The sequence below is a fragment of the Mycobacterium sp. IS-1742 genome (assembly GCF_001500125.1).
Classification (GTDB): Bacteria; Actinomycetota; Actinomycetes; order Mycobacteriales; family Mycobacteriaceae; genus Mycobacterium.
This window is the reverse complement of the sequence record NZ_LQIV01000004.1, coordinates 56252-113922: the sequence shown is the minus strand read 5'-3', so window position 1 is coordinate 113922 and position 57671 is coordinate 56252. Positions and strand designations below refer to the sequence as shown.

General features: G+C 69.0%; 49 protein-coding genes, 2 pseudogenes and 1 riboswitch (2 of these 52 running past the window's edge). Of the genes and pseudogenes, 17 read left to right on the top strand and 34 right to left on the bottom strand.

The features are described 5' to 3' along the window. The 4 genes in view from AU196_RS04150 to AU196_RS04135 are tightly spaced (at most 5 nt apart) and all read right to left on the bottom strand, a layout consistent with a single transcriptional unit that may run on beyond the window. Positions 1-817 carry the 5' portion of a type I polyketide synthase gene (locus tag AU196_RS04150; RefSeq protein ID WP_059093820.1) on the bottom strand. The gene continues 3737 nt to the left of window position 1, outside the view, so the window shows 817 of its 4554 coding nt (coding positions 1-817); the start codon lies at positions 815-817; the stop codon falls past the left edge of the window. A gap of 5 nt (positions 818-822) precedes the next feature. Then, the gene (locus AU196_RS04145) at positions 823-4401 is read right to left on the bottom strand and encodes a type I polyketide synthase (protein ID WP_059093819.1); all 3579 of its coding nucleotides are present in this window, start codon (positions 4399-4401) and stop codon (positions 823-825) included. A 5-nt stretch (positions 4402-4406) separates the two neighbouring features. Then, positions 4407-9149, bottom strand: a complete 4743-nt coding sequence (locus tag AU196_RS04140) for a type I polyketide synthase (RefSeq protein WP_059093818.1) — start codon at positions 9147-9149, stop codon at positions 4407-4409. Then, positions 9146-10888: an AMP-binding protein gene (locus AU196_RS04135; protein WP_059093817.1), complete on the bottom strand. Its 1743-nt coding sequence runs from the start codon at positions 10886-10888 to the stop codon at positions 9146-9148. Before AU196_RS04135 ends, AU196_RS04140 begins: the two co-directional genes overlap by 4 nt. A gap of 1628 nt (positions 10889-12516) precedes the next feature. On the opposite strand from AU196_RS04135, the gene AU196_RS04130 reads away from it, so the two are divergent. Together AU196_RS04130 and AU196_RS04125 are read left to right on the top strand one after the other, a co-directional pair. Continuing rightward, positions 12517-13263, top strand: coding sequence for a thioesterase II family protein (locus AU196_RS04130; protein WP_059093816.1), 747 nt, complete (start codon positions 12517-12519; stop codon positions 13261-13263). A 4-nt stretch (positions 13264-13267) separates the two neighbouring features. Beyond that, positions 13268-13651, top strand: coding sequence for a hypothetical protein (locus AU196_RS04125; RefSeq protein ID WP_059093815.1), 384 nt, complete (start codon positions 13268-13270; stop codon positions 13649-13651). Between the two features lie 5 nt (positions 13652-13656). On the opposite strand, the gene gcvP is transcribed toward AU196_RS04125, so the two are convergent. From gcvP to AU196_RS04065, 12 genes are all read right to left on the bottom strand, one after another. Beyond that, positions 13657-16503 (bottom strand): aminomethyl-transferring glycine dehydrogenase, encoded by a 2847-nt coding sequence (gene gcvP, locus AU196_RS04120; protein ID WP_059093814.1) that lies wholly within the window; start codon positions 16501-16503, stop codon positions 13657-13659. A gap of 165 nt (positions 16504-16668) precedes the next feature. Then, positions 16669-16767: riboswitch (glycine riboswitch) on the bottom strand. A 122-nt stretch (positions 16768-16889) separates the two neighbouring features. After that, positions 16890-17510 (bottom strand): MerR family transcriptional regulator, encoded by a 621-nt coding sequence (locus tag AU196_RS04115; RefSeq protein WP_059093813.1) that lies wholly within the window; start codon positions 17508-17510, stop codon positions 16890-16892. Between the two features lie 228 nt (positions 17511-17738). After that, positions 17739-18233 (bottom strand): bifunctional nuclease family protein, encoded by a 495-nt coding sequence (locus AU196_RS04110; RefSeq protein WP_011560235.1) that lies wholly within the window; start codon positions 18231-18233, stop codon positions 17739-17741. Between the two features lie 115 nt (positions 18234-18348). After that, positions 18349-19110 carry a transcriptional regulator FtsR gene (ftsR, locus tag AU196_RS04105; protein WP_059093812.1) on the bottom strand — a complete coding sequence of 254 codons (762 nt, stop codon included), beginning with the start codon at positions 19108-19110 and terminating at the stop codon, positions 18349-18351. 29 nt (positions 19111-19139) lie between these two features. Further along, a complete protein-coding gene (garA, locus tag AU196_RS04100) occupies positions 19140-19619 on the bottom strand; it encodes a glycogen accumulation regulator GarA (protein ID WP_059093811.1) in 480 nt (159 codons plus the stop codon). Positions 19620-19790: 171 nt separating this feature from the next. Next, complete coding sequence (gcvH, locus tag AU196_RS04095; RefSeq protein ID WP_059093810.1) at positions 19791-20186, bottom strand: glycine cleavage system protein GcvH; 396 nt, start codon at positions 20184-20186, stop codon at positions 19791-19793. A 47-nt stretch (positions 20187-20233) separates the two neighbouring features. After that, positions 20234-21040 (bottom strand): DUF881 domain-containing protein, encoded by an 807-nt coding sequence (locus AU196_RS04090; RefSeq protein ID WP_059093809.1) that lies wholly within the window; start codon positions 21038-21040, stop codon positions 20234-20236. Between the two features lie 2 nt (positions 21041-21042). Then, complete coding sequence (locus AU196_RS04085) at positions 21043-21375, bottom strand: small basic family protein (protein ID WP_059093808.1); 333 nt, start codon at positions 21373-21375, stop codon at positions 21043-21045. After that, entirely contained in the window at positions 21372-22313 is a 942-nt protein-coding gene (locus AU196_RS04080; RefSeq protein ID WP_059093807.1) for a DUF881 domain-containing protein, read from the bottom strand. The genes AU196_RS04085 and AU196_RS04080 overlap by 4 nt, the downstream gene beginning before the upstream one ends. Then, positions 22306-22908: a CDP-alcohol phosphatidyltransferase family protein gene (locus AU196_RS04075; RefSeq protein ID WP_059093806.1), complete on the bottom strand. Its 603-nt coding sequence runs from the start codon at positions 22906-22908 to the stop codon at positions 22306-22308. Before AU196_RS04075 ends, AU196_RS04080 begins: the two co-directional genes overlap by 8 nt. A 10-nt stretch (positions 22909-22918) precedes the next feature. After that, positions 22919-25243: an accessory Sec system translocase SecA2 gene (gene secA2 / locus AU196_RS04070; protein ID WP_059093805.1), complete on the bottom strand. Its 2325-nt coding sequence runs from the start codon at positions 25241-25243 to the stop codon at positions 22919-22921. A gap of 4 nt (positions 25244-25247) precedes the next feature. Further along, complete coding sequence (locus AU196_RS04065) at positions 25248-26099, bottom strand: GNAT family N-acetyltransferase (protein ID WP_059093804.1); 852 nt, start codon at positions 26097-26099, stop codon at positions 25248-25250. Positions 26100-26172: 73 nt separating this feature from the next. On the opposite strand from AU196_RS04065, the gene AU196_RS04060 reads away from it, so the two are divergent. The 4 genes from AU196_RS04060 to AU196_RS04045 all read left to right on the top strand — a co-directional run bounded on the left by AU196_RS04060 (position 26173) and on the right by AU196_RS04045 (position 33427). Further along, the gene (locus AU196_RS04060) at positions 26173-27786 is read left to right on the top strand and encodes an FAD-dependent monooxygenase (RefSeq protein ID WP_059093803.1); all 1614 of its coding nucleotides are present in this window, start codon (positions 26173-26175) and stop codon (positions 27784-27786) included. Between the two features lie 12 nt (positions 27787-27798). After that, positions 27799-29685, top strand: a complete 1887-nt coding sequence (locus AU196_RS04055) for an ABC transporter ATP-binding protein/permease (protein WP_059093802.1) — start codon at positions 27799-27801, stop codon at positions 29683-29685. A gap of 45 nt (positions 29686-29730) precedes the next feature. Next, entirely contained in the window at positions 29731-31638 is a 1908-nt protein-coding gene (locus tag AU196_RS04050) for an ABC transporter ATP-binding protein/permease (RefSeq protein WP_059093801.1), read from the top strand. Positions 31639-31723: 85 nt separating this feature from the next. Further along, positions 31724-33427, top strand: coding sequence for an HNH endonuclease signature motif containing protein (locus AU196_RS04045; protein WP_231737332.1), 1704 nt, complete (start codon positions 31724-31726; stop codon positions 33425-33427). Here the strand turns inward: AU196_RS04045 and AU196_RS04040 are convergent. Genes AU196_RS04040 through AU196_RS04030 form a run of 3 tightly spaced genes read right to left on the bottom strand, consistent with a single transcriptional unit; the run spans position 33424 to position 36152 of the window. Further along, on the bottom strand, positions 33424-34914 hold the full coding sequence (locus AU196_RS04040) for an FAD-binding protein (RefSeq protein WP_059093799.1): 1491 nt from the start codon (positions 34912-34914) through the stop codon (positions 33424-33426). The two genes, AU196_RS04045 and AU196_RS04040, sit on opposite strands and share 4 nt — an antisense overlap. Then, positions 34911-35408 carry a VOC family protein gene (locus AU196_RS04035; protein ID WP_059093798.1) on the bottom strand — a complete coding sequence of 166 codons (498 nt, stop codon included), beginning with the start codon at positions 35406-35408 and terminating at the stop codon, positions 34911-34913. The genes AU196_RS04040 and AU196_RS04035 overlap by 4 nt, the downstream gene beginning before the upstream one ends. Before the next feature lie 45 nt (positions 35409-35453). Then, positions 35454-36152: a TetR/AcrR family transcriptional regulator gene (locus AU196_RS04030; RefSeq protein ID WP_059093797.1), complete on the bottom strand. Its 699-nt coding sequence runs from the start codon at positions 36150-36152 to the stop codon at positions 35454-35456. Between the two features lie 105 nt (positions 36153-36257). Here AU196_RS04030 and AU196_RS04025 point away from each other — a divergent pair, with 105 nt between their 5' ends. After that, positions 36258-36698, top strand: a complete 441-nt coding sequence (locus AU196_RS04025) for a nitroreductase/quinone reductase family protein (protein WP_059093796.1) — start codon at positions 36258-36260, stop codon at positions 36696-36698. 3 nt (positions 36699-36701) lie between these two features. Here the strand turns inward: AU196_RS04025 and AU196_RS04020 are convergent, their stop codons facing one another. The 6 genes from AU196_RS04020 to AU196_RS03995 form a co-directional block, all read right to left on the bottom strand. Continuing rightward, positions 36702-37376, bottom strand: a complete 675-nt coding sequence (locus AU196_RS04020; RefSeq protein WP_059093795.1) for an Rv1815 family serine proteinase — start codon at positions 37374-37376, stop codon at positions 36702-36704. Positions 37377-37495: 119 nt separating this feature from the next. Continuing rightward, positions 37496-38902, bottom strand: a complete 1407-nt coding sequence (locus AU196_RS04015; protein WP_059093870.1) for an NAD(P)/FAD-dependent oxidoreductase — start codon at positions 38900-38902, stop codon at positions 37496-37498. Positions 38903-38912: 10 nt separating this feature from the next. Then, on the bottom strand, positions 38913-40067 hold the full coding sequence (locus AU196_RS04010) for a cation:proton antiporter (protein WP_059093794.1): 1155 nt from the start codon (positions 40065-40067) through the stop codon (positions 38913-38915). 3 nt (positions 40068-40070) lie between these two features. Further along, the gene (locus AU196_RS04005) at positions 40071-40595 is read right to left on the bottom strand and encodes a cation:proton antiporter regulatory subunit (RefSeq protein WP_059093793.1); all 525 of its coding nucleotides are present in this window, start codon (positions 40593-40595) and stop codon (positions 40071-40073) included. A 29-nt stretch (positions 40596-40624) separates the two neighbouring features. Further along, positions 40625-41563, bottom strand: coding sequence for a sterol desaturase family protein (locus tag AU196_RS04000; RefSeq protein WP_059093792.1), 939 nt, complete (start codon positions 41561-41563; stop codon positions 40625-40627). 37 nt (positions 41564-41600) lie between these two features. Next, entirely contained in the window at positions 41601-43172 is a 1572-nt protein-coding gene (locus AU196_RS03995) for a carboxylesterase/lipase family protein (protein WP_059093791.1), read from the bottom strand. Positions 43173-43241: 69 nt separating this feature from the next. On the opposite strand from AU196_RS03995, the gene AU196_RS03990 reads away from it, so the two are divergent. Continuing rightward, positions 43242-43586 carry a DMT family transporter gene (locus tag AU196_RS03990; protein WP_059093790.1) on the top strand — a complete coding sequence of 115 codons (345 nt, stop codon included), beginning with the start codon at positions 43242-43244 and terminating at the stop codon, positions 43584-43586. Next, entirely contained in the window at positions 43586-43909 is a 324-nt protein-coding gene (locus AU196_RS03985; protein ID WP_059093869.1) for a DMT family transporter, read from the top strand. Before AU196_RS03990 ends, AU196_RS03985 begins: the two co-directional genes overlap by 1 nt. Here AU196_RS03985 and AU196_RS03980 read toward each other — a convergent pair. Beyond that, positions 43878-45077, bottom strand: coding sequence for an MFS transporter (locus tag AU196_RS03980; RefSeq protein WP_059093868.1), 1200 nt, complete (start codon positions 45075-45077; stop codon positions 43878-43880). The two genes, AU196_RS03985 and AU196_RS03980, sit on opposite strands and share 32 nt — an antisense overlap. 89 nt (positions 45078-45166) lie before the next feature. Here AU196_RS03980 and malQ point away from each other — a divergent pair, with 89 nt between their 5' ends. Further along, complete coding sequence (gene malQ, locus AU196_RS03975; RefSeq protein ID WP_059093789.1) at positions 45167-47329, top strand: 4-alpha-glucanotransferase; 2163 nt, start codon at positions 45167-45169, stop codon at positions 47327-47329. Between the two features lie 91 nt (positions 47330-47420). Next, complete coding sequence (locus tag AU196_RS03970; protein ID WP_059093867.1) at positions 47421-47831, top strand: hypothetical protein; 411 nt, start codon at positions 47421-47423, stop codon at positions 47829-47831. Between the two features lie 2 nt (positions 47832-47833). Here AU196_RS03970 and AU196_RS03965 read toward each other — a convergent pair whose 3' ends face one another. Genes AU196_RS03965 through AU196_RS03955 form a run of 3 tightly spaced genes read right to left on the bottom strand, consistent with a single transcriptional unit; the run spans position 47834 to position 49951 of the window. Beyond that, entirely contained in the window at positions 47834-48625 is a 792-nt protein-coding gene (locus AU196_RS03965; protein WP_082695616.1) for an SDR family NAD(P)-dependent oxidoreductase, read from the bottom strand. Between the two features lie 36 nt (positions 48626-48661). Continuing rightward, a complete protein-coding gene (locus AU196_RS03960; protein WP_059093788.1) occupies positions 48662-49096 on the bottom strand; it encodes an SRPBCC family protein in 435 nt (144 codons plus the stop codon). A gap of 9 nt (positions 49097-49105) precedes the next feature. Further along, positions 49106-49951, bottom strand: a complete 846-nt coding sequence (locus tag AU196_RS03955) for a lysophospholipid acyltransferase family protein (RefSeq protein ID WP_059093787.1) — start codon at positions 49949-49951, stop codon at positions 49106-49108. A gap of 94 nt (positions 49952-50045) precedes the next feature. Between AU196_RS03955 and AU196_RS03950 the strand changes: the two genes are divergently transcribed. Next, entirely contained in the window at positions 50046-50945 is a 900-nt protein-coding gene (locus tag AU196_RS03950; RefSeq protein ID WP_059093786.1) for a metal-dependent hydrolase, read from the top strand. After that, positions 50946-52049, top strand: coding sequence for a PDR/VanB family oxidoreductase (locus AU196_RS03945; protein ID WP_059093785.1), 1104 nt, complete (start codon positions 50946-50948; stop codon positions 52047-52049). Between the two features lie 3 nt (positions 52050-52052). On the opposite strand, the gene AU196_RS03940 is transcribed toward AU196_RS03945, so the two are convergent. Next, entirely contained in the window at positions 52053-52397 is a 345-nt protein-coding gene (locus tag AU196_RS03940) for a DUF7882 family protein (RefSeq protein ID WP_059093784.1), read from the bottom strand. A gap of 165 nt (positions 52398-52562) precedes the next feature. Between AU196_RS03940 and AU196_RS03935 the strand changes: the two genes are divergently transcribed. Beyond that, positions 52563-53438 (top strand): LLM class F420-dependent oxidoreductase, encoded by an 876-nt coding sequence (locus AU196_RS03935; protein WP_059093865.1) that lies wholly within the window; start codon positions 52563-52565, stop codon positions 53436-53438. Then, positions 53408-53827, top strand: a pseudogene (locus tag AU196_RS25005) (nuclear transport factor 2 family protein); the annotation flags it as partial. The gene AU196_RS03935 and the pseudogene AU196_RS25005, both read left to right, overlap by 31 nt. Positions 53828-53870: 43 nt before the next feature. On the opposite strand, the gene AU196_RS03925 reads toward AU196_RS25005, so the two are convergent. From AU196_RS03925 to AU196_RS03910, 4 genes are read right to left on the bottom strand one after another with little or no spacing between them, the layout of a single operon-like run. Next, positions 53871-54344 (bottom strand): NUDIX hydrolase, encoded by a 474-nt coding sequence (locus AU196_RS03925; RefSeq protein WP_059093782.1) that lies wholly within the window; start codon positions 54342-54344, stop codon positions 53871-53873. A gap of 21 nt (positions 54345-54365) precedes the next feature. Further along, entirely contained in the window at positions 54366-54557 is a 192-nt protein-coding gene (locus AU196_RS03920) for a hypothetical protein (protein WP_059093781.1), read from the bottom strand. A 32-nt stretch (positions 54558-54589) separates the two neighbouring features. Next, positions 54590-55912: an NAD(P)/FAD-dependent oxidoreductase gene (locus tag AU196_RS03915; RefSeq protein ID WP_059093780.1), complete on the bottom strand. Its 1323-nt coding sequence runs from the start codon at positions 55910-55912 to the stop codon at positions 54590-54592. Between the two features lie 3 nt (positions 55913-55915). Beyond that, the gene (locus AU196_RS03910; RefSeq protein ID WP_059093779.1) at positions 55916-56473 is read right to left on the bottom strand and encodes a type 1 glutamine amidotransferase domain-containing protein; all 558 of its coding nucleotides are present in this window, start codon (positions 56471-56473) and stop codon (positions 55916-55918) included. 74 nt (positions 56474-56547) lie between these two features. Between AU196_RS03910 and AU196_RS03905 the strand changes: the two genes are divergently transcribed. Continuing rightward, positions 56548-57600, top strand: a complete 1053-nt coding sequence (locus AU196_RS03905) for an alpha/beta hydrolase (RefSeq protein WP_059093778.1) — start codon at positions 56548-56550, stop codon at positions 57598-57600. A 10-nt stretch (positions 57601-57610) separates the two neighbouring features. Further along, a pseudogene (locus AU196_RS25000) lies at positions 57611-57671 on the top strand (SGNH/GDSL hydrolase family protein); its annotated part runs 707 nt beyond the window's last position; the annotation flags it as partial.

The window sequence follows — 57671 nt, the reverse complement described above, 5'->3', positions numbered from 1 at the left end:
GCACATAGCCGTCGGCGCCGGCGTCGAACGTCTTGCATTGACCGTCCGGCGCCAACATCCCCCAGCGGGACAGGGCGACATTGGCTTCCGCCTTGAGCATCAGGTTGACGCCCGCGGCCAGCGCGGTGTCGCTCTCCCGGCGACGCAGGCTCTGGCACGCCAGATGCACCGACACCAACGACGACGAACACGCCGTGTCCACCACCACCGCCGGACCGCGCAGCCCGAGGAAGTACGACAACCTACCCGCCGCGAAATTCGCCGCATTCCCGAACGGCACGTAGGCGTCATACTCCTCACGGCGCAGGCCGTCAGAGAGTTTCAGCATGTAGTCGTAGCCCGTCATGCCGACGAACACCGACGTCTGCGAACCGCGGATACCGTCCGGTGTGATGCCGGCGTGCTCGAGTGCCTCCCAGGCCACCTCCATCAGCAACCGCTGCTGGGGATCCATGGCCGCGGCCTCCCGCGGCGAGATCCCGAAGAACTCCGCGTCGAACTCGTCGGGCTCCCACCCGGTCAGGAACCCGCCCTCACGGGTACAGATCGTCCCCGGAACCGACGTGTCCGCGCTGTAGAACTCGTCGGCATCCCACCGCTTGGACGGAACCTCGACGATCCCACTGCGGCCATCGCAGAGCAACCGCCAGAACTCCTCGGGATCGCCCACCCCGCCGGGCAGCCGGCACCCTATCCCGACCACCGCGATCGGTTCGTACTGACCTCGCTCGGCGATTTCCAACCGTGCTGTCAGATCATCGATCTTGCGCAGCGCCTCGGTGATGATCGCGCGGCGATCCGGCGAACCAGCAGCCATCGAAGTCAGCTCACCTTCTCGGGCAGGGGTACCTCTGCGAGGTTCCGGAGGGAATCGACACCTTCCCCGTCGATCTCGCCGAGTACGACCAGATGGTCTGCGAGTGATTCGACGGTCGGATTGTCGAAGAGGACCGTTGACGAGATCTCCTCGCCGAGTGTGGCGAGCACCGCGCGTTGCAAGACGACGCTCATCATCGAATCCATCCCGAGATCGAAGAAATCCGCCTCGGGATCGAGGGCTTCGGGCGACGGCAAGCCCATGACCGCTGCGATGAGAACGCTGACATGCCGGCGTAGTAGCGCCCTTCGCCGATCGGTGGGAAGGGTCCGCCAGACTTCGAGGATGTCGCCGGCAGGCAGGGAGTCCTCGCCGCCGTCGTCCTTGGCGTCGGTCTCGTGAGGTTCGACCAGCACGAGCCCTCCCCAGATCCCGGCGTGATCACGGGCCAGGGTGCCGGCGAGTCCGCTGACGGTCATCCTGGCCACGGAACGCTCGACTCCGCCGTCCGGACTGCCCACGGGCGATACGGCGATGTGGAGTCGGGGCGGGGCGGCCATCGCCGTCAGAACCGATGTCAGCCGGCGCATACCGCTGAACAGACGGTATCCCGATTCGGCGTCGAACCCGTCCTCGGGCAGTTCGGGAACGAAGACGACGTTGCGCGCCGCGGCGAGTGCGTCGAGAAGCCCTGCACTGGAGGCGCTCTCGGCCAGGATCGAGGTGGACATCACAGTCGTCTTGTCGGCATCCAGCCAGGCCGGGGCGTCGTCCGCAAGCACCAGCCAGGACCCGTCTGCGATGTCGGCGGCCGACCGCACCGACACGTCGTGATCGACCGGCAGCTGCCGGTCGACCGGCGCCGTCGGGCTCACCCTGATCCAGTGGTGCGTGTGGTGCCACGGCGTGGTGGGCAGCAGAGGGTGGGGTTCGGCCGGATGCGGGGTGACCGGCGGCCGGGTGGTGTGCGTGGCGTTGAGGTTGGTGTGGAAGGTGTGGGTGTCGTCGGTGTCGCGGGCCAGCGTGCCGACCACGTGGTGATGCCCCTCGGCAAGGGTGTCGCCGATGGCACGGGTCAACACCGGGTGCGGGCTGATCTCCACGAACGTGGTGTGTCCGTCGGCCGCGGCGGCCGACACCGCCTGGCGCAACCGGACCGGCCGACGCACGTTGGCCACCCAGTAGTCGGCGTTCAAAAGCGGCGCCGTGGTCGTGTCGTCGACGGTGGAAAAGAACGGGACCGTCGGCGCCTGCGGCGTGAGATCGGCGAGCGTCTGGCGTAGTTCGCCGAGGATGGGATCCATCAGCGCGGTGTGCGAGGCGACCTCCATGTTCACCCGCCGCGCGATCGCGCCCGCCGCCGTCGCCGCCTCGATGGCCGCGTCCACCGCCGCAGGCGGACCCGCGATCACGGTCTGCTCCGGCGCGAGGTGACCGGCGATGCTGACGTCGTCGAGACCGGCGATCAACGCCCCGGTCGAATCGGCATCCAGGGTCACCAGGGCGACCCCGCCCTGACCGGCCAGCCGTGACATCAGTTGCGAGCGGACCGCGATCACCCGGAGTCCCTCGGCCGGGGTCAACGCACCGGCCACCACCGCCGCGGTCACCTCACCCATCGAATGACCGATCACCGCATCCGGGATCACCCCACAGGACCGCCACAACTCCGTCAACGCCAACTGCAACCCCATGATCACCGGCTGCACCCGCGAATCCCCCGACACAGCCTCACCATCGGCAAGCACCTGCTGCAACGAAAAACCCACCTGCTCAACGAAATGCGGCTCCAACTCCGCCACCGCCGCCGCGAACACCGGCTCATCGGCCAACAACCGCCGACCCATCCCCGCCCACTGCGAACCCTGACCCGAGAACACGAACACCGTCCCCGAACCACACGGACCCTCGTGCGCGTTCACCAGCCCGGCGGCGTGATGGCCGACCGACAGGGCCCGGAGCGCCGTCACCGCCTGGGCGCGATCGCGCGCGCACACCGTCGCGAACCTGGCATGCCGGGCCCGGTGATGGTTGAGCGTGTGAGCCACCTCGGCCAACGGCACCCCGGCGCCGGCACCGGCCATCCACTCCGCCAACGCCCCTGCCGTCGAGGCGATCCGGTCGTCGGACTTGCCCGACACCACCAGCGTGCACACCGCCGGATCCGGCTCCCACCGGGCGGGTTCCGGTGCGGGGGCCTGCTCGATGATGATGTGCGCGTTGGTCCCGCTGACTCCGAACGACGACACGCCCGCCCGGCGGGCCCGGGTCACCGCCGGCCACTCCATCCCGTCGGCGGCGATGGTGAACTGCGCGGCGCACGGGCCCGCGTGCGGCGTCAACCGCTCAAAGTTCAGGTGTCTCGGGATGTAGCCGTACCGCACGCTGAGCACGGTCTTGATGAATCCGGCAATGCCGGCGCCGGATTCGAGGTGTCCGAGGTTCGTCTTCACCGAACCCAGCACCAGTGGCGCCGCGTCCCCCCGGTCGCCGAACACGGCGCTGAGGGCGTCCAGCTCGATCGGATCGCCCAGTGCGGTACCCGTGCCGTGCGCCTCGATGTAGTCGATGTCTGCCGCGGTCAGTCGCGACGTCGCGAGCGCCTGACGCAGCAACGCCTGCTGCGCAGGCCCGTTGGGAACCGTCTGCCCGCTGCTGGCCCCGTCCTGATTGACCGCCGACCCGCGCACCACCGCGAGCACCCGGTCACCGTCGCGCAACGCGTCGCCGAGGCGCTTGAGCACGACCACACCGCACCCCTCGCTGCGCACATAGCCGTCGGCGCCGGCGTCGAACGTCTTGCACTGACCGTCCGGCGCCAACATCCCCCACCGTGAACAGGCGATGCTGTTCTCGGGGCTCAGCATGAGGTTGACACCGGCGGCGAGCGCGGTGTCGCTCTCCCGGCGACGCAGGCTCTGGCACGCCAGATGCACCGACACCAACGACGACGAACACGCCGTGTCCACCACCACCGCCGGACCACGCACCCCCAGGAAGTACGACAACCGCCCCGCCGCGAAATTCGCCGCATTCCCGAACGGCACGTACGGATCGATGTCCTCGCGCCGCAGCTTCCCGGCGAACAGCAGCGAGTAGTCGTTCGTGGTGAGCCCGACGAAGACACCGGTCTGCGTGCCTCGGAGGTTCTGGGCGGGAATCCCTGCGTGTTCGAGCGCTTCCCAGGCCACCTCCATCAACAACCGCTGCTGGGGATCCATCGCCGCCGCCTCCCGCGGCGAGATCCCGAAGAACTCGGCGTCGAACTCGCCCGGCTGCCACGACGTCAGGAACCCGCCCTCACGAGTACAGATCGTCCCGGGCACCGCGTTGTCGGCGCTGTAGAGCTCATCGGCATCCCACCGCTCCGGCGGCACCCGCACGATTCCCGAGCGGCCGTCCTGCAGCAGCTGCCAGTACCCGTCTGGGTCCGAGACCCCACCGGGCAACCGGCACCCCATACCGACCACCGCGATCGGTTCGGTGTCCCCCTGCTCGGCCACCGCAAGTCGCGCGGACAGGTCATCGATCTTGCGCAGTGCCTCCGTGATGATCGCACGGCGATCCGACGAACCAGCAGCCATCAGACTCAGCTCAGCCTTTCCGAGAGTTGTTGGAGCAGTTCGTCGTCGCTGAACTCGTCGTAGTCGTCGACGGCTTCGGCATCGGCGATCTCGATCATTTCGGGCAGTACCGTGGCGAGATACTCGGTGAGCCCGTCCACAGTGGGATAATCGAAGATCACCGAGGCCGGCAGTGTCTCGCCGAGGCTTGCGCCGAGTTCACGCTTGAGGGTCACGCTCATCAGCGAGTCCATCCCGCATTGGAAGAATCCCGCGGACGGGTCCACCAGCTGAGCGCTCGACAGTCCCATCGACGAGGCGACGAGCGAACGGACATGGCTGCTGAGCACGTACCCCCGCTCTTCAGCGGGGCACGTCCGCAGTTCGCGCCGGAAGTCGGTCTCAGGGACCGTCGCCGTCGTCTGCGCGCTTTCCTCATCGCTGTTCTCGACCGGCAACAGCTCGTCGACGATGCGCAGCGCGGCGCGCGTACGGTAAGCCGCGGCCAGTCGCGGCCAGTCCGCGGCGACCACGGTCGAGCGTGCGGGCGCTCCGGCGGCGGTGACCGACCACAGCGCCTGGATCGCCACCTCGTCGGGCATCGGTTCGAGGCCGGACTCCATCGTGATCTGGCGTTCGTGCTCGCTGTGGTTGTCCGCCAGGGACTTCCACAAGCCCCAGTTCACGGCGGTGGCCGGCAGGCCGGCCGCACGACGCGCGTAGGCGAACGTGTCCAGGAACGTGGTCGTGGCGGTGTAGTGGGCCAGCCACCGCGAGCCCAGCACACCGGAGATCGACGAGAACAACACGAATTGCTGGACGTCGGTCGTCAGCGACAAGTTGTGCAGAACTGCCACCGCGTCGAGCTTCGGGGCGAACATCGCGGTGACGTCGTCGTCGGTCATCTCCGTCAGCGTGACCGGCCCGCCACCGAACGCCGCCAGATAGATCCCCGCCAGCGGGGGCAGGTCGGCGCCGAAACGGTCGAACACCGTGCGCATCGACTCCTCGTCGGCGGCGTCGGCGGCCACCGTGACCAAGGTGGTGCCCCGGGCGGCGAGGGTCTCACCGAGCGCGCGCAACCGGTCGCCCGGATTGCGCGACACCGCGACGACAGTCGTCGCTCCCATATCGGCCAACTGTTGGATGAGGTGCGGTCCGATATTGCCCGTCGCTCCCACGACCAGATGGCTGCCGGACGGATCGAGCCCTCGGCCCGAGACCTGCGGCACCGCGGTCCGGCGCAACCGCGCTACCCGACGCACCCCGTCGCGGTAAACCACCTGATCCTCGCCGTCGTCGGCCGCCGACTCGGTGAGCAGACAGCGGGCGGCCAGCCGATCGGGGACCGACTCGTCGAGGTCGATCACCGCTCCCCAGATCTCCGGGTGCTCGAGCGCCAGCGTGCGGCCCAGACCCCACAACACCGCGTGTGCGGGGTTGGCTCGGTCGCCCTCGGTGAGGGGTTGAGCGTTGCGGGTCAGGAAGACGAGACGACCCGGGTCGGCCATCCGCGCGATCGCCACTGCGATCCGGCGGGCGGCGTCGAACAGTCGACGGCCCGGTGCGGCCTCGAAGACCTTCGGGACCGCAGGCGCGTAGACCACATGGTCGGCAGCCGCCAGGGCGGCCTCCAGTCGGTCCTCCGGCGTGTACTCGTCGAGGACGGTCACGTCCGCGCCGTCTCCCAGTTCCCGCCGCATCTGGGCCGCCAGCGCGGAGTCCCCCACGACCAGCCACGAGCCGACGGCGCGCTGGGCGCCGGTGAGTGGCCGGTCCGGCCAGGTCAATTCGCAGTTCCACTCCGCAGGAAGCACTCCCACCGACGAATCACCCTGCACGACAACGGTGGTGGAGGTCCGCCGCGCCGGTGTGAGGTCCATCCAGTGCCGGGTGTGCTGCCACGGCGTGGCGGGCAGGACCGGGTGGGGTCCGGGCGGGTGTGGCGTGACCGGCGGGTGCGTGGTATGCGTCGTGTTCAGGTTGGTGTGGAACGCGACGGTGTCGTCGGCGTCGCGCGACAACGTGCCCAGCGCGTGGTGGTGCAGGTCCCCGAGCGTTTCGGTGACCGCGTTGGTCAGCATCGGGTGCGCGCTGATCTCCACGAAAGTCGTGTGGTTGTCGGCGGCGGTGACGAATGCCTGGCTCAGCCGCACAGGTCGCCGCACATTCGCGACCCAGTAGTCGGCGTCCAGCAGCGGCGTCGTGCTGTCCTCGACCGTCGAGATGAACGGGATCGCCGTGGTGTTCGGCGTGAGGTCGGCCAGTTCGGACCGCAGTTCCTCCAGGATGGGGTCCATCAACGCGGTGTGGGAGGCGACCTCCATGTTCACCCTGCGGGCGAACCGATTCTGACTTTGCACCGCCGCGATCACCGCGTCCACCTGTGCGGGCGGGCCGGCGACGACCGTCTGCCCCGGCGAGACGTAACCCGCCACCGCGACGTCCTCGTAGTCCGCGATCAGGGTCTCGGCCGCATCGGCGCCCAGGGTCAGGAGTGCGACCGCGCCCTGGCCGGCCAGCCGCGACATCAGCCGCGACCGCACCGCGATCACCCGCAACCCCTCGGCCGGCGTCAGAGCACCGGCCACCACCGCCGCGGTCACCTCACCCATCGAATGACCGATCACCGCATCCGGACTCACCCCATAGGACCGCCACAACTCCGTCAACGCCAACTGCAACCCCATGATCACCGGCTGCACCCGCGCATCCCCCGCAACAGCCTCACCATCAGCAAGCACCTGCTGCAACGAAAAACCCACCTGCTCAACGAAATGCGGCTCCAACTCCGCCACCGCAGCCGCAAACACCGGCTCATCGGCCAACAACCGCCGACCCATCCCCGCCCACTGCGAACCCTGACCCGAGAACACGAACACCGTCCCCGAACCACACGGACCCTCATGCGGAACCACCACACCGTCAGCAGGCCGCCCCGCCGCCAACGCCTGCAGACCCGCCACGGCGTCGAGGCCGTCTCGGGCGCACACCGTCGCGAAGGTCTGGTGGCGGGTGCGGTGGTGGTTGAGCGTATGGGCCACATCGCTTAACGCGACGCCCGCACCGGGTCCCGCCATCCAATCGGCCAGTGCGGCGGCGGCGGCTCCGATCCGCTCGGGGGACTTGCCCGAGACGACCAGCGTGCTCACTGCTGCAGCGGGGTGTTGTTCGCCGGCGATCGCGTCCGGCGCCTGCTCGAGGATGACGTGGGCGTTGGTTCCGCCGAATCCGAACGAGGACACCCCGGCGCGGCGAGCGCGCGCCACGGTCGGCCATTCCTGTTCGTGGTCAACGACTTTCAACCGCAGCTGGTCGAACGGAATGTGCGGGTTCGGCGACTGATAGCCGGCGTTCCCGGGGATCCGTCCGTGCTGCAACGCCAACACCGTCTTGATGAATCCGGCCACCCCCGCCGCGGCCTCGAGATGACCGAGATTGGACTTGACGGCGCCGACGAGCAGCGGTGAGGTCGCGGGCCGCCCGCGGCCCATCACCGAACCGAGGGCCCTGGCCTCGATCGGATCGCCCAGGAAGGTGCCGGTGCCGTGCGCCTCCACGAAATCCATGTCCTGCGGTTCGACAGCGGCGTTCGCGCACGCCGACCGCAGCACCGCCATCTGCGCGGCCGGGTTCGGCGCCATCAGACCGTTCGAACGCCCGTCCTGGTTGACGGCGGACCCGCGCACCACCGCCAGCACCCGGTCACCGTCGCGCAGAGCGTCCGGCAGTCGCTTGAGCACCACCACACCACAGCCCTCGCCGCGCACGAAGCCGTCAGCGGCGGCGTCGAACGAATGGCACATCCCCGTCGGCGACAGGGCGCCGGCCTGGTCGAAGCCGTGGAAGACGGCGGGCGAGAGCAGAAGGTTCACCCCGGCGGCGAGTGCGAGGTTCGAGTCGCCCGACCGCAGGCTCTGGCAGGCCAGGTGGATGGCGACCAGTGAGGACGAACAGGCGGTGTCCACCGTGATCGACGGGCCACGAAGGTCCAGGAAGTACGACAACCGGTTGGCGATGATGCTCAACGCCCCACCGGTGTTGCTCCACGCGTCGACTCTGGGCAGGTCCGTCGATGCGAGGTAGCCGTACTCGCTGAAGCATGCACCGGCGAAAACGCCTGTCTGCGAACGGCGCAGCGAGGCGGTGGGAATGCCGGCGTGCTCCAGCGCCTCCCAGGCCACCTCCAGCAGCAGCCGCTGCTGCGGATCCATCTTGACGGCCTCGCGCGGCGAGATGTCGAAGAAGTCGGCGTCGAAGCCTTCGATGTCGTTGAGGAACGAGCCCCACCGCGTGGTGCGCGCCAGCGCCGACGCCATCTCCTGCGATCCGTCGTCGAACGGCGCCCAACGTTCGGCGGGCACCTCCCCCACCGTGCAACGTCCCTCGGTGAGGAGATCCCAAAGGGCTTCCGGATCGGAGATGCCACCAGGCATGCGGCAGCCCATCCCGATGACGGCGATCGGCTCGGTGCCCGAGACGTTCGGGGCATCGACGATCGCCTGCGTCTCCACCTCCGAGACCGGAGCGCTCAGGAACTCGATGAGACCGTTGACCGTCGGGTGCTGCCAGAAATCGACCGGCGAGACCGGCCTTCCAAGCCGCTCCGCCAGCTCACCGGACAGCACGACGGCATCACGGGAACCGAGCCCGAGGTCTGCCATCGACGCATCGAAGTCAATGCTTTCGGGTGCGCATCCGACGTGCGTGATCAGGTAGTTGACCAACCAGTCGCGCAGACCCACATCGTCGAGCGCCGCCGACGTCATGCCGGTAGATCCAGACGCTCGAACTCTCCTCGCCCGTACCGCTCGACACACGTGGAACGACGGATCTTGCCGCTGGTGGTGATCGGGATCGAACCGGGCGCGACAAATACGATGTCGGCAGCCCTGACCCGGTGCGTGGTCGAAACAGCCGCCGTGACCTGACGCTTGAGCGTGTGCAGGCGTTCCTGGTGCTCGTCGTCGGAGCCGCGCTTCTTCACCTCGACGATCGCGACGAGGTGTTCGGTCTCCCCGCTGGGCACCGAGATCGCGGCGACTCGGCCACCGGACAGTTCCTGGATAGTGGCCTCGATGTCGTCCGGGTAGTGGTTCGACCCGTCGACGATCAGGAGATCCTTGATCCGGCCGATGATGAAAAGCTCACCATCGGAGATGACGCCCACGTCGCCGGTGCGCAGCCACGGACCTGACGGCGTTCCGGCCGACGTGTTGACCAGCCGTCCGGAGAACGCCCGCTCCGTCTCCTTCGGACGCTGCCAATACCCCCTGGCGACGTTCGCGCCGTGAACCCAGATCTCGCCGACCTTGCCCGCGGGGTTCTCTGTGCCGGTTTCCGGGTCGACGATGCGCAGCATCGTCGACCGCACCGTGCCGTGACCGAGTAGATCGGTGCCGCCGACGGCTTCGCTCTCGCACCGCATCGCGTGTCCGCTCGAGAGCTTCTCGTAGTCGAACCGGACGATGTTCGGAGCGTGACCCCGGTCGGACGTCGCCACATACACGGTGGCCTCGGCGAGACCGTAGGAGGGTTTGACCGACGCGGCTTTCAATCCGAACCGGGTGAAGCGGTCGAGGAAGCGGTTGACCGTTGCGGCGTGCACCCGTTCGCTGCCGCTGCAGATTCCGAGCACGTCGCCCAGATCCAGCCCGGCCATGTCCTCGTCCGTGGTCCGGCGGACTGCCAGCTCGAACGCGAAATTCGGTGCTGCAGTGAACGATCCGGGATTCATGGCGAGCTGCTGTATCCAGCGCGCGGGACGCTGCAGAAACGCCATCGGGCTCATCAAGACGGCGGAACGGCCGCTTACCAGCGGTGCGCACACTCCCTTGATCAGACCCATGTCGTGATAGAACGGCAGCCACGATACGAAGGTCATGCCCGGCGGCGTCTTGCCGGAGCAGTCGAAGTAGTCGGTGAACGCCTGATCGACGTTGACCACCACGTTGTCGTGGGTCACAACGACGCCGGCGGGAACGCGAGTCGAACCCGATGTGTACTGCAGGTACGCGATCTTGGACTGTCGGGCCGGCGGCGCACCCACCTGAGCTGGGGCGTCGAGGTCCAACGAATCGACCTCGACCACCGCCGCGGCGCGGCCGGAGCCACCCTGTGCGTAGCGGGTGACCTCACCCGCCACCGCGGACGTGGTCAGGATGACCGACGGCGCACAGTCCCGCAGCACGCTCGAGATCCGCTCGTCGTGAACGCCGTACTGCGGCACCGACAGTGGAGCGGCGATGAGGCCGGCCTGCAGCGACCCGAAGAAGGCGACGATGTAGTCCAGGCCCTGCGGAGCGAGAATTGCGGCACGGTCGCCGGCGGCACCGAACAACGTCAGTTCCTCTGCCAGCACCTGCGCTCGGTTGTGCAACTGGGCCCAGGTGAGCGTCTCGGCGTACCCGTTCGGATCGACGTCGAAGTCGATGAACGTGTACGCGGCGTCGTCAGGCTGCTGTAGCGCCCGCTTCTGCAGCAGTGCGGTCAGAGACGATTCAGTCATGGTCCTACCCGTTTCTTCAGTGGCCGTCGGTTGAGAAGTGCGTGTGCGCTCGCCATCGACGGCGCTTCCCTGCGGCCCGGCGCCGCCGCGCGTCCTCCCCAGGTGCGCGCCCAGCGTGCCGGAGCCCTCGGTCGAATTGACCGTCAATGTCGTCCCCCAGTGCTCCCCACCAACGAATTCCGGTCATCGTGAACCACCCCTGCGGTTTCGTTGATCGCCATACCGTACAACGGCAATCCGAAACTTAAACCTGAAATTCTGGCCGCATCATTGCACTCGTTTCGTACGCAAATTACCCCTCGCTGGGGCCGACTGCGGGTGCGGCCCCTACCAGCGAGTTTGACGCCCGTCAAGCAAATTCGAACCGTTCACGGCGGTCTCAAATCAGCAACGGCCGCATCCGGCCGCAACACCCCCCGATCCGGTCCCCACCGCACCCGGGGCGGTAGTTCCAGCAATGATCGCCACCCCACCGCAGACCGACCGGACGGCCGAGCACGGCCCGCGCCGACCTCCGGAACGGCCGGGAACGCGGCGCCACCGCACCCAGGCGGGCTCCGGCGTCGACGACCACGGACACACCTACGGTGACACCCGGTGCCATTATCGGCGCAGGTGATCGCGTTCGCCACGATTTCAGGAGGTGTCGACATTGTGAACAACGGAATCCGTTGTTCAGGCATGGCGCAGCGCCTTGATTCCCCGACCCGGACCGCATCAGTCACCAGGCACTTGACACTGGCGTCACTTCGGGCAAGGACCCTGGCCGACGGTGATCCGCGCGAATCTGCGCGGCGTCGGCGAAGTTACCGCAACGTCGCGGACCGGTCCCGGCAACGCACGATGTCACCTGACAGGCAAACCGCAATGCGGGAAGCCCGCACGCTCCCCGACGCCAACTCCGCGGCGAAGGAAACATCGCCCGTTGTGTCGAAAGACCATTTTTCGGGCATACGCGAGTTTATGGCCGGATGCGAAATTAGTGAAAAGAAATTCCGTGACGATTGTTTGTCAGGCTATCCAGCTGGCCGACTAAGACTATTGTGCACAATGGAGCGATATGACACTGCCACTGATGTATGCCACGTCGTGTCACCGGTCGCGACGGCGGGCGGTGACCACAGCAGCCCGCCGACCAGCGCGAACCGCCGCACGGCCGGTGGTCGTCCCCCTGCCGAATACTGACGCTTGCAACGGTTTCGGAGGCCGGGCCCGTTGCCCCCGCTGAACTGCGCGCGCGCCTCGGCCGATTGACTGCAAATCCCTCCACGGCCCACTGGGCGGTCACGAATTTCTTATCTGATTCTCAGTTGGCGCCACGCTCAGCAGCCTTCCGAACGATCGAATGAAAGTCCGAGATCTCGGAAATTGACGATTGGGACGAAAGCTTCCGAGGCATGGCCGAGTGGCTCCAGCAGCAACCGCCGCTGCCTACTGAGCGCATTGCTGTGCCCCGTCGGGCTGCACATCCAGGCAGGTCACAGGAAGTCTGCGTTCGGAAAGACCATTGCGATGACTTCGCTGATCTGTCGCGAAGCGCGTCACTTTTCGGCGATCATCGACAGCGTCGACATTCCACGATGTGCCATACCGGGTGACCGAACCCGGCATCGGCAGGGGGAAACCACATGAACAGTGCCACGTCGTTGGGCGCGACGGCTCACACCGCAGTCGAGACGCTCTTCATCTTTCCGCACGCCGGCGGGTCCGCAGCCGGCTACAAACCGTTCGCCCGCGCGTTCACGATCGAGGCGAAGCGGATCGCGGTTCAGTATCCGGGCCGTGCGGGGCGCCATGACGTGCCCGACCTGGCGAGCATCTCCGCGCTCGCCGACGACATCTATCCGCTGCTGCGCCCGAAGATCAGTGGATCCCGCGTCGCCTTCTTCGGACACAGTATGGGCGGGCTGATCGCCTTCGACATCGCCCGGCGGCTCGAACAGGATGGTGAATCGCTTGCGGCACTGTTCGTCTCGGCATCACCGGCCCCGGGCCACGGCGGCTACGAGCACTTGCACCAGGGCTCGGACGACGAACTGCTCGATATGGTGGCGACCATGACCGGGACCGACTCCCGTTTCGTCGGAGGGGATTTCGGCGCCACGGTACTCAAGACGCTGCGAAACTACGGAGCGATAACGAGCTACAGCTGCCCACCGGGGACCACGGTGTCCTGTCCGGTGTACGCCTACGCCGCCGCCGACGACGCGGCTGTGACGTACGACAGCATGCGAGCCTGGTCCGAGTTCACCACCGGTGACTTCTCGTTGCGCACCGTCGCGGGTGACCACTTCTTCATCACCGAGCACGTCGACGAGATCGTCGGTGACATCGAGGCCCGGCTCGTCGGGTCCAACATCCAGGAACAGGGGTGAGGCGATGGTCGTGAGTCGCGATGCCGAGAAGGATCTCGGCCTGGTGCTGTCCTATTTGACCGGCCGAAAGCTCACGCTCGACGAGGTGCTCGCCGCGGTGGGGATGTCCCGGTCGACCTACTACGACCGGCAGGGCAAGGGCACGCTGACGACCACCGACACCCTCCTTCGCGCCGCCCGGAACCTCGATCTCAACCCGGTCGATCTGCTCATCCGCTACGGGCGGATCGCACCCACCGACGTCGCGGACTACCTGGAGGGCGAAGAAGACCACCCTTTTGGGCTGACGACGGCGAATTCCGCCACACCGGCGAACCCGCCTGAGCACACTCGCCGTCGTCGCTCGCTCAATTTCCTGACCCCACGCGGCGACGCGCCGCCGCTGTAGATCCGCTAGGCGAACGCCTCGACCGGCGGGCACGAACACATCAGGTTGCGATCGCCGTAGGCGCCGTCGATCCGCCGCACCGGCGGCCACACCTTGGGCCGGAAGCCCTTCCCCAGCGGGTACGCCGCCTGCTCGCGGGTGTAGGGGTGATCCCAGTCGGCCACCAACAGTGACTCGGCGGTGTGCGGGGCCCCGCGCAGCGGATTGTCGTCCACCGGCCACGCACCCGAACCGACCTGGTCGATCTCGGCCCGGATGGCGATCATCGCCTCGCAGAACGCGTCCACCTCGGCCAGCGATTCGCTCTCCGTCGGCTCGACCATCAGCGTCCCCGCCACCGGGAAACTCATCGTCGGCGCGTGAAAACCGAAGTCCGCCAGACGTTTTGCCACATCATCCACCGTGACGCCGGTCTGCTTGGTGATGGGCCGCAGGTCCAGGATGCACTCGTGCGCCACCATGCCGTTCTCCCCCGTGTAGAGCACCGGGTAGTACTCGTCGAGACGGCGGGCGACGTAGTTGGCGGATGCGATCGCCGTCAGCGACGCCGCACGCAGACCGGGTGCGCCCATCATCCGGATGTACATCCACGTGATCGGCAGGATCGACGCCGACCCGTACGGGGCGGCCGACACGGTGTAGTCGTCACCGAGTTCGTCGGCGAGCGGATGGCCCGGCAGATACGGGGCCAGGTGGGCGCGCACCGCGACCGGCCCGACACCCGGACCGCCGCCGCCGTGCGGGATGCAAAACGTCTTGTGCAGGTTGAGGTGGCTGACGTCGCCGCCGAACCGGCCCGGTCGGGCGAGGCCGACCAGCGCGTTGAGGTTCGCCCCGTCGACGTACACCTGACCGCCGGCATCGTGGACGGCCGCACAGATCTCCGCGACGTCGTGCTCGTACACACCGTGGGTGGACGGATAGGTGATCATCAGCGCGGCGAGACGCTCGGCGTTCTCGGTCACCTTAGCGCGCAGGTCGTCCAGGTCGACGTCGCCGTTGGGGCGGCAGCCCACCACCACGACCCGCATCCCCGCGAGCGCCGCCGACGCGGCATTGGTGCCGTGGGCGCTCGACGGGATCAGGCACACGTCCCGCTCGGGTGCGCCGTTGGCGTCGTGATAGGCCTTGATCGCCAGCAGGCCGGCGTACTCACCCTGAGATCCGGCGTTGGGCTGCAACGAGATCTCGTCATAACCGGTGATGCCGGTCAGCCAGGTCTGCAGATCGGCGATGAGTCTGCGCAGGCCCGGGGCGTCGGCCTCCGGGGCGAACGGGTGCTGCCTGGCGAACTCGGGCCAGGTGATCGGCTCCATCTCCGCGGCCGCGTTGAGCTTCATGGTGCAGGAACCGAGCGGGATCATGCTGCGGTCCAGCGCGATGTCCTTATCGGCCAACGACCGCAGGTAGCGCATCATCTCGGTTTCGGTGCGGTACCGGGTGAATGCCGGATGGGTGAGGAATCCCGAAGTGCGCGTGGCGATCTCGGGTCCGGTGAAGGGCTGCCCACCACGGGTGGCGCCGAACGCCGAGAGCACCGCGGCGACGTGGTCGGCGGTGGTCGCCTCGTCGCAGGCCACCGAGACGTGATCGGCGTTTACCAGCCAGATGTTGATCCCGTGGGACTTCGCGGCCTCCCGGATTTCGGCCGCGCGCCCCGGCACGCGGACCAGCACGGTGTCGAAGAACGCGTCGTGCACCACCTCGACCCCGGCCTCCGCGAGTCCGGTCGCGATCGCGCGGGCATGCCCGTGGACCCGTCGGGCGATCGCGGTCAGTCCCTCGGCGCCGTGGTAGCTCGCGTACATCGCGGCGATGACCGCCAGCAGCACCTGGGCGGTGCAGATGTTGCTGGTCGCCTTGTCGCGGCGGATGTGCTGTTCCCGGGTCTGCAGCGCCAATCGGAACGCGGCGGCTCCATCCGCATCCTTCGACACCCCGACCAGTCGGCCGGGCAGCTGGCGGGCGTGCTTGGTGTGGACGGCGAGGTATCCGGCGTGCGGGCCGCCAAAGCCCATCGGCACCCCGAAGCGCTGCGTGCTGCCGAACGCGACGTCGGCGCCGAGATCACCCGGCGGGGTGACCAGCGTCAGTGCGAGCAGATCGGCGCCGACCGCGACCAGCGCGCCACGTTCGTGCGCGTCGGCGACCAGCGGCGCCCAGTCGACGAGCACACCGCTCGCCCCCGGCAACTGCACGACGACGCCGAAGAAGTCGCCGTCGGGCAGACCCTGGCGCAGGTCCGCGGTGACGATCTCGATGCCCAGCGGCCGGGCCCGCGTGGCCAGCACGGCGCCGGTCTGGCGGTACACGTCGGCATCCACGGCGAGCCGGTTCGACTTGCTCCGCCCGGCCCGCTGCATCAGCGTCATGGCCTCGGCCGCGGCGGTGGCCTCGTCGAGCATCGACGCGTTGGCCACCTCGAGACCGGTCAGATCGGACACCATCGTCTGGAAGTTGAGCAGCGCCTCGAGCCGGCCCTGACTGATCTCCGGCTGATAAGGCGTGTATGCGGTGTACCAGGCCGGGTTCTCCAGGATGTTGCGGCGCAACACCGGCGGGGTCAGCGTGTCGAAGTAACCCTGGCCGATCATCGACACCGCGACGGTGTTCGACTCGGCGAGGGCACGGAGTTCGGCGAGGGCCTCGGTCTCCGAGGCGGGCGCCGGCAGGGACTCCAGGCCCGGTGCGACCCCCTCGGCGGACAGCGCGTCGAGGATGTTCGCGGGCAACGCCTTGGCGGCGAGGTCGTCGAGCGTCGCCACACCGATGGTGTCGAGCATGACCGCGACGGCGTCGGAGTCCGGACCGATGTGCCGGTCGGCGAATCGGGGCTGATGAGCATCGAGCACGGGTGAGATCTCCTACCGGGCGCAGAACCGCTGGACGATCCCTCTCCCTCTGTCGTCGACCCGAGCGGGCGCCTGAGAGATTCGGCGGCGGAACCGGTACCGGAGTCCGCGCCTTTCCCCATGGGCGGGCGGACCACTGGTGTCCACCGCTTTCCAGAGGCATCGAGGCCGTGCGCGGTCCTGGGTGCCTGAGAGGTTGACGGAGAGGTGTTGCTCCTTCGGCGCCCGTGACTGGCGATCACGGAGCTCTCCCGCACACGGGCGATGCACGACCAGTTTAGCGGGCTGCGCTCGCGGCCGCGAAGTCGATGGCCGCCCACGCGGCGCAGCCGTCACGACGGGGTCGACCGAGCGCCAATCCTGTTCTGCGGCAAGCGGTCCGGGACTCAGCCGATCTTTCGGTCGCGATGCTTGCGCCGGGACGCCAGCTCGTCCTCGGGTGCGGCGATGGATTCGCCGCCGTCGGCCCGCTCGCCGGGGAAGTCGGCGATGGCGCCGGTCAGCTCGCGCATCGCACCCGAGACCGCGATACCGAAGACACCCTGTCCGCCCTGGAGCAGGTCGACGACCTCCTCGGCGGAGGTGCACTCGTACACCGTGGTGCCGTCGGAGAACAGCGTGATGTTCGCCAGGTCGCTGACGCCGCGCTGGCGCAGATGGTCGACCGCGACGCGGATGTTGTGCAGCGAGATCCCGGTGTCGAGCAGTCGCTTGACGATCTTGAGGACCAGGATGTCCTTGAACGAATAGAGCCGCTGGCTGCCCGAACCGGCCGCGCCGCGGATCGAGGGCACCACCAGCGAGGTGCGGGCCCAGTAGTCGAGCTGCCGGTAGGTGATGCCGGCGATCTGGCAGGCGCTCGGCCCGCGGTAGCCCACGAGTTCGTCGGGGACGGAGTCGTCGGGGAACAGACCGCCCTGCACGGGCTCGCTCGTCACCCGGGCCGCCGGCTCAGGGGTGTTCTCGGTCGACAGATCCAGCTCTCCCTGACGTGGCGTGTCGCCCACTATCGAATCCTCTCGCCGATCGAACTCGCCCGCTAGCACCCTGTCGCGACGTGCAGATCAGGGTCGTCGTACGCCAGCCCGATTGTGTCCGAGCATACGCGTTCACTCGAGCCCTGACTGCTCGTCGCTCCCAAAGTATGGCCGTCTGACGAGGCGTTGGTGGGCACTCACACCGCGTGTCGGCACGCATGCGCCCAGTTGAGACGCATCCGTGACAAAGCCCGGGTTTCAAGTCGCTTTGAAGTCGTCCGGGGACACGCTGTCGAGGAATTCCTTGAATTTCTCCACCTCGTCCTCGCGGACTGCGCCTGCGGCCTCTTCGTCGTTCTCGTCGGGGATCAGCAGCCCGGCCTCCGCCAGCACCGCCTCCTCGACGTAGATGGGCACCCCGACCCGCAGCGCGATGGCCACCGAATCCGACGGCCGCGCGGACACCTTGATGTCCCGGTCGAAGATCAGGTCGGCGTAGAAGGTGCCCTCCTGCAGGTCGACGATCCGCACCTCCTTGAGCGAATGCCCGAGTGCGGCGATGACGTCGCGGATCAGATCGTGGGTCAGCGGTCGGGCCGGTTCGACACCCTGCTGTTCCAGGGCGATCGCGGCGGCCTCCGACTGGCCGATCCAGATCGGCAGATAACGGTCGCCGTTGGACTCGCGCAGCAGGAGCACCGGCTGGTTCTGGGGCTGCTCCACGCGAATGCCGACCACACGAACCTCAGCCATCTGTGTCTGCCCTTTCGCACCAGTGTGCTTGTCGTTCTTCGGTGCTGCGTGTCAGATGCCGTGACCGGAGCCTGCCCTGACGTGACGAACGAATCCGTCGTTGCGAGTCTAATCCTCAGCGATCCAGTACGTCGCGTACGGCCGATTTGATCAACGACGTGTGCAGCGTGATGGCCAGAGCCGCCACTTCCCTGGCCAGGTCGTCGGCCCGGTCGCGTGCCCCGGTGGTGCCGGCCTTGCCGACGGGACCGGCGATCTGCGCGATCAAATCGGACTGCCGGTCGGCCGCCGAGCGGAACGCGCGCAGGTGGCGGGGTTCCACGCCGTAGTCGGCCAGCGCACGGGCGCACTGGGCGATCACCACGGAGTGTTCGTCGAAGAAGATCCCGCCGCCGACCTTGGAGGAGGGGGTGATGACCCCGGCCTTGATCAGCGCGGCCAGCAGGTCGTCGTCGACACCGGACCGTTCCAGCAGATCCTCTCGGCTGAGCCGGACCTGGGTCGGGGCCACGCCCGCGACGCCGGCCGCATCCCCGTCCCGGGAACCGACCTGGACCAGCCGCGGGGCCGGGTAGGGCGTGGGGAAAGATCGGGCGGACGGCGGCAGCTCACCGTCGGGCTGGGCGTCGAGTTGGGCCTTGATGACCTTGAGCGGCAGGTAGTGATCGCGCTGCGCGGTGAGGATGAAGCGCAGACGCGCACAGTCGTACGCGGTGAACCGCCGGTAGCCCGACGCGGTGCGCTCCGGCGTGACCAGCCCCTCGGCCTCCAGGAACCGGATCTTGGAGATCGTCACGTCCGGGAAGTCCGGCCGCAGCAGGTCCAGGACCGCCCCGATGGACATCCCGGCGAGTGGCGCGCTGTCGGGCTGGCTCATGTACTCCTCGCGCGAGCGCTCATCGGCACCTAGCTGCTCGGGCCGTTCTCGTCGGTGCTGGGGCCCGTCAGGAACACCAGGCGGAACTTGCCGATCTGCACCTCGTCACCGTTGGACAGCACGGCGGAGTCCACCGGCTCGCGGTTGACGTACGTGCCGTTGAGGCTGCCGACGTCGACCACCTGGAACTCGCCGCTCTCGAGCCGGAACTCGGCATGCCTGCGGCTGACGGTGACGTCGTCGAGGAAGATGTCGCTGTCGGGGTGACGACCGGCCGATGTCGTCGGCTGGTCGAGCAGGAACCGCGAACCCGCGTTCGGACCCCGCTTGACGACCAGAAGCGCCGAGCCGACCGGCAGGCCCTCTACACCGGAGACCGCGCTGTCGGACCCTGCCGCAGGCGGTGCGTCCAGTTCGTTGAGGAAGTCGGCCCGGAATACCGAGGTCGTCTCGACGGTGACTTCTTCAGACGTCTGGTCGCCCCCAGAGTTGATGTCCTTCTCCGTCACCCGCTGCTCCTCACTGGCTGCTGTGGCGATACCCGGCCGGTCACAGCCGTCGTCTCACGTCGACCGTACCGCGCAGTGGACGTCACTGTGTCCACCACCGCCGGATCCGCCCCTCGTTGATTTCACTCGGTCGAAGATGGTCGAACCGTCGCCCAGCACCCTAACAACAACTCACTCGGTCACCACGGCACGGTAGGCGTCCGCGTCGAGCAGGCCACCCAGCGCCGCCTCCATGTCGTCGGCGTCGAGTTGCAGGTCGACCAGCCACCCCTCGCCGTATGGGTCGGAGTTCACCAGATCGGGGGTGCCCTCCAGATTCGCGTTGACGGCAACCACTTTCGCGCTGACGGGCGCGTACAGATCCGACACCGACTTGGTGGACTCGACCTCGCCGAATGTCTCCCCGGAAGTCAGTTCGGCGCCGACGTCGGGCAGCTGCACGAACACGACGTCACCGAGCGCGGACTGCGCGTAGTCGGTGATGCCGACACGCAGAGTGTCGTCACCCGTGCGCAGCACCCACTCGTGTTCCTCGGTGTAGTACAGCTCGGCTGGGATCTCGGTCACGGGTCTCCTCTGCGTACGACGGCGTGGATCGGCCGGCGGCCGGCACGCTATTTGACTGGCTGAGCGTATTGGCGGTCTTTCGGTTGCCGCAAGGCGGTCACGTCCACCCGCTCGGCCTGCTGTATCGCCATGGTCCCGCCCACCCTTTCGATGCTGTCCATCGCACCGCCCGGGATGTTCATCGCGGCCGCCAGGGTCGGCGGATCGCCAATGGCGGCAACGGTGTACGTCGGGTTGAGCGTCGCCCCGTCGACGTTGAGCGCCCCGGGCCGCCCGACGATCCAGGTGTCGACGCCGACCCGCACCACCACCGGCTGCCCGCCTGCGGTGCCCTGGATCTGGATCGCCTCCGCGCCGGCGGCGCGCAGTTCGTTGACCACGTCGAGCATCGTCTCGGGTGGAACCCCGGGGGTGCTGTCGGTGATGGTCAGGGTGACCCCGGGGCCCGTGGCGCCCACGGCGCCGATGAGGATGGACAGCGCCGCGAGCCGCGCCTGGGCGTTCTCGATGGCCGCCTGGTCGTTGCTCCCGGATGCCGCCAGCTGCTCGAGGGTCCGGCGCAGATCGCCGACTTCGGTGTTGAGCGCGGCCTCGCGCTGCTGCAACGAGTCGAGCAGGATCAACAGATCGGCGGGCCGGGCGGTCTCGAGCGAGTCACCCGATTCGTTCTCGCGGACCTGGGTGACGATCGCCACGCCCAGCAGGATGCACAGCAGTGCTCCGAGCGCGCCGAACAGCAGTTGCGACCGCCCGCGGCGCAACAGGCCGCCGAACGGAAGCCGCGGGCTGTCCGACGGCAGTTCGTGCCGGCCATGGTGTTCGGCATGGTGTTCGGCGTGGTCGTCGTTCGTCATGATCAGGCACCGAACAGTCTGCGCCGCAGCGCCGCGGCGTTGCCGAAGATGCGGATGCCGAGCACGACGATGATCGCGGTGGACAACTGCGTGCCCACACCCAACTGGTCGCCGACGTACACGATGAGCGCCGCGACGAGCACGTTGAACACGAACGACACCACGAACACCTTGGAGTCGAAGATCTGCTCGAGATAGGCGCGCAGTCCACCGAACACGGCGTCGAGCGCCGCGACGACCGCGATGGGTAGGTAGGGCTCGACGAAGTCCGGCACGCTCGGGCGGAACACCAGGCCCAGCACGATACCGACGAGCAGCGCGGCGATTCCGATCATCTGGCTCCGATCTGCGTGGCGAAGTTGACCTCCCGCACCGAACCGGCGGGCAGCGTGAGCGCTTCTGCGGCGCTGACCGAAACCCCGACGCCGTAAGAGGTTTCGAGGAGCCGCAGCCGCTGCAGACCGGCGCTGCGGTCGAACGTGTCGGCCATCGACTTGGGCGGGCCGACCGCCTGCAGGAGATATGGGCTGCTGATGGGCTGATTGTCGACCAGGATGCCGCCACCCGCCTGCCGGATCGTGACGTTGGGCCCGATGCGCACCCCGCCGACGGCCACCGCTTCCGCGCCACTGACCCACAGCGAGTTGACGACCAACTGCAGATCGCGGTCGAGGATCACCTGCCGACTGCCCGCGACACGTTGCTTCGACACGTCGGACAGGTCGTTCGACAACCCGGGGTCGGTGACGGTGACCGTCAATCCCGGACCGATCACCGGGGTTGCGGCGGCGGCGACGTCGGCGATGTCGAGGTCGGCCAACAGTCGCCTGCCGCGCTCGTCGCCCTCGAGCCGGCTGCGGCGTTCGGCCGCGACCTGAGTGGTCAGCTCGTCGCGTTGCGCGGTGAGTTGGTCGTCGGTCGCCTCAGCCGCCCGCACGCTCCCGGCGAGGACGTGCTGGGCCTCGCGGGTGGCCGGCGCAGCGGTCTGCGCCTGCGCGGCCGCGACGCCGAACACGGTCGCGACGGTGAGCGCCGCCGCCACCTGCCAGCCCCACTCGACGGCGCGCGGCCGCGTGGCGCCGTCGCGTCGGGCGGCGGCCGCGGCGGCATAGCCGGGGTCGAGATGTTCGGAGAGCAGGGATCTCAGCAGCGACGGCACCGGGATCTTCTTGGGCGCCGCGTCATGGTGCTTGAGCCCTGCCTCGGGATCGAACCCACCCAGGGCCCGGCGCTCATCGGGCGTCGGCGGTCGCGCGCTCTGCCCCTCAGCCACCGGCCCGGACCTTCGGCAATCGCTGTGCGACCATCACCACCTGGACCAGGTAGAGCACCCCCGACCACAGGTACAGCGCCATCCCCCAGATCAGGAACCCCCAGCCGCAGGCGAGCACCACCCGGCTCCAGAGCGCATCCCACTGCCCCAGCAGCACCAACGGGAAGCCGGACATCAGCGCGAACGTCGCGGCCTTACCCAGGTAGGTGACCGGGAGGGCGGCCAACCCCCGGCCGCGCAGCAGCGGCAGCGTCGCCGCGAGCACCAGGTCGCGGCCGAGCAGGGTGACGACGAACCACCACGGGACACTGCCCTCGACCGCGAGCGCCAACGGCACGGTCACCATGTAGATCCGGTCCACCAGCGGATCCAGCAGCTCCCCCAGCCGCGACGACTGATTGTCGACCAGCCGCGCGATCTTGCCGTCGGCCCAGTCGGAGAAGCCGCTGAACATCAGGACGCCGACCGCCCAGGCGTTGGCGTGCGCGCCGAACAGCAGCCACAGGAACACCGGGACCAGCACCAGGCGCAGCACCGACAGTGCGTTGGGCACCGTCAACACGCGGTCCCGCTCCCCTGACGCAGAGGCGTCCATGCGGCTAAACCTAGCGGAACACCCCCGGCAGGCTCAGCGCCGCCATCGTGTCGTCGGCCAGCGGGTTGTCGTGGACCATGTATGTCCACGTCGAGGTCGGCCGCGCGAGTTTGGACAGATCGACGCCCACTTCGCCCTCCAGCGACGGCGCGGTCTCGAACGTCTGCTGGGCCGCCTCGATCGCGTCGGCGGCCAGCGAGGCGAACGCGTCGACGGCCATCCGGTGGAACTCGTCGAGCGGATTCTGCCTGCCGAGCGCGCGCAGGTGGATGCTCTCGCGAATGTCGGCCAGGTACGCGAGGTGCTCACACCAGCCGCGGTCCAGGTGGTAGAGCATGATCAGCCGGCAGACCCGCTCGAGACGTTCCTCGGACATCTCCTCGGCCAGTTCGGCGTACCGCTTCGGCGACAGTTCGGCGAGTTCTTCACGCGCGGTCGCCGTGCGCAACAACGCATCCCGACGTTCGACGATGATGGCGCGCTGCTGGGCGGTGAGCTGGTTGTAGCGCCAGGTGTTGGCGTGCACGTCGAGCAGCCGCCCCTCCGCCACGCGCTGGGCGTGATCGAGCAGCCCCGCCGCCTTGTCGTGCAGGACCCGGCCGTTCTCGTCGGCCTGCATCGGGCGCTTGTTCGGTTCCAGGTGGGCCTGGACCAGTTCGTCCTCCCAGCTGGAGAAGAACACCGACGAACCCGGATCGCCCTGACGCCCGGCGCGGCCCCGCAGCTGGTTGTCGAGCCGCTGGGTGGTGTGACGCCCCGTCCCGACGACGTGCAGCCCGCCGAGTTCGGCGACTTCGTCGTGGTCGCGCTCGTCCGAGCCACCCAGCCGGATGTCGGTGCCGCGCCCGGCCATCTGGGTGGACACGGTGACGGCTCCCAGCTTGCCCGCCTCGGCGATGACGCGGGCCTCCTCGGCGTCGTTCTTGGCGTTGAGGACCACCGCGGGCACCCCGCGTTTGACCAGCTTCTCGTGCAGCTCTTCGGATTCCGCGACGTCGTGGGTGCCGACCAGCACCGGCTGGCCGGTCTTGTGCACCTCTTCGATGTGCTCGATGATCGCGTCGATCTTGGCCGCCGCGGTGACGTACACCCGGTCGGATTCGTCTTCGCGGATGTTCGGCTTGTTCGGGTCGATCGGCGACACGCCCAGTTTGTAGAACTGCCGCAGCTGCTCACCGGCGGCCAACGCGGTGCCCGTCATCCCGCACACGGTCGGATACCGGTTGATCAACGCCTGCACGGTGATGGTGTCGAGCACCTCGCCGGTCTCGGTGGTCTCGATGCCCTCTTTCGCCTCGACCGCGGCCTGCAGACCGTCGGGCCAGCGCTGCAGCTGGGCGATGCGGCCGCGCGAGGAGTTGATCAGGTGCACGGCGTCGTCGCGCACGATGTAGTGCACGTCGCGCTGGAGCAGCACGTGCGCGTGCAGGGCGACGTTCACCTCCGTCAGCGTCGTGCCGACGTGTTCCTCGGAATAGAGGTCGATGCCGCCGAGTCTGGCCTCGAGTTTGCGGGCGCCCTCCTCGGTGAGGTGCACGTTGCGGCTGTCGGCGTCGGTGTCGTAGTCACGGCCCGGCGTCAGCTCGCCGACCATGCGGATGAGCTCGACGCGCGGGGTCTCGCGATGGGTGGTGCCCGCCAGCACGAGCGGGACGAGCGCCTCGTCGACGAGGACCGAGTCGGCTTCGTCGATGAGCGCGACGTCGGGGTTCGGCGACACGAGATCGGCCACATCGGTGACGAGCTGGTCGCGCAGGACATCGAAACCGATCTCGTTGACCGAGGCATAGGTGACGTCGCAGGTGTAGGCCTCGCGGCGCTCCTCGGCCGTCGACTCGGCGGTGATCCACCCGACCGTCAGGCCCAGCGCCTCGATCAGCGGGCCCATCCATTCGGCGTCGCGGCGGGCGAGGTAGTCGTTGATGGTGATGACGTGCACGCTGCGGCCGCCGAGCGCGTAGCCGGCAGCCGCGATCGCCCCGGAGAGCGTCTTGCCCTCACCCGTGGCCATCTCGACGACGTCGCCGGCCAGCATGCGCAGCGCGCCGAGCAGCTGGACGTCGAAAGGCCGCAGGGAGGTGCTGCGCTCGGCGGCTTCACGGGCGATGGCCAGGAACTGCGGAATGTCGGCCGACTCGGCGAGATCCTCGAGCCGCAGCAGTTCGGCGGCCTTGCGCAGCTGGTCGTCGTCGAGGTCGGCGGCTTTGGTCTCGTAGTCCGCGGACGCCTTGACCTGTGCCAGCGACCGGCCCTGGTTCTTCTCGGTGGCGGCGCCGAGCAGCTTCCAGAACTTGCCGCTCAGGCGGCCGGGGGTGCGCGTAGTCGTCTTGGACACACGTTTACGGTACGCGGAACCCGACCGTGACCGAATCACCCACCGGCACGAAACCCAGCCGCTGATAGACGCGGTTACTCGTGGGGTTGTCGAGGTCGGCGAACAGCACCACCTGCTCGGCGCCCGCGTCCAGCGCCCACCGGCAGGCGGCGGCGGTGACGGCCGCCCCGAACCCGCGGCCGCGCGCCTCCGGTGCGGTGTACACCGGGCCGATGCGCGACACGCCGACCGTCGGCGGGCGCACCGCGGCCATGCTGACCGGCGCGCCGCTCGCGGTCCACAACAGGTAGACGTTGCCGACCTCGCGCGCGGCGGTCAGCGTGGCGCGCGCCCGGTTGGGGTCGGGTTGGTGACCGAACACCTCGGCGGCGAATTCGCACTGGTACTTGATCAGGACCGGCTCGTCGGCCCGGCGGGCGACGCGGTGTACGCCGGGCACTCCGGCGGGAGCCGCCAGAATGCCCAGCCGGTACAACCGTTCGGCGGTGACCGCGGCGCGCGCGGTGCCGGTGACCGTGCACCACTGCTGCGCGAACTCCTCGGCCACCTCCCGCGGACCCCGCACTCCGGGCAGAGTCAGCCCGGCGCCGACCATGTCACCGACGACCTCCGCGATCGGCGCCACGGACAGACCGCCGCACAGCAGCGGCAACGGAGGGGTGCGTATCGCGGCGCCGAGCAGTTCTGCGCCGGCGCCCCCGCCGTCCCACACCGTCATCAACACCGGCGTCTCCTCGCTGGGCACCCGCTCGCGCAGCAACGTGAGCTCGACGGTGTGCGCCATCGGCCGGCGCGCATACCAGGCAGCCGCCGACGACACGAAGTCGTCGACGTCTGCGTGCAATCGCAGGGCCATCCGTCCAGCATGGCGGCGTGCGGAAGATCTTGAAACCCCGCCGGGCCGCCGCCTGCAGGACATACTCATCGCTGTGCCCGACACCGCGAACACCCCCGTCCTGATCGCCGGCGCAGGCCCGGTCGGGCTCACCGCGGCGATCGAGTTGAGACGGCGCGGCGTCGACTGCATCGTCGTCGACCCGCTCCCCCAACCCCCGCAGTATGCGAAAGCCGTTGGCGTGCAACCTCGCACACTCGAGGTATTCGAGAACATGGGGGTGTTGCGCGCCGTTCTGGACGCCGGCATCGAGATGAAGGGGCAGTGCGTCTACGTCAACGGCGAACCGGTGACCCGACTGGACCTCTCGCTGCCGGCCACCGTCCCGTTCCGCTTCCTCTGCATCCCCCAGTACGAGACCGAGCGCATCCTGCGCGAGGCGCTCACCGCACGCGGCGGGTCGGTACAGCGCGGCTGGCGGCTGACCGGGTTCGTCCAGGACGACGACGGCGTGACGGCGACGGTGTCGACCGGCACCGGCGAGCGCACCGTGCGCGCCGGGTACCTCGTCGGCGCCGACGGCGCGCACAGCGTCGTGCGCAAATCGCTCGGGCTGACCTTCGACGGGGCGGCGTTCGAGGAGCAGTACATGCTCGGCGACGTCGAGGTGGACTGGACGCTGCCGCGGGGTTACGCCATCCGCTCGATGCACCAGACCGACGGCGTGACCGACGACCTGCTGGTGTGCATCCCGCTGCCCGGTCGCAACCGGTACCGGATGTCGATGCTGGTGCCCGAGGAACTGTCGACCGAGGCGCACGGCGGGGTGGAGCACGGCTTCCAAGGCGGCCGCGCCCCCGAACTGCACCACATCCAGGCCGTGCTGGACCGGCTGTCACCGCAACCCACGACCGCCCGGGATCTGCGCTGGTCCTCGGTCTTCCGGATCAGCCACCGCATCGTCGACGCCTACGGCCGCGGGCGGGTGTTCGTCGCGGGCGACGCCGCGCACATCCATCCGCCGACCGGGGCGCAGGGGATGAACACCGGGATTCAGGACGCCCACAACCTGGCGTGGAAGCTCGCGCTCGCCGTGTCCGGGAACGCCGCGCCCACACTGCTCGACAGCTACGACCTCGAACGGCGCCCGGTCGGTGAGGAGGTGGTGGGGCGCACGGTGCGCAGCGCCCGCCACGGCATCGGCGCCGACTCCGCCGACCTCGACCACGTCATGCTCCGCGAGGCGCAACTGCTCATCGACTACGCGGACAGCCCGATCGTCTCGTCGGCGGGCCCGGTGGCCGAACCCCTGCCGGGTGGCCGCGCCCCGGACGCGACCGGACTCGTCCGGGCCGCCGTGTCGGGACCGCTGCGCCTGTACTCGCTGCTGGGCCGCGACCACACCGCGCTGTTCTACGCCGACGGCGACGCCACGGCCGCGGACGTGGGCCGGTTCGAAGCGGCCGCCGAAGCCGCCGTCGCCGCGGCGCGCGGCGCTCTCGACGTGTATCTGGTGGCCGCACCGTCCGCGGAGGTGGATGCCACGGTGCTGCCGTTGCTGCGGGACGACGACGGCGACTTCGCCCGCAGCTACTCCACGGCGGGCACGTCGGTGTTCGTCGTCCGCCCCGACGGATATCTGGGATTCGCCGCCCACCGGCTCGACATCGAGGCGCTCGAGGGCTTCCTGCACAACACGTTTGGCTGACGGCCACCGCTGATGTTCAGACCGTCGCTCGATTGGGGCTCCGAATTCGCGAACTCGGCGGTGTGGGTGCTCGAGTGCTTCCTGATCACCGCGCCGTGCCTGCTGCTGGTGTTGGCCGCCGTCGGGCGGTTCACCGAGTGGGGCCGCCAGTTCCGGCGGATCACCGGCCGGTATTTCACCGGACGGCAGAGCGTTCCGGTGTGGGCGGGGCTGGCGGCGCTGCTGCTCTCGTCGATCGTGTTGGTGCGGATCAGCGTGCTGCTCAGCTACTACGCCAACGACCTTTTCACGTCGCTGCAGGTCGCCTTCCAAGGCGGGTCCGGCGACGGCGGGGCCGACGATCGCAGCGGTGAACAGGGCTTCTGGGCCACGATGGGAGTGTTCGTCGTGCTGGCCGGATGCTTCGTGGTGCGGCTGCTGGCCGACCTCTACCTCACCCAGCGCTTCATCATGCGCTGGCGGATCTGGTTGAGCCGCAGGCTGATCGACGACTGGCTGGACCACCACGCGTACTACCGCGGCAGGTTCTCCCGCCGGCCGGTCGACAATCCCGACCAGCGCATCCAGCAGGACATCGACGTGTTCACCACCGGTGTCGGGCGCCAGACCAACAACCCGGCCTACACCTCCGACCGGGTCCTGCTCTTCGGTGCGGTGCAGGCGGCGTTGTCCACGGGCGCGTTCAGCGTGATCCTCTGGCAGCTCTCGGGTCCGTTGACGCTGTGGGGTGTCACGCTGCCTCGGGCACTGTTCTGGATCGTCATCGGCTACGTGGCGGTGGTGACGTACGTCGCCGTCGTCGTCGGCCGCCCGCTGATCCGGTTGAGTTACCTCGACGAGGTCCGCAACGCCGGATTCCGGTACGCGCTGGTGCGACTGCGCGACGCCGGCGCCGCCGTCGGGATGTACAAGGGCGAGCGGGCCGAGAACGAGCTGCTGGACGAGAGGCTCTCGGCGGTGATGGCCAACTACCGCCGCTGGCTCAACCGCACGATGCTGTTCATCGGGTGGAACGTGTCGATGAGCCAGGCGATCAACCCGCTGCCGTTCCTGATCCAGGCACAGCGGCTGTTCGCCGGGCAGATCTCGTTGGGCGGGGTCATGCAGTCCGCCACCGCGTTCGGCGTCATCCACGACTCACTGTCGTTCTTCCGCAACGCCTATGACGAATTCGCCGGCTACCGCGCGGCCACCATCCGGCTCGACGGCCTGGTGACCGAGAACGCGCGCGCCCGCGCATCACATCGCATCGCCTGCGAGGCCTCACCCGCCGGGGCGCTGCGCATCGACGGCCTCGACGTGCGCGCACCCGACGGCCGGGTGTTGGTGGACGGACTCGACCTCGCCCTGCCCGTCGGGGAAGCGCTGGTGATCCGCGGCGAGTCCGGGGTGGGTAAGACGGTGCTCCTGCAGACCGTGGCCGGCCTGTGGCCGTTCGCCTCCGGCCGGGTCGAGCTGCCGGAGCCGATGTTCGTCCCCCAGCTGCCCTACCTGCCGCTCGGGGACCTTCGCTCCGCCGTGTCCTATCCGCAGCACGACGGCGCCGTCATCGACCGTCGGATCCAGGAGGCGCTCGTGGCGGTCGCGTTGCCGCATCTGGTGATCCGGCTCGACGAGGTCCGCGACTGGACGCAGGTGCTGTCCGTCGGCGAGCAGCAGCGGATCGCGTTCGCGCGGATCCTGCTGGCCCGGCCCGCGGCGGTGTTCCTCGACGAGTCGACGTCGGCGATGGACGAGGGCCTGGAGGCGATGCTCTACGCGCTGCTGCGGGCGGAACTGCCCTCGACAGTCGTGGTGAGCGTCAGCCACCGCGACACCGTCGAGCAGTTCCACGGCCACGAACTGAGGCTGCTCGGCGACGGGGACTGGCGGCTGGTCCGACTCGCCCGACCAGGTTGAGCGTCCCGACCCGCCACGGGCAGTGGCTCGCGGTACCTTGCCCGAATGGAAATGTTCGCCCCGTCGCTCGACTGGAGCAGCGAGCTGTGGACCTCTCTGTTCTGGATCGGCAGAGCCTGGGTGGTAGCGGCCGTCGTCACGCTGGTGATCCTTGCGCTCATCGTCCGGTTCACGACGTGGGGAAGCCAGTTCTGGCGGGTCACCCGCGGCTACTTCACCGGCCCGGAGAGCGTGCTGGTGTGGGCCTGGCTCGCGGGCATACTGCTGCTGGTCATCGTCAGCGTCCGCCTGTCGGTGTTGTTCAGCTTCCAGGGCAACGACATGATGACCAGCTTCCAGGTGATCGCATCGGGGGTGGGCGCGGGAAACGATGCCGTCAAGGAATCCGGCAAGGACGGCTTCTGGATGTCGATGGCCGTCTTCACCCTCCTGGCCGTCCTCAATGTGGCCGTCATCATGTTCGACCTGTTCGTCACCCAACGGTTCATGCTCAGGTGGCGGACCTGGCTGACCGACCGGCTCACCGGCGACTGGCTCGACGGTAAGGCGTACTACCGGGCGCGCTTCATCGACGCCACGATCGACAACCCCGACCAACGCATCCAGACCGACATCGACATCTTCACCGCAGGCGTCGGCTCGCTGCCGAACACCCCGAACAACACATCGACCAGCACCCTGCTTTTCGGCGCCATCTCCTCGATCGCGTCGATGTATGCGTTCACCGCGATCCTGTGGAACCTGTCGGGGCCGGTGACGTTGCCGTTCGTCGGGGTCGAACTGCCCAAGGCGATGTTCTGGATCGGCATCGTCTACATCCTGTTCGCGACCGTCGTGGCGTTCTGGATCGGCCGGCCGATCATCACGTTGTCCTTCAACAACGAGAAGTTCAACGCCGTGTTCCGGTACGCGCTGGTGCGTCTGCGCGACGCGTCAGAGGCGGTGGCCTTCTACCGGGGAGAGATCGCGGAACGGACCGGACTTCGGCGTCGCTTCACACCGATCGTGGACAACTACAAGAAGTACGTGAACCGGATGGCCGGGTTCCTGGGCTGGAACCTGTCGATCACGCAGGCCCAGGAGTTGATCCCCTACCTGGTGCAGTTCCCGCGGTTCTTCAACGGTGAGCTGACCCTGGGCCAGCTCACCCAGACCGCGAGCGCCTTCCGTGAGATCCTGTCCGGCCTGTCTTTCTTCCGTAACGCCTACGACCAGTTCGCGGGCTATCGCGCCGCGATCATCCGCCTCCACGGCCTGGTGATCGCCGACGAACAGGCCAGGGCGCTGCCGTCGATCGATGTCCGGAGCTCGGTCGACGGACGCGTGGAACTCGACGACATCGAGGTGCGCACTCCGACGGGCAAGCAGCTCATCGAACCCCTCGATCTCACTCTGGAACCCGGCGACGCGCTGGTGATCACCGGCCAGTCCGGCACCGGTAAGACGACGCTGCTGCGGAGCCTGGGTCGGTTGTGGCCCTACGCGTCGGGGACGATCACCTATCCCGGCGACGAGTCGACGATGTTCCTGTCGCAGCTGCCGTACGTCCCGCTGGGCGATCTGCGGACAGTGGTCTCCTACCCCAAGAACACTGGCACGCTGGAGGATTCGGACCTGCGCTCCGTGTTGGAGCGGGTCGCGCTGCCGCACCTGATGGACCGTCTCGACGAGGTTCAGGACTGGGCCAAGGTGCTCTCACCAGGTGAGCAGCAGCGGGTGGCGTTCGCCCGCATCCTGCTGACAAAGCCGAAGGCGGTGTTCCTGGACGAGTCCACCTCGGCGCTCGATGAGGGGCTGGAGCTGATGCTCTACCGGCTGGTGCGCAGCGAGTTGCCCGAGACCATCCTGGTCAGCGTGAGCCATCGCAGCACCGTCGAACAACACCACACCCGGCAGTTGCAGCTTCTCGGCGACGGGCAGTGGCAGCTCGGCGAGGTCGCCGCTCAGTCGTAGGCAGGTTGTCCACAGCGGCGAATTCATCCACAGGCGTGGGATTTTCGCGAGCTCGGTGTCAGACTTCGCTGGTATTTTCGAAAGCGTGTTCGATGGTTCGTTGCCCGAGATCGCCGACTTCTCCGCGCTCAGTGACGCGGAGCTGATCCTGGTGACCGGCGGCTGGGCACGCGTCGAGAACGCCGCCGCGGCCCGCAGGCTGGCCGCCATGGCCGAAGTGTTCCGCCGCCGCACCGGGCTCGACGACGCCGTCGACCGCGACAACTGGTTCGTCGACCCCGAAGCGTGCGCCGTCAGCGAGGTCGCCGCCGCCCAGAACATCACCGAATCGCTGGCCACCTTCCAGACCTATCGGGCAGTCATGCTCGGCGATCGCCTCCCCAAGGTGGCCGCCCTGTTCGCCGCCGGGTTGATCACCGATCTGCTGGTGCGTGCGATCGTGACCCGCACCGCGCTGATCACCGACCCCGGCCTGATGGCCGCCGTCGACACCGACCTCGCCGATCAAATCACCACCTGGGGACCGAAGTCCGCGAACAAGGTTCGCCAGGCCATCGACGCCGTCGTCGAGGCCCACGATCCCGGCGCGCTGCGCCGCACCCGAAACGCCGAACAGGACCGTGACGTCGAGTTCGGCTTCATGGGCGATGAGGCCGGCTTCATGACCGTCTGGGCGCGCATGTACGCCCCCGACGGCGCCGCGTTCGAACAACGCGTCACCGACATGGCCCACACGCTGTGCTCAGACGATCCGCGGCCGATGAAGGAACGCCGCAACGACGCCCTCGCCGCCGTCGCCACCGGCACCGAACTGCGCTGTGAATGCGCCAATCCCGACTGCCCCGGTAGCGCCGCCGGACGGCGCACCAAAGACGTCGTCATCCACATCGTCGCCCACCAAGCGACTGTCGACGCGGCACACGCACAAGCCGAGGCGGAGCCTTCCCCGGCACGTGATGCTGCGCCGGAACCCGACACACGGGATGAAGAAGCCAAACCTCGACCCACAGCGGTGCGGGGCAACGCACTGCAGGCTGAATCCGCTAGTGAGGGTGCGGCAGAGGCGACATCGGAACGCGTTGTCTCTCAGTCCCAGGATGCGCCGGATCCCCAGATGAACGTCGAGGTCGAGCCCGCAACCCAGGCCGAACCAACCCCCGCGGCGCCGCGGCAAACAGCCTGCCCGGCACCGGCGTTCGTCATCGGCGCCGGGGTCACCAACGCCGCCGTCCTTGCCGCGTTCCTCGACCGTGCCAGGGTCCGGCCGGTCATCCACCCCGCCAACGCCGCACCCGAACCGCACTACCGCCCCTCCACCGCACTGCAGGACTTCGTGCGCTGCCGCGACCTGACCTGCCGCTTCCCCGGCTGCGACCAACCCGCCCACCGCTGCGACATCGACCATGCCGTGCCCTACCCCACCGGCCCGACCTGCGCATCGAACCTGCGTTGCCTGTGCCGAAAACACCACCTGCTCAAGACCTTCTGGACCGGCAAGACCGGCTGGCGGGACCGACAATTCGCCGACGGCACCATCGTGTGGACCTCCCCGACCGGACAGACCTACACCACCCGACCGGGCAGCGCCCTGCTTTTCCCGACGCTCGCCGAGCCCGCCGCCCCGGCACCGATCAGCCACACCGACAACAGCGAGCCCGGGACCGACCGCGGCCTCAGGATGCCCAGACGCCGCCGCACCCGCGCCCAGGACCGCGCCCGCCGCGTCCAAACCGAACGCCGCCTCAACGACGACCTCGTCGCCGAACGCGGCAAACCGCCCCCGTTCTAGCGGTGTTGTCTCCTCGTGGCGGCGTGGGTCCCGGCGCGCCTGCCGAAGAACGACCCCTCCCCCAGCTGGGTCCCGCTGGCATAGCCCTTGCCGTCCTGGGCGATGTTCGACGCGCAGGCCCCCGCCGCGTACAGGCCGGGAATCGGCGAGCCGTCCTCGCGCAGCACCTCACCGTCGATCGACACCGCGAGCCCGCCCATGGTGAAGCCCGAGTACATCGCGCGGCCCAGCGAGAGGTCGAAGGCGGCCCACGGACCCTTGTCCTGCGCCGCAACGTATTCCGGCTGCTTGTGGAAGTCCGGGTCCTCGCCGCGCGCCGCGTGCTCGTTGTACCGCTCGAGGGTGGCGGCGAGCTTGCCCTCCGGGATGCCGAGCGCCGCCTCCATCTCGGCGACGGTCTCCCACCCGTCGATGAATTTGATCAGCGGCATCTCCGGCATCTGCATGTGCGCCTCGTCGACGATCAGATACGCGGTCTGATCCGGCTGCGCCAGCACGAAAGCCGATGTGCGCGAATGGTAGGAGTCCTCGGCGACGAACCGCTGGCCGTCCTTGTTCACGATCACCCCGGTCAGCAGGATCTCCGGCGGATACGCGGCGGCGGTGATGAACAACTCATCCAGGTTCTTGGCGACGCCGCCCGCAGAGATCCCCATCCGGATACCGAGGCCATCGTCGTTGGTGTTGCCGAGGATGTACGGCTCGACCTCGCCGTGGTGCTTGGTCTTGCGCTTCTGTCCGAGCGCCGGTGTGTGCTCGGCGACCATCTCGGGATTCATCGCGAACCCGCCCGCCGCGATGATCACCGCGTCGGCCTTGATGGCTCCGGTGTCGCCGAAGTGCTTCCACCTGACGCCGACCACACGGCCGTCCTCGATGACGAGGTTCGTCACGCCGGTCTCGTAGCGGATCTGCACACCCAGGTCATCGGCCCGTTTGAGCAACAGGTCTATCACCATCGCCGCACCGCCCAGCTCACCCGGGACGGGCACGGAGTGCCCCCGCGGCGCGGGCTTCGCCTGCTCGCAGAACGGCCACACCTTCTCGTTACCGGTATAGGACAGGCCCTCGGTGCCCGGCGGCACAACGACTTTGCCCGGGTAGTAGCTGCGTTCGAACTGGAACCCGAGGTTCTCGAGCCACTCGAAGTGTTCGACGCTGCCCTCGCAGTACGCGCGGATCTTGTCGTGCTCCGGGTCCCGCGACATCGCGACCAGGTACTTGTACATCTCGTCGGCGCTGTCGTCGAAGCCGGTGGCCTGTTGCACCGCGGTGCCGCCGCCGAGGTAGAAATGTCCGCCCGCCATCGAGGTGGTTCCGCCCGCCGCGGCCGCCTTCTCCAGCACCAGCACCCGTGCACCGGCGGCCGCGGCGCTCACCGCGGCGCAGCCGCCCGCGATGCCGAAGCCGGCCACCACCACGTCCACCTCGTCCGACCACTCGTGGACCGAGGCGGCCTCGACGGTTTCGGGAATCTCGGTGCTCATGGCTGCTGCTCCTGTTTGACGTAGTCGAAGAACGTGCGTATGTCGTTTGTCAGACAAGCGATCTCGATGTAGGGCACACCGGCGTCCTCGGCGGTGACGTAGGCGAAGCGCATGCCACCGGCCAGCTCGCCGTCCGCGACGACGGTGGCACCGTGCCGCTCGGCATCCCGAACCGCGGTGTCGAAGTCGTCCGGGTCGGTCGCTTCCTGGCAGACATGGTGAAGGCCCGGGCCACACCGGTCGAGGAACTCGGTGTACGGACTCTCCCCGCGTACCGGCGCGATGATCTCGAGTTGGGTGTCACCGGCATAGCTCAACGCCACGTCGGCGACGAAGTCGGCGGGCCGGCCGCGGAACCGGCACGAGTCGGGTCCGAAGTGCACGCCCGGCATGCGCACCCACGTGCGCGCACCGAGCAGGGCCGAGAGCGCCTGCTCGGTGGCATCCAGGTCGCGGGTCACCCAGGCGATCTGGACAGGTGTCTGATTGACCATCGGTGCGAGGATATCGCCCGGCCGCCCCACGCGCTAGAACGTGTTCTAGTTTCGCCTCTCGGCGGGCGGGGCGGCCACCAGATCGATCAACGCCCGGACGTGCAGGTCGAAGACGGCCCGTGGATCGGTGAATGTGTCCGGACCGTACTGACCGAAGACCTCGAGGCTGATCGCCCCGATCAACCCCGCCCACAGCGTGAGCGTCTTGGCCACCGCGCCGTCGCCGCCGGAGAAGTCGAACTGGTGCCGCAACCCTTCGAAGTCCGCGGAAAGCGCCTGCGGCACATCGTTGTTGACCTCGGAGATATCGCCGGCGGCAACGCCGTCCGCCATGGCGCGGAACAGGGCCGCGACCACCCGGGTGCCCGGACCGGTGGTGCGCTCGGCAGGTGCGCGATAGCCCGGGACCGGACTGCCGTACAGGAGCGCCCAGCGCGCCGGTTGCGACACCGCCCAGCCCCGGGCGGCATGGGCCATCCGCAGGACCTGGTCCCGCCATCCGCCCTCACCCGCGGCGGCCGCGTCCACCGTCGACGCCAGTTCGGAATAGGCGTCGACCAGCAGCAGTGTCAGCAGGTCGTCGCGGCTGCTGACGTACCGGTATACCGCGGAGGACACGACGCCCAGGTCCCGGGCGATCGCACGCAGCGAGAGTCCGGAGGGACCGTCGGTGCTCAGGTGTCGACGGCCGACCTCGACGATCTGCGCCTCCATCCGGGCCCGGCTGTCCTGGCGTATCCCCATGACGCCAGTGTGGCACGAAACGAGATCACTGCTCTTGATTTAACCGGAGAAACGGTGCACCCTCGAATAGAGAGCACTGCTCACTCAAATCGGAAGGGGTCAGACATGACCAGCCGCTATGACCTGCCGGGCCGCTTGGCCCGAACCGGGAACGAGTTGATCCGCCGGCTCGCCGAGGCGGGAATCAGCATCGCGGGCTCGCACGCCCTGCGGGTGCGCGGACGCAAGACCGGCAGGACGCGCGGCGTCGTCGTCAACATGTTGTCGGTCGACGGCCGCCGCTACGTGGTCTCACCCCGCGGAAACACCCAGTGGGCCCGCAACGCCCGTGCCGCGGCCGAGGTGGAGATCGGTCCACGCTGGCGGCGTCACACCGTCCGCATCGCCGAGATCGCCGACGTCGACAAGCCGGAACTGCTCAGGCGCTATCTGGATCGGTGGTACTGGGAGGTCAAGGGCCACGTCGGCGGGCTGACCCCCCGATCGAGCGACGACGAGGTCCGCGCAGTGGCCCCGTCGATCCCGGTGTTCGAACTGCTCCGCTGAGGCTCAGGCAGCACCGGCGGTGATGACGACACCCTGTCCGGCCTGCTGCGTGGCCGCCTGCCAGGACACCGCCGCCGGGAACTGACCCCAGGTGCTGTTGAACATCCCGATGATCACCGCACGGCCGTCCGGGGTGTTGGTGTAGACCGGGCCACCCGAGTCGCCCTTCTTGCTCACCACGCCGTTGGCCATGGTGAACCATCCGTTGTTGACGGCCTCGACGACACCGCAGCTCTCCCCGGTGACCACGCCGAAGTGACATACGGGCATCCCCTTGACGGGAACCACCGAGGCGTCGGCGACCAGCGCGCGGCCACTCGGGAGGAGGTTGTTCACCTGCGCCTCGGGTGCCAGTGCGATGGTCTGCCAGTCGGAGATCTGATGGTTGATGTCGATGGTCGTGCCGTCGGGCGTGTTGTCCTGGAAGGCGGTCTGCACGCCGATGAAGTTGCCGCTGCGGTCGTTGACCGGCCCGCTTCCGCGGCAGTGACCTGCGGTGTAGGCCACCCGCTGCTGCAGGTCGACGAAGCCCAACGTGCACACGTTGGTGTCCTGACGGACCTCCATACCGGGGAAGACGAGGACGCCCGGGTCGGCACTGGCAAGGGCCACCGGCGACAGCAGGGCCGCCAACGGTGCCGCTACGGCGGCCAGCACGCTCAGCAGGTGTCGGCGCACGTCTGCTCCCTCCCGACGGTTACAGCGAGTGCGACCCCGTGTGAGCGGCCGCTTGTGTGCTCTCTATCGGGGCCTCGTGCGTTCACGTTACGGAAGCATCACGGTCAGCGCAGAGGAGGTCACGAATCGAAGCCGAGACCCAGTGCGTCGAGGGTCCGCAGGAGGAGGTTGCGCCGACCGGCGGAGTGGTCGGCGCGGTCCAGGGACCAGCGGGTGGCGTTGATGCCGATGCTCGCCAGCGGCTCCGGCGGGAACGGCAGCGGTTTCGCGCGGACCATCTCCAGGCGGGTGCGCGCGGTGTCGGCGCCGTCGAGCAGGTCGAGGCACACGTCGGCGCCGAATCGCGCGGCGCCGACGCCCAGGCCGGTGAACCCGTTGACGTACGCGACGCGCCCACCGCGGGCGAGTCCCCAGTGCGCGCAGAACCGGGTGTTGGTGTCGATGGCGCCCGCCCACCGGTAGTCGAACCGGACCTCCTGCAACTGCGGGAAGGTGAGGAAGAAGTGTGCGGCCAGCCGCCGGTAGCTGTGCGGGCGGTCCTCGTAGGCGGACCTGACCTTGCGACCGAAGTGGTAGATCGCGTCGTAGCCGCCCCACACGATCCGGTTGTCGGCGCTCAGCCGGTAGTAGTGGAACTGATTGGCGGAGTCGCCCACGCCCTGCCGGTTACGCCAGCCGATGCGCGCCAACTGTTCCTCGCTGAGCGGCTCGGTGGCCAGGACGTAGTCGTACACCGGCACCGTGCGGAGCCGGTTGCGCCGCAGCAGGCTCGGAAAGACATTGGTGGCCAGCACCGCCTGCCGCGCGGTCACCCGGCCGGCGGAGGTGTGGACACACACCGTGGATCCGCGGGTCTCCAGTGCCGTGGCGGGGGTCTGCTCGTGGATCTGCACACCGGCCTCCGTGCACGCCCGCGCGAGTTCGAGCGCCAGTTTCGCCGGGTGCACGATCGCGCAGGTGTCCGGCTCGAACAGGCCCGCGCGGTACGTCGGGGAGTCGACTTCGCCGCGCACCTCGCTCTCGTCGAGGAAGCGGCCCGCACCCGATTCAGCCGCCTCCCGCAGCCACGACACCTGATGCGGTTCGGTCGCCACCGTCAGCATCCCGGTGCGCTGCCAGTCCACGTCGAGCCGCAGCCGCTCGATGTCGGCCTGCATCCCGTCGAGGTTCTCCACGCCGAGGCGTTCAAGGAGCTCGATCTCGTTGGGCCAGCGCGACTTTCCGTTCTCCAGACCATGCGTGAGGCTGGCGTCGACGAAGCCGCCGTTGCGGCCCGACGCAGCCCACGCCACGCGGTCGGATTCCACCACCACGATGCGTCGGCCGGGCCGACGTTCGGCGGCGTGCAGCGCTGTCCACAGCCCGGCGTATCCCGCGCCGACGACGACCAGGTCCGCGGTGACCGCGCCGGTCAACCGCGGGTAGCGCGGCCGCGGCAGGTCCAGCCACATCGACCCGGGGACGCTGGGCGCCAGCGCCCTGTCGATCAGCGTCGCGTCGACCGGCGCGTCGAATACCGTCTGCACGCCCCGGAGACTATCCGGGCCGCCGCCGCGCGGGCACCCGTGCACCGGTGAAGCGGGCCAGCACCGGGCCCACCATGGCCAGGATGAACACGTACGGCGTCGCCACCGCCTCGAGCGTCTCCACGCTCGCCCCGACCAGTCCGATGATCACCAGCGAGAACTCACCGCGGGCGATGAGCGCCGTCCCGGCACGCAGCTGACCGGGCCTGCCCACCCCGTCCCGTCGCGCGGCGAACTGTCCGGTGAGCACCTTCGTGAACGAGGTCACCACTGCCAGGGCGAGCGCGACGGGGAGCATGGGGAGCAGCGCGACGGGGTCCACCGAGACCCCGATCGCGAGAAAGAAGATGGCCGCGAACAGATCGCGCAGCGGGGTGAGCACCGTGCGGGCCCGCTCGGCCGCCTCCCCGGTCAGGGTCAAGCCGACCAGGAACGCCCCGACCGCGGCCGAGGCGTGGATGAACTCCGCCAGCGCCGCGACGATCAGCGTGAGCCCGAGGATGCGCAGCAGCAGTTGTTCGTTGTCCGGGTGGGCGACGAGTCGGCCGACGTGGTGGCCCCAGCGGTAGGAGACCACGAATGCCAACACCAGCGCGCTGATCGCGATCGCCATCCCGAACACCGCCTGCAGGAAGGTGCCGCCGGCGGCGAGCACCGCGAGCAGCGGCAGGTACGCCGCCATCGCGAAGTCCTCGAGCACCAGGATGGACAACACCGCGGGCGTCTCGCGGTTGCCGAGCCTGCGCAGGTCCGACAGCAGCCGGGCGATGACGCCCGACGACGAGATCCAGGTGACACCCGCGAGCGCCAGGATGCCGACACCGTCCAGGCCGATCAGCCACCCGGCGATCGCTCCGGGCGCCGCGTTGAGCACGAGGTCGACACCGGCCGAGGGCAGGTGTCTGCGCAGGCTGGTGGCGAACTCCCCGATCGAGAACTCCAGGCCGAGGGTGAGCAGCAGCAGCACCACACCGATCGACGCGCCCGTCTCCACGAAATCCCCCGCCGCGGGCACCGGCGCCAACCCACCCTCCCCGAGCGCCAGCCCGGCGACCAGGTACAGCGGAATCGGGGAGAGCGCGAAGCGGCGAGCAATGGTGCCGAGCACCGTGAGCACCGCGAGAATGACGCCGAGCTCGAGCAACAGCGTCGCGGATACCTCCACCGATCAGCCTCGGCCGGGCGGACCCGGCTGGTGCGTCTCGCGTCCGTGCCCCTGGGTCACGATGACCTCGACACCCGCCAGACCCTCTTCGGTGCCGATCACCACCAGCACGTCCCCGGCGCGCAGCAGATCGGAGGGCCCCGGCGACGCCAGGACCTCCTCGTCGCGGACGATCGCGACGATCGAGGCCCCGGTGCGCGTACGCGCCCGGGTGTCTCCGAGCGGCCGGTCGACGAAGGGGCTGCCCGCCCGCACCGAGACCTGGCCGGCGTTGAGGCCGGGCACCTCGCGGGTGAGGTCGGCGAACCGCTCGGCGATTCGTGGGGCACCCAGGATCTGCGCCAGCGCCTCGGCTTCCTCACCGGTCAGCCGGAACACCTGCTGGGCCTGGTCGGGGTCCTCCTTGGGGTAGACCACCACCTCGAAATCCCCTGTGCGCCGGGCGACCACACCGATCCGGTCCCCGTCGCGGTTGTCGAACTCGAACCGCAGCCCGACACCGGGCAGCAGGACCTCTTTGACATCCATGGGTCCATCTTGCTGCGCCGGAGCCGAAATCAGGCGCGAACGGCGGCCTTGTCCTCGACGTGTCGGCTCCCGGCCGGTTTCCATCCCGGCGGGCCGAATGCGTAGCCGACGCGGTCACTCCAGCGCCGCGCACGGCGCACGTCGCGGGCGATCGCAGCGTATTCGTGGGTCTGCAGCCGCCAGATGTTGTACGTGTCGACGGGTTTGGTCAGCCCGTAGTGCGGGCGGAACAGTTCGGGCTGGAACGTGCCGAACAGGCGATCCCAGATGATCAGGATCCCGCCGTAGTTCTTGTCCAGGTACTCCGGGTCCCTGCCGTGGTGCACGCGGTGGTGTGACGGTGTGTTGAACACGAACTCGATGGGCCGCCACAGGGTGCCGATGCGCTCGGTGTGGATCCAGAACTGGTAGATGAGGCTGATCGAGAACGCCGCGAACACCATCCACGGCGGGACGCCCAACAGCGGCAGCGGCAGCCACATCACGATCTCGCCGCTGTTGTTCCACTTCTGGCGCAGCGCGGTGGCGAAGTTGTAGTACTCGCTGGAGTGGTGTGCCTGATGGGTGGCCCAGACGAGCCGGACCCGGTGTGCGGTGCGGTGATAGGCGTAGAACAGCAGGTCGACGCCGACGATCGCGATCACCCACGTGTACCACTGGTTCGACGGCAGTTGCCACGGCGCGACGTAGGTGTACAGCGCCGCGTAGCCGATCAACGCGCCGAACTTCCAGACCGCCATCGTGCCGACCGACACCAGGCCCATCGAGAGGCTGGTCCAGGCGTCACGGGCGACGTACGCACCCGCGGGCGGCTGGTCCGCCGACTCGAGGTGTTCGAGCTTCCGGGCGGCGGTCCACTCGAGGATCAGCAGCAGCAGGAAGAACGGGATGGCGAACAGCACCGGCTCGCGCATCTGCGGCGGCAGGAACTCGAGAAACGCTCCGATCGCGTCGCCCATTGCGCCCATCACACGACACCTCCGGACGGCAGTCTATCCGCCCGCCCTACCGGAAACTGAGGACCTCGTCACCCCATGCGGCGCGCAGGTCACCGTCGAGGTCGTCGACGATCGAGTCCTCGCCGTCGATCACCAGGGTGGCCCGGTCGTCGGCCCGGTACGGACGCCACGGCGGCGCGCCTCCGGGTTGCCCGGACGCGGCGAACCGGGTCCACCGCCCCCGCAGCCGGCCGGAGACGGCGGTACCGGTCTTCAGACCTCCCAGCTTGAACGTGGGATCCCTCGGGCCGGCCACGAGATTGCCCCAGACATAGGGTAATTCGGTCGCGTGGGCCGCGCCGAGGCGCAGCAGCCGCAGCATCGGGGTGGCGAAGTCGAACCGGTACAGATAGACGGGCGCGACGGCACTGTGGCCCTCGCCGAACCACACCGACGGCATCCGGAAGCCGATGTCGCGGGCCACGCCCAACCCCCTGGCCTTCCCGCGCAGCCCGGAGTAGGCGCCCACCAGGTCGGCCTCCGACGGGAGCTGCAGTCCGGGTTGTTCGGCGGCGATCTCGGCGAACATCGAGCTGATGGCGTGCGGTGTGATCGGCATCAGGGGCGACTTCATCCACCGGAACAGCGCGGCCTCGTGCTTGTTGGTGCCGATGATCAGTGGCACCGGAAGGGAACCACCGTTGCGGGCCACTTTGACCGGGAGGTCGGGGACGAGGTCGCCGTCGACGATCGGCGCGAAGGCCAGTGTGCCCGGCGTCCGCACCGGAACCTCGTCGAAGAGGCGTTTGGAGGCGGCGAGCAGGGTCGGCAGCGGCGCCTCGACAAGACGGTGGCTGTCGGCGGTTGAGACGCCCACCTTGTCGAGGAACTGTTCGGCCGTGCGCCGCCCACGCTCGGCGCTGTAGACCGACGTCGCCGGAGAACTCTGCGCGACTGCCGCCGAGAACAGCCCGCGTGCCGCCGGACTCGTCATCAGCGTGGTGACGATGCCGCCGCCTGCGGATTCGCCGAACAGTGTGACCCGCGCCGGGTCACCGCCGAACGCCGCGATGTTGTTCTGCACCCAGTGCAGCGCGGCAAGCACGTCACGCAGACCGGGGTTCGTGTCGAACCTGCCGCGTGAGGTGGTGAACGCGGACAGGTCGAGGAAACCGAAGGCGCCGAGCCGGTAGTTGACCGTCACCACGACGACGTCGCCCCCGGAGGCCAGCGCCTTGCCGTGGTAGAGCGGCTGATTCGCCGAGCCGAGGACGTAGGCGCCGCCGTGCACCCACACCATCACGGGCTTCCCGTCGCCGGCGGCGGTACCGGACGGGGCCCACACGTTGAGCCGCAGACTGTCCTCGTCCTGCACACCACCGAGATCGAGGGGGATCCGCGGATCGGTCGACTGCGGGCAGACCGGACCGACACGGCGGGCGTCGGCGACCTCGCGCCACGGTCGGGGCGGTTCGGGGGCGCGCCAGCGCAGTTCGCCGACAGGCGCGGCGGCGTAGCGAACGCCCTTCCACACCTTCACGACACCGTCGTCGGCGCCGCGCACCGGCCCGTACGCGGTGTCGACCACGGGCTCGGCGGCCGCCGTCCGACCCGATGCCCCGGTTGATTCTGTCGTCACGCGGCAGCACCTCCCTGCGGTAAGCCTCGACCCGACCAGGCTACTCATCACGTCGGATAGGTTGACGCGGTGCGGAAGTCAGTGCTGTTGACCGCAGCCATCGTCACCGAGGTCACCGCGACCTTCGCGCTCCGGGCATCTCAGGACGACTCGTGGTGGCTGATCGTCGTGGTCGCCGGGTACCTCGGGGCGTTCGTACTCCTCACCGCCGTACTTCGGGCCGGGATGGCCGTCGGTGTGGCGTACGGCATCTGGGGCGCCTCGGGTACGGCGGCCACCGCCGTCCTGGCGGCCGGGATCTTCGGCGATCCGTTCACCTGGCCGATCGCCGCCGGCATCGCGTTGATCATCGGCGGGGTGTTGCTGGTGGAGGTCGGCGCGCACCCGCGGCCGGAAACGCGTGGCGCGCTGTGATGTATCTCGCCCTCGCGGCTGCCATTGCGCTGGAGGTGCTCGCGACGCTGTGCCTGCGCGCGTCGGACGGGTTCCGCAAGAAGGTCTGGATCGCGCCGGTGGTGCTCGGCTACCTGGCGTCGTTCACCTTGCTGTGGCTGACGCTGTCCCTCGGCCTGCCGGTCGGCATCGCCTACGGCGTGTGGACGGCCTGCGGCGTCGCGCTCGTCGCCGTGCTGGCGCGGTTCCTGTTCGGCGAACGCCTCACGCCGACGATGGGCGCGGGAATCGCCCTCATCGTGGCCGGTGTGCTCACGATCGAACTGGCCGGCCTCTCACATTGAGCGCGCCCGCGAGCGCCACGATCACCAGCCCGGCGAGCGGGACCGTCAGCAATCCGATCCGCAGGCTGGTGGAGTCGGCGATCAGGCCCACGACAGGCGGTGAGGCCAGGAAGCCGATGCGCAACAGCCAGGTGACGATGGTCAGACCGGTACCGGGTCGCAGTCCGGGGAGCTGATCGGCGCCGTGCATGGCCGCCGGGATCGCGGTGGCCACGCCGAGCGCGGCGACGGCGAAGCCGGCGATCGTCGTGGGAACGCTCGGGAAGGCCAGCGCCGCGCCCATGCCCGCCGCGGCCAACGCTCCCCCGGCGCGGGCGACAGCGGTCTCGCCGAACCGGTCGACCAGCCGGTCACCGAGGAGCCGGCCGACGAACATGAAGGCGGCGAGGGCGATGTACCCGAACGCCGCGATCGCGCCCGGAGCGCCGACGCTGTCGCGCAGATACAGGGTGGCCCACGAACTCCCGGCGTCCTCGACCAACGCCCCGGCGATGGCGATGACGGCCAGCGCGACCAGCACCAGGTACACCTTCCGCCCGGCGCGCTCGCCGTCGGCGTAGGCCGCCGCCGGATGGTCGTCGTGATCGGCCCCCGGCAGCATGAAGTGATAGGCGACCAGCACCACCCCGGTGAACACCACGGCGGCGACCCCCAGGTGCACCGGACGCGGGACCTCCAGGGCGATCGCGCCCGCGCCCATGAGCCCGCCCAGGACAGCACCGCCGGCCCACACGGCATGCACGGAGTTGATGATGGACCGGCCGTAGCTGCGCTGGACCCGGAGGGCATGGGCGTTCTGCGCCACATCGGTTACCGCGTCGGCCGCGCCCGCCAGGAAGAGCGCCGCGGCCACCAGTACCGCCGACGGCGCCAGCCCGGCCGCGAACACGAACACCGCGATGGTGACGGTCCCCGCGACGGCGACCCGGGCCGAATTGAAGCGGCGGATGAGAGCGGCTGCCGCGAGGCCGGCGACGAAGGCCCCCGCGGAGAAGGCGGCGATCGTGATGCCGTACACGGCGTTGGTCAGCGCCAGGTCGGCTTTGATCTCCGGATAGCGCGGCAGCAGGTTCGCGAACAACGCACCGTTGGTGAGGAACTGCGCGGCCACCGCGACCCGGGCCCGGCGCACACGCACCGCGGACACATCGAGCACTCCAGAGGCCATGGGCGCGACCATACCCAGGCCGGTTACTTTCACGCGGAACGGGAATGCTCGCGCGCGTGCCCACCTCACTCACGGCAGGATGGTCAGCTATGACCGAACTGTCCCCGTCCCTGGTCGAACTCGCCGCCCGCCACGGCGTCGCCACCCACTACGAGGACTGGTCCGGCACCCAGGTCGCCGTACCCGAGTCGACGCTGATCGCGGTGCTCGCTGCACTGGGCGTCGCCGCAGCGGACGACGAGCAACGCGCCGCCGCGCTCACACAGCACGACCGCATGTACTGGCAGCGGTCCCTGCCGCCCACGATCCTGGCCCGCACCGGAAGCACGTCGTCGTTCTGGGTGCATGTCACCCACGGTGACGCCGTCGAGGTGTGGGTCGCGCTCGAGGACGGCTCGACCCGCACTGCTCTGCGCCAATTGCGCAACGACACACCGCCTTTCGATCTCGACGGCCGACAGGTCGGTGAGGCCAGCTTCGAGCTGCCCGCGGACCTGCCGCTGGGATACCACCGGGTGCACATGCGCAGCGGGACGGTCGAGGCGGACGCGCCGCTCATCGTGTCCCCCGCGACCCCTCCGGTGCCGCCGCGGCTCGGGGCCCGTCGCAGCTGGGGGCTGGCCACCCAGCTCTACAGCGTCCGCTCGCACCGCTCGTGGGGAGTCGGCGACCTGACCGACCTCACCGACCTGGCGGTGTGGTCGGCGACGCGGCACAGCGCCGGGTTCATCTTGGTCAATCCCCTCCACGCGGCCGCGCCCGCCGTGCCGATGGAACCGTCGCCGTACCTGCCGACGTCCCGCCGGTTCGTCAACCCGCTGTACCTGCGGCCGGAGGCGATCCCGGAATACGCCGAACTGCGCCACCGGGGACGGTTGCGGCGCGCGCGCACCGAGGTTCAGGCCCGCGCCCGGCGCAAGGAGCTCGTCGATCGCGATTCGGCCTGGCGGGCCAAGCGGGCGGCACTGACGGCCATCTACCACGTCGAGCGGTCGGCCGGACGCGAGCTCTCCTACGCGGGATACCGGGCGCGTGAGGGGCGCGCCCTCGACGACTTCGCCGTCTGGTGCGCGCTGGCGGAGAAGTACGGCAACGACTGGCACGGTTGGCCGGCCGAACTGCAGCGTCCACGCAGCGAGGCGGTGGCCGCGTACGCCGCCGAGCACGCCGACGACGTCGACTTCCACCGCTGGCTTCAGTGGCAACTCGACGAGCAACTCACCGCCGCTCACGCCACCGCGATCGGCGCCGGGATGGACATCGGGGTCATGCACGACCTCGCGGTCGGGGTGGACCCCAACGGCGCCGACGCGTGGGCCCTGCAGGAAGTGCTCGCCCTCGGCGTCACCGCCGGCGCCCCGCCCGACGAGTTCAACCAGCTCGGCCAGGACTGGTCGCAACCGCCGTGGCGCCCTGATCAGCTGGTCGAGCGGGCCTACGAACCGTTCCGCGCGTTGGTCAGCGGGGTGCTGCGGCATGCGGGAGGCGTCCGGATCGACCACATCATCGGTCTGTTCCGGCTGTGGTGGATCCCGCGCGGCGCCGCACCGACCGACGGCACCTACGTCCGTTACGACCACGAGGCCATGATCGGCATCGTCGCGCTCGAGGCGCACCGGGCGGGGGCGGTGGTGGTCGGTGAGGACCTCGGCACCGTCGAACCCTGGGTGCGCGACTACCTGCACGACCGCGGGCTGTTCGGCACCTCGATCCTGTGGTTCGAGCACGACCGTGACGGCGACGGCGGGCCGCTGCCCGCGGAGCGGTGGCGGGAGTTCTGCCTCTCGGCGGTGACGACGCACGATCTGCCGCCCACCGCCGGATACCTTGCCGGGGAACACGTCCGGTTGCGCGACGAGCTGGGGCTGCTCACCCGTCCGGCGGCCGAGGAACTCGCCGACGACCGGGCCGCGCAGGCCGCATGGCTGTCCGAACTGCGCCGGGTGGGCCTGCTGCCCGCGCAGGACGGCGACATCGGACCGGATGGCGAACCGGGTTCCGACGCCGTGATCCTGGCCCTGCACCGGTATCTGGGCCGGACCCCGTCGCGGTTGCTGTCGCTGTCCCTCGCCGATGCGGTCGGAGATCTGAAGACCCAGAACCAGCCCGGCACCAGCGACGAGTACCCGAATTGGCGGGTGCCGCTACGGGGTCCGGACGGACGCCAGCGCCTGCTCGAGGACGTCTTCACCGACCCCCGCGCGGCGGCGCTCGGCGCAGTGATGGGTTCGCTGGTGCGCCCTGTGCTGTGAGATGGGCTGTAACGCCGGAGCGCCGTTCTCCGGTTTCACATTCGTCACCGCTGCGATATGTTCGCACCGCACACAACCGACGGAGGCCATGTTGAAGAAGCTCGTGACGCTCGGCGCCGGAGTGCTGGCCGCCGGGGCCGCGGCCGTGATCGGCACCGGTGTGGCCGCGTCCCAGCCGGGCGGCACCTACAACGTCGTCGGGGAGCCCTACACAAAGGCACTGCAGATCCTGCGCGCGCAGGGCGTGAAGGCCACCTTCGGCGGCTCGTTCGGCAGCGTGCTGCCGCAGTCGAGCTGCCTGGTCGACACCCAGAAGCTGACGTCCGGCGGCAAGATGCTGCTGATGCTGGACTGCAGCCAGGCCGCCGCCGACCGCCTCAAGGCGTCGCAGCCGGCCGGCGGACCGCGGGTGGGGTCCAACGGCATCACGACGGTGACGCCCACCCCGATCGTGCCGATCCAGGGTGCGCCGGGCGCGGGGACTCCGCCGCCCGTCGGCTGACCTCAGCGCTCCATCGGTTTGGCGATCAGCCGGTTCATCCGCGCCTTGATCCCGTCGGGCAGCACCATGGTGGCCGCCCCCAGTGCCTTCGACATCAGCGACGCCGCGACCACCTTCCGATCGCCGCGCTTCATCGCCTCGTAACCCTGTCTGGCCACGTCCGCCGGGTCGTCCTTGGGCAGCGGACCGCCGACAGGGGTGTTGCGCATCTTCGCGCGGGTGAAGAATTCGGTGTCGACGGGGCCGGGCATCAGCGCGGTGACCGTCACCCCGGTGTCGCGCATCTCGTCGTGCAGTGCCTCGGCGAAACTCTGCACGAACGACTTCGACGCGTTGTAGATGCTCTGGTTGGACCCGGGGATCGCGGCGACGGTCGACGACGTGAACAGCACCCGGCCACTGCCCCGCTCGTCCATGTCGGCCAGCACGAGTTTGGCCAGGTGCACCGTGGAGCGCACGTTGAGGTCGACGATCGCGAGGTCTTCGGCCAGGTCGCCGTCGACGAACCGCCCGGCCCGTCCGATCCCGGCGTTGATCGCCGCCGCGTCCAGCCGGCGGCCGTTCGCCGTCGCCTTCGCATACAGCGAGGCCACGCCCTCCTCCGTGCGCAGATCCACCTCGACCGGTGTCACCTGCCGACCGATTCGCGAAAGTTCCTGTGCGGCAACGTGAATCTGCGCCTCGTCGGCCGCGATCACCAGCTCGTAGCCATCCCGGGCGAACAGTTTGGCCAGTTCGAATCCGATACCCGTTGATGCGCCGGTGACCAGTGCCAGCTTCGTCGCTTCAGCCATGGGGCCGGACTACCCGCCGCGGACCGCGCGAAACGGTCAGCCCTCCACCAGGGCCTTGAGCCGCTTGAGCGTCTCGGACATGGTGCGCCCCACCTGTCGGGCCGCCACCCGGTCGGCGATCAGCCCGAGCACCCCGCCCGGCGCCTCGTAGGACAGCCGGAACGTCACCTTGGTGCGGCCGTCGTTGCCGTCACGCAACCGGAAGCGGCCGCGCAGCGTCACCCCGGTGATGCCGATCCACGCCAGGTCACGCTGCGGATCGAATTCCACGAGTTCGACGATGCCGCCGATCGGCACCGAACCCACCTTCCAGTGCACGGTGAACCGGGACCCGACGTCGGGCGGACCCTCGGTGACGGTCTCCCAGCGCTCCAGGCTCGCCATGAACTCCGGATAGCAGTCCGGGTTGCTGACCACCTTCCACACCGTGTCGCGGTCGGCGTCGAGCACACATCGCCGTTCGAGCCTCATGCCGCCCCCCTAGCCCAGCACCGGGAATCGTCGCTCCGCGGCCAGCCGGTCCACCCCGCCCTGCAGGCTCGCCACCACCTTGTCGTTGATGACGTCGGCGTCGGCGTCGGCGATGTCGGCCGCCGCGATGGGCTCCTGCACCTCGATGACGATCTTCGTCGGCAACGGCAGTCGCGGGATGAGGTCGCTGACCACCAGACCCCACGGCGGTGCCAACAGGATCGGCACACTCTTCAACCGCGCCAGCTTGTCCACCATCAACAACCGCGCCAGCCACTGACCGCGGTCGAGGAACAGCGCCGCCTCCTGACCGCCGACACTGGCCACCGGCACGATCGGCACCCCCGCGTCACGGGCCAGCCTCACGTAGCCCTTGCGGCCGCCGAAGTCGACCCGGTGCCGCTCCCACGACGGTCGGAACACCTCGTAGTCGCCGCCGGGGTAGACCAGCAGCGCCGCCCCGGATTCGAGCGCCAACCGGGCGTTGTCGGGATTGGCTGCGACGGTGCCGAATTTGCGCAGCCATCCCAGGCCCGGGACGGACACCACCAGATTGTGCGCCAACTGGTAGAACGGCCGCTCGACACCGAAGTACGAGCAGAAGGCCAGCGTGAACACGAAGGTGTCGGGCGGCAGGTTGCCGCCGCTGTGATTGCCGACCAGCAGTACGGGCCCCTCGGCCGGGATGCGGTCCAGGCCCCGCACGTCGGCCCGGAAGTACAGCGATGCGAGCAGCCACGTACCGGGCAACTGCTCGCGGATGTAGTCCGCATCGCGCTGGTCCAGGTCCGCCTTCGGCACCCTGGACGTCACCTGGTGCTTGGCCCAGTCGAGAACGTCGCTGATCCCCGCCATGGCACGTCGTATTGACACCCGGGCGTTAGCCGAAACCTGCGTTCCCACCTAACCGTCGTAGACTGCGGGCGTCACCGGCATCAGGAGGTGTGCAATGTTGCGACCGCGCCGCTTCGACGTGGAGATCGACCCGGGTCCCGTGCAGATCCAGGCCAGGAGGGTGGCCTTCGACGTCACCGACAGCGATCTGCACTGGATCCCCGGCCATCCGGTGGCGTCCAACGTCGTGAGCCTGCTCAACATCGTGCTGCCCGCCGCCGAACGCTGGTTCGTCGAGACCTTCAACGAGGCGCTGCCGCTGGTGCGGGATCCCCGGTTGGCCGAGGACATGCGCGGATTCATCGGCCAGGAGGCCACCCACGCCGACGTGCACGAGCGAGTTCTGCACGACTATCTCGAGGCCCGCGGCATCGACCCCGGGCCGGTCCTCGACCAGATCGAGTACGTGTTCGGCCGCATGCTGGCGCCGAGCACGTCCACCGATCCCAAGCGGCGGCTCAACCACCTGTGCGACCGACTGTGGCTGATCGCGGCCATCGAGCACTACACCGCGGTCATGGGCGACTTCGCCCTCAACTGCGCATGGGACGACTTCGGTGCCGACCCGACCATGGTCGACCTGTTCCGCTGGCACGGCAGCGAGGAGGTCGAGCACCGCAGCGTCGCCCACGACGTCGCGGTCCACTTCCACGACAGCTACTCCGACCGGATCAGGGCGATGTGCATCGCGGTGGCGATGATCTTCGTGTTCTTCCAGCGGGCCGCCTGGTATCTGGTGAAGCGTGACCCGAACACCGATATCGGCTGGTGGCGCTTCAACCGGATGCGGATGCGCGACTCCAAGCTGGGCCTGCTGCCCCGCTACCGAAAGCTGTTCGGCGCCAACACGTTGATGTACTTCCGGCCGGGGTTCTCCCCCGAGGAGATGGGGTCGACCGCGCAGGCCGTCGCCTACCTCGCCAGCTCCCCCGCGGCGCGGGCCGCACACCTGTAGATGCTGCTCGATCGGTTCCGGCAGGCGCCGCCGAGCGCGTTCGGCCGGTTGCGCCACGATCTGTCGATCGGCGTCGCCGATGCCGCCATCTCCGCGCTCTGGGCCCTGTCGGGCCGCGTCCGCGACATCTCCGAGCCGCGACCGCACGAACACCTGATCAGGCTCGCCGTCACCGACCGCCGGGTGGTCGCACACGACGAGGACGTCGTCGCGCTCACGCTCACCGCCGCCGACGGCGGCGCACTGCCGCCCTGGCACCCCGGCGCGCACCTCGACCTGCACCTGCCCAGTGGACGTATCCGGCAATACTCACTGTGCGGCGACCCCGCCGTACGGGACAGCTACCGGATCGCGGTACGGCGCATCGCCGGCGGCGGTGGCGGCTCGGTCGAGGTGCACGAGCGACTGCGCCCCGGCGCCACCGTGGGAACGCACGGGCCCCGCAACGCCTTTCCCCTCACGCTGCCCGGTTACGGATCCCCCGCGCGACGGCTGCACTTCGTCGCCGGCGGCATCGGCATCACCCCGATCCTGTCGATGCTCGCGCCGGCGCAGCGCCTCGGCGTGCCGTGGACCATGACCTACGCCGGCCGCAGTCGCGCCAGCCTGCCGTTCCTCGACGACGTCGCCGGCTACGGCGATCGCGTGCGCATCCACACCGACGACGTCGGGGGTGTGCCGACAGCCGAGGATCTCCTCGGTGAGTGCCCGGACGGCACAACCGTGTACGCGTGCGGGCCGGCACCGATGCTGACCGCGGTGCGGTCGGCACTCGCCGGACGCGCCCAGGTCGAACTGCACTTCGAGCGGTTCGCCGCCCCGCCCGTCGTCGACGGCGCGCCGTTCTCGGTGTCGGTCGCCTCGACGGGGGCGGTGGTCTCGGTGGCCGCTGACGAGACCCTGCTCGGAGCACTGAACCGGTCGGGTGTGCACACCGCGTACTCGTGCAGGCAGGGGTTCTGCGGAACGTGCCGGACCCGGGTGCTCGACGGCACCGTCGACCACCGCGACACACTCCTCACCGAGCCGGAACGCGCCGCCGGCATGATGCTGACCTGCGTGTCGCGTGCGCCGGAGGGGCAGCGGCTGACGCTGGACCTGTAGCCGCTACGCCCCGTCGGTGAACGGCCACCACAGGCCGTCGCTGCCGCGGACGCCGTACGGGGTGTCCATGGCGGCGGTGATCTCCTCGACCTCGCTGTCCTGCAACGGTTCCGGCGCCACCCGGCCGCCGGATCCGTCGGTGACGTCGTAGCCGAAGCTGACCGGCAGACCGGGGTGCATCCAGTGGCTCACCGTCTGCTCGGCGCCACCCTCGCCGTTGTGGGCGATGGTCAGGAAGTAACCCTTGCCCGACGCGAACCGTGCGGCCGTGGCCACCTGCAGGTGCGCCAGGAAACGGTTGGTGAAAGTGCCGGGTAGCGGTTGCCCGCCCACGTGAAGCGTTGCCACGGATTCGCCCTTCGCTCGTGTCCTCGTCGACCTTCGCCCACCCACGAACGCCGATCTGTACTATCGCGCCATGCCGTTGGCGACCGTATCAGCGGACGGCGGGTACCGAGAGCGGTTCAACCGGGAAGCCGTCGGGTGTGCGTGCGGCAACGGGCCGCCGGTCCCGTGAGGTACGCCGTCGTCGCGCCGGTCGCCGCCGGGGTCACCGCCGATCCGGCCTGGATGGTGGCATTCGCGCGACACCTCGAGGCATGCGGTTTCGAGTCGATCGTCGTGGTCGAGCACACCGTGCTGATGACCCAGTACGCCAGCGTCTATCCCTACGACCCCTCCGGACGGGTCGAACTCGCCGCCGACACTGCGGTTCCCGATCCACTCGACCTGCTGTCGTTCCTCGCCGCGCACACCGAGCGGCTGGGCCTGGCGACCGGAGTTCTGGTGTTGCCCAACCACCACCCGGTGGTGCTGGCCAAGCGAGTGGCCACCGTCGACGCGTTGTCGCGCGGCCGGGTCCGCCTCGCCGTCGGCACCGGGTGGCTGGCCGAGGAACTGAGCGCGTGCGGCGCCGACTTCAGCACCCGCGGGAGGCGTGCCGACGAACAGATCCAGGTGTTGCGCACACTGTGGGACGACAGGCCCCACGGGGCGGGTTTCCACGGCCGCTTCTTCGATTTCGATCACGCGATGTGCTACCCGAAGCCGTATGGGCGTGTGCCCATCCACATCGGGGGGCACAGCCGGGCGGCGGCGCGACGCGCGGGGCGCCTGGGTGACGGGTTCCAGCCCCTGGGTGTGGCCGGTGCCGAGCTCGACGAGCTGATCACCGAGATGCGTTCCACCGCAAGCAATTCAGGCCGGGACCCCGATGCGCTCGAACTGTCCCTGGGGCACGCCGTGACCAAGATCGACGCGGCCCGCGCCGAGAAGCTCGCCGCACTCGGAGCCGACCGCGTGGTGCTGGCGATGCCGCCGGTCACCTCGCTCGACGAGGCGACCGACGCGGTGTCGGCGTGCGCCCGGCGACTCGGGCTGATCTCGTGACGCTCCGCGTGGCCGATCGGCTCGCGCTGTCCGACCTCGTGCACCTCTACGCCGCCGCGGTCGACGACCGCCGGTTCGACGACGTGGTGCAGCTGTTCACCGACACCGCCGAGATGCGGTTGCCCGACCCTCCGCGCGTGCTCACCCCGTCGCGGCATCTACACGGGCACGACGGCGTCCGGACGGCGATGGCGGGACTGTCCGGGATGGAGCGCACCGAGCACGCGATCGTCGGCGAGGTGTACGCCGAGACCGCCGACCGCGGATACGCGCTGGGCCGCATCACCTGCATCGCCCACCACTGGAGCCAGTCCGGACGGGAGGTCACCGATGTGGTGTGGCACCTGCGCTACGACGACGAATACCAGCACACCCCCGCGGGCTGGCGTATCCACGGTCGCGCACTCACCGTCAACGCGATCGACGTCCGCCCTACCCGGGTTCTGCGCCGACAGCGGCCGACAGCTCATCGAGCACCGGACGCTGACCAGCAAGCAACTTCGTCCGCGCCGCCTCCACCGGAAACCATGCCACCCGGTCGATTTCGGGAAACTCCCTGAGCCTGCCCGAGCCCTTCGGCCACTCGAGGGTGAACGTGTTGCTCATCGCCGTCTGCGGGTCCAGGTCGCCGCGGACGGCGAAGACGGTGACGACCTTGCCCCCGGGCTGCTTCACCGGTCGCAGACGAAGCGGTTCGCCGGGGGGAACCGGCGAGCCGAGTTCCTCGGCGAACTCCCGTTGCGCGGCGACCCATGGGTCTTCGTCGGGGGTGTACTCCCCCTTGGGAATCGACCATGCGCCGTCGTCGCGGCGCGCCCAGAACGGGCCGCCCGGATGCCCGAGCAGAACCTCGAGGACGCCGTCGACGATGCGGTAGAGCAGCAGTCCGGCACTGAGTTTCGGCACCGTGCACCACCTACGCCGCGGTCAGTAGGAGCGGTCGCCCTCGCTGTCGTCGATGAAGTCCCAGCGGTCCTCCTCGACCTTGACCTCCATCCGGTAGCCGAGTTCATTGCCGGGGACCTGCTCGACGAACCAGGCATGCGCGTCGTCGGCGCTCTCGATGTCCGTGGTCGAGACGACCTCACCCTTCGGATTCAACACGCGATAGGTAGCCATGGCTCTACTGTTCCCGCTCCGGGGAGTTTGAATCAGTCCCCTCTGGGCATCGGAATGCCCTCGCTGGCGGAGAATCGGGCGTCCTCGGCGGACGAGAGTCCGATCGAGACCACCGACCGGGCGAAGAACACATCGGTCAGATAGGCCAGCGACACCGCCCACCGGTTGACGAACCGTGGGATGGCGTACAGGTGGTAGGCCCGCGTGACGGCCTTCGCCGGCAGCCCGGACAACCGCACACCGAGCGGATTGGCCACCGCGTAGCGCGGTCCCAGATCGACCACCAGACCCATGTTCCGGTGCTTGTAGAGCTTCTTGGTGCCGTGTCCGAGACTCGCCGCGACGTTGCGCGCCAACACCTTCCCCTGCCGGGTGGCGTGCTGCGCCGTGGGCGGCGTGATCGCGCCCGACTGGGTCAGATCCGGCACGGCGGCCGCGTCGCCGGCCGCGAAGACGTCGGGGTGACCGGGCACCTGCAGATCCGCGTCCACCTTCAGCCGCCCCTTCTCGGTGGGCAGCCCGAGCGTCTCGATCAGGGGTGCGCCGGTCACGCCGGTGACCCACGCAACGGTGCGGGTGTCGATGCGGGTGTCGTCGGTGAGCAGGACGTGGTCGTCGTGGACCTCTTTGAGCGTCACACCCAGGCGCACGTCGACGCCCCGTCCGCGCAGCACGCGCTGGGCCGCCTCGCCGAGCTTCTCGCCGACCTCCGGCATGACCTGTTCGGCCAGATCCAGGAGCACGAACCGCACGCTGTCGGGATCGAAGCCCATCTGCTGGGCCGCTGCGTCGGCCAGCGCCCGGAGCTGCACGGCCAGTTCGGTCCCGGAGTACGACGCGCCCACCACGACGATCGTCCGCCGCGCCGCGGCCAGTGCCGGGTCTTCGTCGATGTTGGCCAGTTCGAGCTGTTCGAGGACGTGGTCGCGCAGATACAGGGCCTCCGCGGTCGATTTCAGCCCGCGGGCGTGTTCGGCCAGGCCGGGGACGTCGAACAGCCGCGTCACCGAACCCGGTGTCAGCACCAGGCGGTCCCAGGGCATGCTGCGGACCCGTTCCTCGGGGTCGGTGAAGGCCAGGGTGTGCTGGTCGAAGTCCACCTTGTCGACGCGCCCGCGCACGACGCGCACCCCGCGCAGGCTGTTGGCCAACGGGATCGTGACGAACCGCGCGTCCACCAGACCGCCGGCCACATCCGGCAGCAGCGGCGTGTAGAGCATGTAGTCGACCGGCGAGATGATCGTGATCTCGATCGGTTCGGATCCGGATGACTCACTCTTGCGCAGCTTGCGGGCCAGGTGCCGGGCGCACTCGAAACCGGTGAACCCGCTGCCGACGATGACGACGGAGGTCATCGATCAGGTGTGCGCGGGAGTGTTGGCGAACTGATCGGTGATCGCCTGGCAGAACGCCGGCAGATCCTTCGGGGACCGGCTGGTGATCAGGTTCCCGTCGATGCAGACCTGCTGATCGACGACGGTCGCCCCGGCGTTGCGCAGGTCGGTGCGGATGCTGGGGTACGACGTGAGTGTGCGGTCCCGCACGACGTCGGCCTCCACCAGAGTCCATGGGCCGTGGCAGATCGCGGCGACCGGTTTACCGGAGCGCACGAAGTCGCGCACGAACGCCACGGCCGATTCGTCGAGGCGCAGCTTGTCGGGATTGACGGTGCCGCCGGGCAGGACGAGCGCGTCGAATTCGTCGACCTTCGCCTCGCCGACCGGGCGGTCGACGGCGAACGAGCCCGCGGGTTCGAGGTCGTGGTTGCGCGCCTCAATCTCACCGGCTTCGACGGACAGCAGTTCGACCTGCCCGCCCGCGGTCTCCACCGCGGCGCGCGGCTGTTCGAGTTCGACCTTCTCCACACCGTCCGCGGCGAGGATGGCGATCTTGCGGCCCTGTAGTTCGTTCGGCATACGCGGTCCTTTCTCGGAGGCATTTGAGGCGTACCCGCGTGAACGGGATCGAACACCTCCGTAGGCTTCCGGGCGTGATCCCCGCCGCACTGCGCCGCGTGCCCGCCGGTCAGGTGGACGTCACCGCACCCGTGACCATCGACGGCCTGAGTTACATCGCGCCCGACGATCCGGCGATGCCGATGTACCGGGTGATCGCGAACAACCGGCGACCGGTGGCGTTGCGGGATCTGATGATCGGGCCGGTGCGCAGCGGATACATCGGCGACGGACATCAACCCGACCCGGCCCTGGTCCCGCCGAGCGGGGCGCAGGCGGTGCCGGACGTCGACGTCGACCAGGTGTATCTGCCGGTGCGCGACGGGGTGGCCCGCTGCCAGCTCTACCGGCCGGGGTCGGCGCCTGCCGACGAGCGGCTGCCGGTGATCGTCTACTACCACGGCGGCGGATTCACCGTCGGGGTGTCCGAGGACTGCGACTTCCTCGCCCGCAAATTGGCGTTCACCAATTCCGCGCTGGTCGTCTCGGCGAACTACCGTTCCGCACCGGAGTTCATGTTCCCCACTCCGCTCGACGACGCGTTCGACGTGTACCGCTGGGTGGCCGACAACGCCGGGCTCGTCGGCGGCGACACCGGTCGTATCGCGGTGGCCGGCGACTCGGCGGGTTCGAATTTCGCTGCGGCACTGGCGTTACGGGCCCGTGACGAGGACGTCCGCGTGCCGGATGCGGTGGTCATGCTCGGCGCGATGCCCGATTTCCACTTCGAGCGCTGGGATTCCTTCCGCACCCAGGCGCCACGCGGGATCGTCTACGACATGGCGTTCGCGGGATTCATCCGCGGCGCCTACGTCGGCCCCACGCCCTGGGACCATCCGTGGGTCAGCCCCATCGAGGGCGACCTGACCGGTTACCCGCTCACGGTGATCACCGCCGGTACCCACGACCCGATCGTCGACTCCGCCAGGGCGTTCGGAGAGCGGATCCGGGCCTCCGGAGGGCGGACCGCCGAGTACTTTCCCGAGGGGATGCCGCACGGTTACTACTTCTTCCCCGGTGTGCACGCCGAAGAGGACGTCGCCTACCGGATCGTCGCCGAAGCCCTCGCGAGACCGTTCGACCGCTGAGGTTTCGGCCGTGACAGGTTATTCGCGCTACGTGGCGATCGGTGACAGTCAGACCGAAGGACTGTGGGACC

Bases quoted from the DNA above. Each gene is read 5' to 3' on its own strand.
- AU196_RS04145 (WP_059093819.1), bottom strand. From the start codon at position 4,401: ATGGCTGCTGGTTCGTCGGATCGCCGTGCGATCATCACGGAGGCACTG.
- AU196_RS04140 (WP_059093818.1), bottom strand. From the start codon at position 9,149: ATGACGTCGGCGGCGCTCGACGATGTGGGTCTGCGCGACTGGTTGGTC.
- AU196_RS04135 (WP_059093817.1), bottom strand. From the start codon at position 10,888: ATGACTGAATCGTCTCTGACCGCACTGCTGCAGAAGCGGGCGCTACAG.
- AU196_RS04130 (WP_059093816.1), top strand. From the start codon at position 12,517: ATGAACAGTGCCACGTCGTTGGGCGCGACGGCTCACACCGCAGTCGAG.
- AU196_RS04125 (WP_059093815.1), top strand. From the start codon at position 13,268: ATGGTCGTGAGTCGCGATGCCGAGAAGGATCTCGGCCTGGTGCTGTCC.
- AU196_RS04110 (WP_011560235.1), bottom strand. From the start codon at position 18,233: ATGGCTGAGGTTCGTGTGGTCGGCATTCGCGTGGAGCAGCCCCAGAAC.
- ftsR (WP_059093812.1), bottom strand. From the start codon at position 19,110: ATGAGCCAGCCCGACAGCGCGCCACTCGCCGGGATGTCCATCGGGGCG.
- AU196_RS04090 (WP_059093809.1), bottom strand. From the start codon at position 21,040: ATGACGAACGACGACCACGCCGAACACCATGCCGAACACCATGGCCGG.
- AU196_RS04085 (WP_059093808.1), bottom strand. From the start codon at position 21,375: ATGATCGGAATCGCCGCGCTGCTCGTCGGTATCGTGCTGGGCCTGGTG.
- AU196_RS04075 (WP_059093806.1), bottom strand. From the start codon at position 22,908: ATGGACGCCTCTGCGTCAGGGGAGCGGGACCGCGTGTTGACGGTGCCC.
- AU196_RS04065 (WP_059093804.1), bottom strand. From the start codon at position 26,099: ATGGCCCTGCGATTGCACGCAGACGTCGACGACTTCGTGTCGTCGGCG.
- AU196_RS04055 (WP_059093802.1), top strand. From the start codon at position 27,799: ATGTTCAGACCGTCGCTCGATTGGGGCTCCGAATTCGCGAACTCGGCG.
- AU196_RS04050 (WP_059093801.1), top strand. From the start codon at position 29,731: ATGGAAATGTTCGCCCCGTCGCTCGACTGGAGCAGCGAGCTGTGGACC.
- AU196_RS04040 (WP_059093799.1), bottom strand. From the start codon at position 34,914: ATGAGCACCGAGATTCCCGAAACCGTCGAGGCCGCCTCGGTCCACGAG.
- AU196_RS04035 (WP_059093798.1), bottom strand. From the start codon at position 35,408: ATGGTCAATCAGACACCTGTCCAGATCGCCTGGGTGACCCGCGACCTG.
- AU196_RS04030 (WP_059093797.1), bottom strand. From the start codon at position 36,152: ATGGGGATACGCCAGGACAGCCGGGCCCGGATGGAGGCGCAGATCGTC.
- AU196_RS04025 (WP_059093796.1), top strand. From the start codon at position 36,258: ATGACCAGCCGCTATGACCTGCCGGGCCGCTTGGCCCGAACCGGGAAC.
- AU196_RS04005 (WP_059093793.1), bottom strand. From the start codon at position 40,595: ATGGATGTCAAAGAGGTCCTGCTGCCCGGTGTCGGGCTGCGGTTCGAG.
- AU196_RS04000 (WP_059093792.1), bottom strand. From the start codon at position 41,563: ATGGGCGCAATGGGCGACGCGATCGGAGCGTTTCTCGAGTTCCTGCCG.
- AU196_RS03985 (WP_059093869.1), top strand. From the start codon at position 43,586: ATGTATCTCGCCCTCGCGGCTGCCATTGCGCTGGAGGTGCTCGCGACG.
- AU196_RS03980 (WP_059093868.1), bottom strand. From the start codon at position 45,077: ATGGCCTCTGGAGTGCTCGATGTGTCCGCGGTGCGTGTGCGCCGGGCC.
- malQ (WP_059093789.1), top strand. From the start codon at position 45,167: ATGACCGAACTGTCCCCGTCCCTGGTCGAACTCGCCGCCCGCCACGGC.
- AU196_RS03965 (WP_082695616.1), bottom strand. From the start codon at position 48,625: ATGGCTGAAGCGACGAAGCTGGCACTGGTCACCGGCGCATCAACGGGT.
- AU196_RS03960 (WP_059093788.1), bottom strand. From the start codon at position 49,096: ATGAGGCTCGAACGGCGATGTGTGCTCGACGCCGACCGCGACACGGTG.
- AU196_RS03955 (WP_059093787.1), bottom strand. From the start codon at position 49,951: ATGGCGGGGATCAGCGACGTTCTCGACTGGGCCAAGCACCAGGTGACG.
- AU196_RS03950 (WP_059093786.1), top strand. From the start codon at position 50,046: ATGTTGCGACCGCGCCGCTTCGACGTGGAGATCGACCCGGGTCCCGTG.
- AU196_RS03945 (WP_059093785.1), top strand. From the start codon at position 50,946: ATGCTGCTCGATCGGTTCCGGCAGGCGCCGCCGAGCGCGTTCGGCCGG.
- AU196_RS03920 (WP_059093781.1), bottom strand. From the start codon at position 54,557: ATGGCTACCTATCGCGTGTTGAATCCGAAGGGTGAGGTCGTCTCGACC.
- AU196_RS03915 (WP_059093780.1), bottom strand. From the start codon at position 55,912: ATGACCTCCGTCGTCATCGTCGGCAGCGGGTTCACCGGTTTCGAGTGC.
- AU196_RS03910 (WP_059093779.1), bottom strand. From the start codon at position 56,473: ATGCCGAACGAACTACAGGGCCGCAAGATCGCCATCCTCGCCGCGGAC.